General features: G+C 62.2%; 56 protein-coding genes, 4 tRNA genes, 1 pseudogene and 1 riboswitch (2 of these 62 running past the window's edge). Of the genes and pseudogenes, 37 read left to right on the top strand and 24 right to left on the bottom strand.

Features of this window, described 5'->3' with window-relative positions:
* From I6I12_RS11360 to I6I12_RS11325, 8 genes are all read left to right on the top strand, one after another.
* On the top strand, positions 1 to 1,066 hold the 3' portion of the coding sequence (locus I6I12_RS11360) for a glutamyl-tRNA reductase (protein ID WP_023020478.1). The gene continues 269 nt to the left of window position 1, outside the view; only the last 1,066 of its 1,335 coding nucleotides appear in the window; its start codon lies beyond the left edge, outside the window; it ends in the stop codon at positions 1,064 to 1,066.
* Complete coding sequence (gene hemC, locus I6I12_RS11355) at positions 1,067 to 1,954, top strand: hydroxymethylbilane synthase (RefSeq protein ID WP_023020479.1); 888 nt, start codon at positions 1,067 to 1,069, stop codon at positions 1,952 to 1,954.
* 208 nt (positions 1,955 to 2,162) lie between these two features.
* Positions 2,163 to 3,839: a bifunctional uroporphyrinogen-III C-methyltransferase/uroporphyrinogen-III synthase gene (locus tag I6I12_RS11350; RefSeq protein ID WP_234288131.1), complete on the top strand. Its 1,677-nt coding sequence runs from the start codon at positions 2,163 to 2,165 to the stop codon at positions 3,837 to 3,839.
* Positions 3,840 to 3,867: 28 nt separating this feature from the next.
* Positions 3,868 to 4,851, top strand: a complete 984-nt coding sequence (gene hemB, locus I6I12_RS11345) for a porphobilinogen synthase (protein WP_200288314.1) — start codon at positions 3,868 to 3,870, stop codon at positions 4,849 to 4,851.
* A gap of 9 nt (positions 4,852 to 4,860) precedes the next feature.
* Positions 4,861 to 5,544, top strand: a complete 684-nt coding sequence (locus I6I12_RS11340; RefSeq protein WP_023020482.1) for a CCDC34 family protein — start codon at positions 4,861 to 4,863, stop codon at positions 5,542 to 5,544.
* Complete coding sequence (locus tag I6I12_RS11335) at positions 5,541 to 6,032, top strand: hypothetical protein (protein ID WP_023020483.1); 492 nt, start codon at positions 5,541 to 5,543, stop codon at positions 6,030 to 6,032. Before I6I12_RS11340 ends, I6I12_RS11335 begins: the two co-directional genes overlap by 4 nt.
* 37 nt (positions 6,033 to 6,069) lie before the next feature.
* Positions 6,070 to 7,104 carry a uroporphyrinogen decarboxylase gene (gene hemE, locus I6I12_RS11330; protein WP_023020484.1) on the top strand — a complete coding sequence of 345 codons (1,035 nt, stop codon included), beginning with the start codon at positions 6,070 to 6,072 and terminating at the stop codon, positions 7,102 to 7,104.
* Positions 7,105 to 8,484, top strand: coding sequence for a protoporphyrinogen oxidase (locus I6I12_RS11325; protein ID WP_200288313.1), 1,380 nt, complete (start codon positions 7,105 to 7,107; stop codon positions 8,482 to 8,484). It abuts the gene before it with no gap.
* Between the two features lie 99 nt (positions 8,485 to 8,583).
* On the opposite strand, the gene I6I12_RS11320 is transcribed toward I6I12_RS11325, so the two are convergent.
* Both I6I12_RS11320 and I6I12_RS11315 read right to left on the bottom strand, forming a co-directional pair.
* Complete coding sequence (locus I6I12_RS11320; protein ID WP_200288312.1) at positions 8,584 to 9,657, bottom strand: HNH endonuclease signature motif containing protein; 1,074 nt, start codon at positions 9,655 to 9,657, stop codon at positions 8,584 to 8,586.
* Positions 9,658 to 9,773: 116 nt separating this feature from the next.
* Positions 9,774 to 10,622, bottom strand: coding sequence for an NAD(P)-dependent oxidoreductase (locus I6I12_RS11315; RefSeq protein ID WP_200288311.1), 849 nt, complete (start codon positions 10,620 to 10,622; stop codon positions 9,774 to 9,776).
* 31 nt (positions 10,623 to 10,653) lie between these two features.
* Positions 10,654 to 10,720, top strand: a riboswitch (guanidine-III (ykkC-III) riboswitch).
* A gap of 8 nt (positions 10,721 to 10,728) precedes the next feature.
* Here I6I12_RS11315 and I6I12_RS11310 point away from each other — a divergent pair.
* The 8 genes and pseudogenes from I6I12_RS11310 to I6I12_RS11275 all read left to right on the top strand — a co-directional run bounded on the left by I6I12_RS11310 (position 10,729) and on the right by I6I12_RS11275 (position 17,909).
* Positions 10,729 to 11,042 (top strand): annotated as a pseudogene (locus tag I6I12_RS11310) (DMT family transporter).
* A gap of 526 nt (positions 11,043 to 11,568) precedes the next feature.
* On the top strand, positions 11,569 to 12,870 hold the full coding sequence (gene hemL / locus I6I12_RS11305) for a glutamate-1-semialdehyde 2,1-aminomutase (protein ID WP_200288310.1): 1,302 nt from the start codon (positions 11,569 to 11,571) through the stop codon (positions 12,868 to 12,870).
* An 8-nt stretch (positions 12,871 to 12,878) separates the two neighbouring features.
* Complete coding sequence (locus I6I12_RS11300) at positions 12,879 to 13,487, top strand: histidine phosphatase family protein (RefSeq protein WP_200288309.1); 609 nt, start codon at positions 12,879 to 12,881, stop codon at positions 13,485 to 13,487.
* Entirely contained in the window at positions 13,487 to 14,092 is a 606-nt protein-coding gene (locus tag I6I12_RS11295; protein WP_200288308.1) for a TlpA disulfide reductase family protein, read from the top strand. The genes I6I12_RS11300 and I6I12_RS11295 overlap by 1 nt, the downstream gene beginning before the upstream one ends.
* Positions 14,093 to 14,896 carry a cytochrome c biogenesis CcdA family protein gene (locus I6I12_RS11290; RefSeq protein WP_200288307.1) on the top strand — a complete coding sequence of 268 codons (804 nt, stop codon included), beginning with the start codon at positions 14,093 to 14,095 and terminating at the stop codon, positions 14,894 to 14,896. It begins immediately after the preceding gene.
* A 7-nt stretch (positions 14,897 to 14,903) separates the two neighbouring features.
* Entirely contained in the window at positions 14,904 to 16,535 is a 1,632-nt protein-coding gene (locus tag I6I12_RS11285; RefSeq protein WP_200288306.1) for a cytochrome c biogenesis protein ResB, read from the top strand.
* Between the two features lie 93 nt (positions 16,536 to 16,628).
* Positions 16,629 to 17,648 carry a c-type cytochrome biogenesis protein CcsB gene (ccsB, locus tag I6I12_RS11280; protein ID WP_023020495.1) on the top strand — a complete coding sequence of 340 codons (1,020 nt, stop codon included), beginning with the start codon at positions 16,629 to 16,631 and terminating at the stop codon, positions 17,646 to 17,648.
* A complete protein-coding gene (locus I6I12_RS11275; RefSeq protein WP_200288305.1) occupies positions 17,649 to 17,909 on the top strand; it encodes a helix-turn-helix domain-containing protein in 261 nt (86 codons plus the stop codon).
* Here I6I12_RS11275 and I6I12_RS11270 read toward each other — a convergent pair.
* A complete protein-coding gene (locus I6I12_RS11270) occupies positions 17,906 to 18,151 on the bottom strand; it encodes a hypothetical protein (protein ID WP_200288304.1) in 246 nt (81 codons plus the stop codon). The genes I6I12_RS11275 and I6I12_RS11270 overlap by 4 nt on opposite strands.
* A gap of 38 nt (positions 18,152 to 18,189) precedes the next feature.
* Here I6I12_RS11270 and I6I12_RS11265 point away from each other — a divergent pair, with 38 nt between their 5' ends.
* Positions 18,190 to 18,516 (top strand): DUF4229 domain-containing protein, encoded by a 327-nt coding sequence (locus tag I6I12_RS11265; protein WP_084279006.1) that lies wholly within the window; start codon positions 18,190 to 18,192, stop codon positions 18,514 to 18,516.
* On the opposite strand, the gene I6I12_RS11260 is transcribed toward I6I12_RS11265, so the two are convergent.
* Positions 18,513 to 19,403: a 1,4-dihydroxy-2-naphthoate polyprenyltransferase gene (locus I6I12_RS11260; RefSeq protein ID WP_023020498.1), complete on the bottom strand. Its 891-nt coding sequence runs from the start codon at positions 19,401 to 19,403 to the stop codon at positions 18,513 to 18,515. The two genes, I6I12_RS11265 and I6I12_RS11260, sit on opposite strands and share 4 nt — an antisense overlap.
* 214 nt (positions 19,404 to 19,617) lie before the next feature.
* Here I6I12_RS11260 and I6I12_RS11255 point away from each other — a divergent pair, with 214 nt between their 5' ends.
* The gene (locus tag I6I12_RS11255) at positions 19,618 to 20,289 is read left to right on the top strand and encodes a metal-dependent transcriptional regulator (protein WP_034656208.1); all 672 of its coding nucleotides are present in this window, start codon (positions 19,618 to 19,620) and stop codon (positions 20,287 to 20,289) included.
* Here I6I12_RS11255 and menE read toward each other — a convergent pair whose 3' ends face one another.
* The 9 genes from menE to I6I12_RS11210 all read right to left on the bottom strand — a co-directional run bounded on the left by menE (position 20,290) and on the right by I6I12_RS11210 (position 27,333).
* The gene (menE, locus tag I6I12_RS11250; protein ID WP_005322961.1) at positions 20,290 to 21,423 is read right to left on the bottom strand and encodes an o-succinylbenzoate--CoA ligase; all 1,134 of its coding nucleotides are present in this window, start codon (positions 21,421 to 21,423) and stop codon (positions 20,290 to 20,292) included. It lies immediately after the preceding gene.
* A 56-nt stretch (positions 21,424 to 21,479) separates the two neighbouring features.
* A complete protein-coding gene (locus tag I6I12_RS11245; RefSeq protein ID WP_005322960.1) occupies positions 21,480 to 22,307 on the bottom strand; it encodes a metal ABC transporter permease in 828 nt (275 codons plus the stop codon).
* Complete coding sequence (locus I6I12_RS11240) at positions 22,307 to 23,137, bottom strand: metal ABC transporter permease (protein WP_049377866.1); 831 nt, start codon at positions 23,135 to 23,137, stop codon at positions 22,307 to 22,309. Before I6I12_RS11240 ends, I6I12_RS11245 begins: the two co-directional genes overlap by 1 nt.
* A complete protein-coding gene (locus tag I6I12_RS11235; protein ID WP_005322958.1) occupies positions 23,137 to 23,823 on the bottom strand; it encodes a metal ABC transporter ATP-binding protein in 687 nt (228 codons plus the stop codon). The genes I6I12_RS11240 and I6I12_RS11235 overlap by 1 nt, the downstream gene beginning before the upstream one ends.
* Before the next feature lie 6 nt (positions 23,824 to 23,829).
* Complete coding sequence (locus tag I6I12_RS11230) at positions 23,830 to 24,996, bottom strand: metal ABC transporter substrate-binding protein (RefSeq protein ID WP_200288303.1); 1,167 nt, start codon at positions 24,994 to 24,996, stop codon at positions 23,830 to 23,832.
* 169 nt (positions 24,997 to 25,165) lie between these two features.
* On the bottom strand, positions 25,166 to 25,354 hold the full coding sequence (locus I6I12_RS11225; protein WP_005322954.1) for a hypothetical protein: 189 nt from the start codon (positions 25,352 to 25,354) through the stop codon (positions 25,166 to 25,168).
* A 91-nt stretch (positions 25,355 to 25,445) separates the two neighbouring features.
* Positions 25,446 to 25,595: a hypothetical protein gene (locus I6I12_RS11220; RefSeq protein ID WP_005322953.1), complete on the bottom strand. Its 150-nt coding sequence runs from the start codon at positions 25,593 to 25,595 to the stop codon at positions 25,446 to 25,448.
* A 15-nt stretch (positions 25,596 to 25,610) separates the two neighbouring features.
* Positions 25,611 to 26,579, bottom strand: coding sequence for a 1,4-dihydroxy-2-naphthoyl-CoA synthase (locus I6I12_RS11215; RefSeq protein ID WP_200288302.1), 969 nt, complete (start codon positions 26,577 to 26,579; stop codon positions 25,611 to 25,613).
* A 292-nt stretch (positions 26,580 to 26,871) separates the two neighbouring features.
* Positions 26,872 to 27,333 (bottom strand): DIP1984 family protein, encoded by a 462-nt coding sequence (locus I6I12_RS11210; protein WP_200288301.1) that lies wholly within the window; start codon positions 27,331 to 27,333, stop codon positions 26,872 to 26,874.
* Between the two features lie 75 nt (positions 27,334 to 27,408).
* On the opposite strand from I6I12_RS11210, the gene I6I12_RS11205 reads away from it, so the two are divergent.
* Positions 27,409 to 28,434 carry an o-succinylbenzoate synthase gene (locus I6I12_RS11205; RefSeq protein ID WP_432417959.1) on the top strand — a complete coding sequence of 342 codons (1,026 nt, stop codon included), beginning with the start codon at positions 27,409 to 27,411 and terminating at the stop codon, positions 28,432 to 28,434.
* A 3-nt stretch (positions 28,435 to 28,437) separates the two neighbouring features.
* Here the strand turns inward: I6I12_RS11205 and I6I12_RS11200 are convergent, their stop codons facing one another.
* A complete protein-coding gene (locus tag I6I12_RS11200) occupies positions 28,438 to 29,349 on the bottom strand; it encodes a hypothetical protein (RefSeq protein ID WP_200288299.1) in 912 nt (303 codons plus the stop codon).
* 198 nt (positions 29,350 to 29,547) lie between these two features.
* Between I6I12_RS11200 and I6I12_RS11195 the strand changes: the two genes are divergently transcribed.
* From I6I12_RS11195 to I6I12_RS11170, 6 genes are all read left to right on the top strand, one after another.
* Complete coding sequence (locus I6I12_RS11195; protein WP_200288298.1) at positions 29,548 to 31,950, top strand: ATP-binding cassette domain-containing protein; 2,403 nt, start codon at positions 29,548 to 29,550, stop codon at positions 31,948 to 31,950.
* 78 nt (positions 31,951 to 32,028) lie between these two features.
* Positions 32,029 to 32,775: a hypothetical protein gene (locus I6I12_RS11190; RefSeq protein ID WP_200288297.1), complete on the top strand. Its 747-nt coding sequence runs from the start codon at positions 32,029 to 32,031 to the stop codon at positions 32,773 to 32,775.
* A gap of 57 nt (positions 32,776 to 32,832) precedes the next feature.
* Positions 32,833 to 34,455: a 2-succinyl-5-enolpyruvyl-6-hydroxy-3-cyclohexene-1-carboxylic-acid synthase gene (gene menD / locus I6I12_RS11185; RefSeq protein ID WP_200288296.1), complete on the top strand. Its 1,623-nt coding sequence runs from the start codon at positions 32,833 to 32,835 to the stop codon at positions 34,453 to 34,455.
* Complete coding sequence (locus I6I12_RS11180) at positions 34,456 to 34,926, top strand: DUF3592 domain-containing protein (RefSeq protein WP_086588900.1); 471 nt, start codon at positions 34,456 to 34,458, stop codon at positions 34,924 to 34,926.
* Between the two features lie 60 nt (positions 34,927 to 34,986).
* Complete coding sequence (locus I6I12_RS11175; protein WP_200288295.1) at positions 34,987 to 36,186, top strand: glycosyltransferase family 4 protein; 1,200 nt, start codon at positions 34,987 to 34,989, stop codon at positions 36,184 to 36,186.
* 11 nt (positions 36,187 to 36,197) lie between these two features.
* Complete coding sequence (locus I6I12_RS11170) at positions 36,198 to 36,887, top strand: demethylmenaquinone methyltransferase (RefSeq protein ID WP_023020512.1); 690 nt, start codon at positions 36,198 to 36,200, stop codon at positions 36,885 to 36,887.
* A 44-nt stretch (positions 36,888 to 36,931) separates the two neighbouring features.
* Here the strand turns inward: I6I12_RS11170 and I6I12_RS11165 are convergent, their stop codons facing one another.
* Positions 36,932 to 38,197, bottom strand: a complete 1,266-nt coding sequence (locus I6I12_RS11165) for a geranylgeranyl reductase family protein (protein ID WP_200288294.1) — start codon at positions 38,195 to 38,197, stop codon at positions 36,932 to 36,934.
* Positions 38,198 to 38,295: 98 nt separating this feature from the next.
* Here I6I12_RS11165 and I6I12_RS11160 point away from each other — a divergent pair, with 98 nt between their 5' ends.
* From I6I12_RS11160 to I6I12_RS11150, 3 genes are all read left to right on the top strand, one after another.
* A complete protein-coding gene (locus I6I12_RS11160; RefSeq protein WP_023020514.1) occupies positions 38,296 to 39,300 on the top strand; it encodes a polyprenyl synthetase family protein in 1,005 nt (334 codons plus the stop codon).
* Positions 39,301 to 39,406: 106 nt separating this feature from the next.
* Positions 39,407 to 39,488, top strand: a tRNA-Tyr gene (locus I6I12_RS11155).
* 493 nt (positions 39,489 to 39,981) lie between these two features.
* Complete coding sequence (locus I6I12_RS11150) at positions 39,982 to 40,566, top strand: DUF2335 domain-containing protein (protein WP_200288293.1); 585 nt, start codon at positions 39,982 to 39,984, stop codon at positions 40,564 to 40,566.
* Here I6I12_RS11150 and I6I12_RS11145 read toward each other — a convergent pair.
* Genes I6I12_RS11145 through deoD form a run of 4 tightly spaced genes read right to left on the bottom strand, consistent with a single transcriptional unit; the run spans position 40,563 to position 44,910 of the window.
* Positions 40,563 to 42,140 carry a phospho-sugar mutase gene (locus tag I6I12_RS11145; protein ID WP_200288292.1) on the bottom strand — a complete coding sequence of 526 codons (1,578 nt, stop codon included), beginning with the start codon at positions 42,138 to 42,140 and terminating at the stop codon, positions 40,563 to 40,565. The two genes, I6I12_RS11150 and I6I12_RS11145, sit on opposite strands and share 4 nt — an antisense overlap.
* A 3-nt stretch (positions 42,141 to 42,143) precedes the next feature.
* Positions 42,144 to 42,791 (bottom strand): deoxyribose-phosphate aldolase, encoded by a 648-nt coding sequence (gene deoC, locus I6I12_RS11140; protein WP_200288291.1) that lies wholly within the window; start codon positions 42,789 to 42,791, stop codon positions 42,144 to 42,146.
* Between the two features lie 10 nt (positions 42,792 to 42,801).
* The gene (locus I6I12_RS11135) at positions 42,802 to 44,169 is read right to left on the bottom strand and encodes an MFS transporter (RefSeq protein ID WP_200288290.1); all 1,368 of its coding nucleotides are present in this window, start codon (positions 44,167 to 44,169) and stop codon (positions 42,802 to 42,804) included.
* Positions 44,170 to 44,184: 15 nt separating this feature from the next.
* Positions 44,185 to 44,910: a purine-nucleoside phosphorylase gene (gene deoD / locus I6I12_RS11130; protein ID WP_200288289.1), complete on the bottom strand. Its 726-nt coding sequence runs from the start codon at positions 44,908 to 44,910 to the stop codon at positions 44,185 to 44,187.
* Positions 44,911 to 45,349: 439 nt separating this feature from the next.
* Here deoD and I6I12_RS11125 point away from each other — a divergent pair.
* From I6I12_RS11125 to rplA, 7 genes are all read left to right on the top strand, one after another.
* Positions 45,350 to 45,425: transfer RNA gene (locus I6I12_RS11125), tRNA-Thr, on the top strand.
* A 38-nt stretch (positions 45,426 to 45,463) separates the two neighbouring features.
* A tRNA-Met gene (locus tag I6I12_RS11120) sits at positions 45,464 to 45,535 on the top strand.
* Positions 45,536 to 45,674: 139 nt separating this feature from the next.
* A tRNA-Trp gene (locus I6I12_RS11115) sits at positions 45,675 to 45,747 on the top strand.
* A gap of 223 nt (positions 45,748 to 45,970) precedes the next feature.
* Positions 45,971 to 46,303 carry a preprotein translocase subunit SecE gene (gene secE / locus I6I12_RS11110; protein ID WP_023020522.1) on the top strand — a complete coding sequence of 111 codons (333 nt, stop codon included), beginning with the start codon at positions 45,971 to 45,973 and terminating at the stop codon, positions 46,301 to 46,303.
* Positions 46,304 to 46,429: 126 nt separating this feature from the next.
* Positions 46,430 to 47,371 (top strand): transcription termination/antitermination protein NusG, encoded by a 942-nt coding sequence (gene nusG / locus I6I12_RS11105; protein ID WP_200288288.1) that lies wholly within the window; start codon positions 46,430 to 46,432, stop codon positions 47,369 to 47,371.
* Between the two features lie 172 nt (positions 47,372 to 47,543).
* Positions 47,544 to 47,987 carry a 50S ribosomal protein L11 gene (gene rplK / locus I6I12_RS11100; protein WP_005327961.1) on the top strand — a complete coding sequence of 148 codons (444 nt, stop codon included), beginning with the start codon at positions 47,544 to 47,546 and terminating at the stop codon, positions 47,985 to 47,987.
* Between the two features lie 68 nt (positions 47,988 to 48,055).
* The gene (rplA, locus tag I6I12_RS11095) at positions 48,056 to 48,760 is read left to right on the top strand and encodes a 50S ribosomal protein L1 (RefSeq protein WP_005322897.1); all 705 of its coding nucleotides are present in this window, start codon (positions 48,056 to 48,058) and stop codon (positions 48,758 to 48,760) included.
* An 84-nt stretch (positions 48,761 to 48,844) separates the two neighbouring features.
* On the opposite strand, the gene I6I12_RS11090 is transcribed toward rplA, so the two are convergent.
* From I6I12_RS11090 to I6I12_RS12110, 5 genes are read right to left on the bottom strand one after another with little or no spacing between them, the layout of a single operon-like run.
* Complete coding sequence (locus I6I12_RS11090) at positions 48,845 to 50,233, bottom strand: type III PLP-dependent enzyme domain-containing protein (RefSeq protein WP_200288287.1); 1,389 nt, start codon at positions 50,231 to 50,233, stop codon at positions 48,845 to 48,847.
* A complete protein-coding gene (locus I6I12_RS11085) occupies positions 50,230 to 51,531 on the bottom strand; it encodes an FAD/NAD(P)-binding protein (RefSeq protein ID WP_200288286.1) in 1,302 nt (433 codons plus the stop codon). The genes I6I12_RS11090 and I6I12_RS11085 overlap by 4 nt, the downstream gene beginning before the upstream one ends.
* Entirely contained in the window at positions 51,528 to 52,544 is a 1,017-nt protein-coding gene (locus tag I6I12_RS11080) for a pyridoxal-phosphate dependent enzyme (RefSeq protein ID WP_200288285.1), read from the bottom strand. Before I6I12_RS11080 ends, I6I12_RS11085 begins: the two co-directional genes overlap by 4 nt.
* Positions 52,545 to 52,576: 32 nt before the next feature.
* Complete coding sequence (locus I6I12_RS12115; RefSeq protein WP_349291120.1) at positions 52,577 to 53,053, bottom strand: FAD-binding domain-containing protein; 477 nt, start codon at positions 53,051 to 53,053, stop codon at positions 52,577 to 52,579.
* Positions 53,054 to 53,083: 30 nt separating this feature from the next.
* On the bottom strand, positions 53,084 to 53,881 hold the full coding sequence (locus tag I6I12_RS12110; RefSeq protein WP_349291117.1) for a deoxyribodipyrimidine photo-lyase: 798 nt from the start codon (positions 53,879 to 53,881) through the stop codon (positions 53,084 to 53,086).
* A 313-nt stretch (positions 53,882 to 54,194) separates the two neighbouring features.
* Here I6I12_RS12110 and rplJ point away from each other — a divergent pair, with 313 nt between their 5' ends.
* Together rplJ and rplL are read left to right on the top strand one after the other, a co-directional pair.
* A complete protein-coding gene (rplJ, locus tag I6I12_RS11070; RefSeq protein ID WP_005322886.1) occupies positions 54,195 to 54,716 on the top strand; it encodes a 50S ribosomal protein L10 in 522 nt (173 codons plus the stop codon).
* Between the two features lie 88 nt (positions 54,717 to 54,804).
* Positions 54,805 to 54,919, top strand: the start of a protein-coding gene (rplL, locus tag I6I12_RS11065) for a 50S ribosomal protein L7/L12 (RefSeq protein WP_150851002.1). 275 nt of this gene lie beyond the right edge of the window; the window shows 115 of its 390 coding nt (coding positions 1–115); it begins with the start codon at positions 54,805 to 54,807; its stop codon lies off the right edge, out of view.

Raw genomic sequence — 54,919 nt, 5'->3', positions numbered from 1 at the left:
GCGCTATGCCGACGCCGCGGCCGAGCACCTGATGTCCGTGACCTCTGGGCTGGATTCCATGGTGGTAGGAGAGCAGCAGATCATCGGCCAGGTGCGCAGCGCCTACCAGGCCGCCTCCGAACAGGGCACGGCCGGACCGCGCATCCACGCGCTGGCGCAGTCGGCACTACGGGCGGGCAAGCGCGTGCACTCCGAGACCGACATCGATGAGGCAGGCTCCTCCATGGTGTCCTTCGCTTTCGACCAAGCCCTGCAGCGCCTAGACGCCGAGGACTTGGCCGGCAAGACCGCGTTGGTCCTCGGCGCGGGCGCTATGGCATCGCTCGCCGCCACCCACGCCGGCCGGCTGGGGGTCAAGGAGCTGGTGCTGGCCAACCGCACCCGTGAGCGCGCCGAGCGCCTGGCCAGCCACGCCGAGGAGGCGGGCGTTGCCGCCCGCGTCGTGGACTTTTCCCAACGTGCCGCCGCGCTTTCCGACGTCGACCTGGCCATCTCCGCCACCGGCGCCGATAACTTCACCATCGAGGCCACCGACATTCCCGCCGGCCGCGAGCTCATGCTCATCGATCTCTCCCTGCCGCGCGATATCGACGATGCCGCCGCTGCGGCCGAGGGCGTGGATCTGGTCAATATCGAGCGCCTGAGCAAGTCGCTCTCGGCCGCCGATACCGACGTCGCGGCCGGCACTAGCCCGCACGCGCAGGCCCGGCGCATCGTCGACGAAGAGCTGGCAGCCTATACCTCTGCGCAGCGCGTACGCGATGTCGTCCCGGCCGTGAGCGCCCTGCACCGCCGCGCGGCCGACCTCGTGGAATGCGAGGCCGCACGCCTGCAACATAAGCACCCCGAAATCTCGGGCAAGCAACTTGAGGACGTCCAGCGCGCCCTCAAGCGCGTGGCCGATAAGCTGCTGCATGAACCAACGGTGCGGGCGAAGAAACTGGCGGCGTCGGAAAGCAGTGTCAGCAGCGAGAATGCCCTGCAGGAACTTTTTGGCCTGCAACTGGAAGGCTCCGGAGTGTCCGTGGCCGTTAATGAATTGCCCACCATGACTAAGGAGGCCTAAATGTTTCAGATTGGTACCCGCGGCTCCAAGCTTGCCACCACCCAGGCGGGCCACGTCCGCGATTGGCTTATCGACGCCGGCTTTGACTCCCAGCTCCACATCGTCACCACCGCCGGCGACGTCAATATGGCACCGGTCGAGCGTATCGGCGTCGGCGTATTTACCCAAGCGCTGCGCGAGGCCCTCTATGCCGGCGAGTGCGATATCGCCGTCCACTCTTTTAAGGACCTGCCCACCGCGCCCGATGATCGCTTCCGCCTCGTGGTGCCGCAGCGCCAGGATTCCCGCGAGGCGCTCGTCGCCCGCGATGGCCTGAGCCTGGCGCAGCTGCCGCAGGGCGCGCGCGTGGGTACCTCCGCCCCGCGCCGCATCTCCCAGCTGGCCGCCATCCGCCCCGACCTGGAGATTCGCCCGCTGCGCGGCAATATCGATACCCGCATGTCCAAGGTCACCGACGGCGAGCTCGACGCCGTCTTGCTGGCCTATGCCGGCCTGCTGCGCGGCGGCTACGCGGACCGCGCCACCGAAATCTTCGAGCCCTCCGTCTTCATGCCGGCGCCGGCCCAGGGCGCCCTCGCCATCGAGGCTGTGGCCGGAACCGAGGCTGCCGCGGCCCTCGATGCCATCGTCGATGACCGCGCCTCGGCCGCCGCGGCCGGTGAGCGCGCCGTGCTGGCCCGCCTTGAGGCCGGCTGTACCGCGCCGGTGGCCGCCACCTCGCGCTGGGACGGCGACCAGCTCACCGTGCGCGGTGGCGTCTTTGCGCTCGATGGTTCGCGTCAGCTTACTGCCACCGCCTCCGGGCCTGCGGCCGAAGCCGCCGAGCTCGGCGCGCGCGTTTCCGACGAGCTTTTCGCCGGTGGTGCGGCCGAGCTGCTGGGCAAGTAATTTCGCCTTTAGGCGCTAATAATTTAAGGTGTAGATACCACAAATCATTGTCCCGCAATGATCCGGCCCCCTTTAAGGGCATCCCAGGACTTAAGGCCTGGGATTTTGGCCGTTATGACCGTGTCACCCACCGCCGGCGCGGGGAACCACACCGCATGCGATCATGTCCGTGCGCGGTGCCGCGCGCCCGAATTTAGAAAAGAACTTTATGAGCAATGCCGCGCCAGACACCCAATTGGGCAAGATCGTCTTTGTGGGCGCTGGTCCAGGTAATCCCGACCTGCTGACCGTCCGCGCCCGCGAGGTTCTGGCAAATAGTGCCATCGCCGTGACCGATCCAGAGGTCATGCAGGGGGTGCGCGATGCCGTCGCAGCCGCCCTGCCCGTTCCGCAAGAGCTTCTCGACGCCGCCGAGGCTGAATACGCCCAAATGTGCGCCGACGCCAAGGCCAAGGGCGCGCGCCGCAAGCCGCCCCGCCCCGCCCCGCCAACGGCGGCGGTGCTGTATGAACCGGGAGAGGATATCGTCGGACAGCTGCGTGAATGCTTGGTTGAGGCCGACGGCGAAGATGTCATCCGCCTCGTGACCGGCAACCCGCTGCACCGCGAGTCCATCAAGGCCGAAATCAATGCCGTGGCCTCCGCAGGCCTGGAATTCCAGGTCGTGCCGGGCATGTCCCTGCCGTCGACCGTGCCGTCCTTTGCTGGCATTGCACTCGGCTCGACTTATACCGAGGCCGATGTCACCAACGGTGCCGATTGGGACGCATTGGCCAACGCCACGCAGCCCATCGTTCTGCAGGCCACGAAGGAGGACCTGCCGGTCATCTCCGAAGAGCTACAACAACGCGGCATGCCGGCCGAGACCGAGGCTTTTGTCACCGTGCACGGCACCACCCGCCTGCAGCGCACCTACGAGACCACTCTGGGCACCATGGGCAAGCTCGACGCTGACCTTGTCGGCCCGCTCGTGGTCACCCTCGGCCGCAGCATCGACGACCGCACCAAATACTCCTGGTGGGAAAACCGTCCCCTCTACGGCTGGCGCGTGCTCGTGCCGCGCACTAAGGAGCAGGCTGGCCCGATGTCCGCGCGCCTGGCCGGCTACGGAGCCATTCCCCAAAACGTGCCCACCATCTCCATCGAGCCGCCGCGCAATCCGGCACAGATGGACCGCGCCATTAAGGGAATCGTTGAGGGTCGCTATAAGTGGATCGTCTTTACCTCCGTCAACGCAGTGAACGCGGTGTGGGATAAGATCGCCCAGCTGGGCCTCGACGCCCGCGATTTCGCCGGCGTCCACCTCGCGGCCGTGGGCACCAAGACAGCGGCCGCCATCCGCGCCAAGGGCATGGTCCCGGAGCTTTTACCGCACAAGAAAAAGCAGAACGCCGAGGGCCTGCTCGATGTCTTCCCCAACTTCGTGGAAGATATCGACGCCGTCGGCCGCGTCCTGCTCCCGCGCGCCGATATCGCGGCCGATACCCTCGTGGATGGGCTCAAGGCCCTCGACTGGGAAGTCGATGACGTCGTGGCCTACCGCACCGTCCGCGCCGCCCCGCCTTCGGCCGAGATCCGCGACATGATCAAGACCGGCGGCTTCGACGCGGTCGCTTTCACCTCTGGGTCCACCGTGCGCAACCTGGTGGGCATTGCGGGCAAACCGCACCAGCGGACGATCATTGCGTGTATCGGGCCGTCGGCAAGAGCGGCCGCGGAAGAGATGGGCCTGCGCGTCGATGTCGTGCCCGAGGTCGCGGACGTACCCGCGCTTGTCGACGCCCTCGCAGACCACGTCGCCGCCCTCCGCGCCGCCGGAAACCTTCCCGCGCCGAGGAAGAAGCGCCGCTCGCGCAAGAAGGCTACTAAGGTCGACAAGGCATAAGTTTTAGTCTCGCTCTAAGGAGTACCCAATGAGCACCTTCCCAGCCCGCCGCCCACGCCGCCTGCGCACCACCCCCGCGATGCGCAACCTTGTGGCCGAAACCCAGGTCCGCCCCTCGGACCTGATTTTGCCCATGTTCATCGTGGACGGTCTCGACGCCCCGCGCGAGATTCCCTCCATGCCGGGCGTTTACCAGCACACTTTTGATTCCCTGCGCCGCGCGACCGAAGAGGCGCTAGAAGCCGGCGTGACCTGCGTCGATCTTTTCGGCGTTCCGCTCGAGGAAGACAAGGATGATACCGGCTCCGTCGCGTGGGACCCGCAGGGCATTTTGAACCGCGGCATTTCCTGCCTGCGCGAGGAATTCGGCGATGACCTCATCGTGATGGCCGATACCTGCCTCGACGAATTCACCTCCCACGGCCACTGCGGCGTGCTGGATGACAAGGGCCGCGTGCTTAACGACGAATCCGTCAAGCTCTACCAAGACATGGCCCGCTCCCAGGCCCGCGCCGGCGCCCACATCGTCTCCCCGTCCGGCATGATGGACGGCCAGGTGGCCGCCATCCGCGCCGACCTCGACGAGGCCGGCCACGAGGATGTGGCCATCATGGCCTATTCCGCCAAGTACGCCTCCGCCTTCTTCGGACCGTTCCGCGACGCCGTCGGTTCCTCCCTCGAGGGCGACCGCCGCACCTACCAGCAGGATCCGCGCAATTTCCGCGAATCCCTGCTCGAGGTCGAGCTCGACATCGAAGAAGGCGCGGACTTCGTCATGGTCAAGCCCGGCCTGCCTTACTTGGATGTGCTTTCGGCCGTGGCGGAGACTTCTCCCGTGCCGGTTGCGGTCTACCAGGTCTCCGGCGAGTACGCGATGGTCAAGGCCGCGGCCGCCAATGGGTGGATTGACGGCGAGGCCATCATGCTCGAGTCCCTGACCGCGTTCAAGCGCGCCGGTGCCGACCAGATTCTCACCTACTTCGCTACCGAAGCCGCCCGCCTGCTCAAGTAAAGGATCCCTGTGACTGTTACGCCCCCGTCGTCCGCCCCTGCTCCGCGCTCGCCGCGCACGCAACGCCCGGAATCCGTGGCGTACATGCTGTGGCTGTGGATGGGCGCGCTGTGCGGCGAGGCCGTGCACCAGGTGCTCAACGTGGTGCTGACGCTGCTCAACCACGACGTACTCATGTCGCAGGCCAAGGAGATGGCCAAGTCCGCACCGGCCGGCGTCGATGAAGCCCAGCTTTCCGACGCCTTCCTCCGCACCGCCGCCTACGCCTCCGTCGCCCTTTCGGCAGCCATTTCCTTGGCGATTATCGTGCTGCTGGCCTTCCTGCTGCGGTCCTTGGCGCGTCGCGGCAAGCGGGCCGGTACCTCGCGGCGCGTGTGGTTCGCTTTCTCGCTGTATTTTGGCTTCCGCATCCTGCTGACCTTCATGGTTACCCCGGCCGGCGCTGATGTGCCCGATTGGCTCTTTGCCGCCGATGGCATGGTGCAGATCCTGGTCGGCGTCGCGGCGGTGCTCGGCCTGATTTTCTCCGTGCGGGTCGATACCTTGGATTACACCGGCGAGCTCGAGCAGATGCGCGAGCTGGAAAAGGAACTCGAACAAGCGCAGCGCGAGAAGAAGCGCGCCGAGCAAGAACGCAAGCGTGCCAAGGATGAACAGCGCAGCAAGCGCACTGACCGGGAGGACAAGCGATGAGCAATACCGAGCGGCCCGGCCCCCGGGACTATAACCGCGCGGCCAGAAATACCTCCGCCAGCCAGAACCTCGACGCCTGGCCACGGCCGCTGCGCTGGGCCTATTGGGTGCTCGTCGTCAGCGCCGTGCTCATGTTGGTCAGCGGTCTGGTGGGCATCTTCGGCTCGGGCGGACCGCAGGTAGAACCCCAGAACGCGCAGGTCGCGGAGTATCTCCACTCCAATCGCCTATTTGTTGCGGTGACCAATACCGTCGGCGCCGTCGTGCTGGCGCTCTTTGCCGCGCAGCTGGCCAGCGGGTCCAAGTGGGCGCGCCGCATCATCACCATTGTCATCGCCATCGCGCTCTTTAATAATATCGCCGCCCTGGCGCTTGGCATTGGCGGGCTTAGCCTGCTGATTATCCCCATTTCCTTGATCATCGCCCTCGCGCTGCTTTTCCAGCCGCAGTCCAACCGCTTTATTAAGGACCGCAGCTTGCGTGGCTAATTAGCCCCCACTCCAACTTTTGATTCATAATTGGGGCATGTCTCGACTTAATCGTGCCCCGCTTATCGACGCCGCCCTCGGCCGCACCCCCTCCCGACCCCCAGTTTGGTTCATGCGCCAGGCTGGCCGTTCGCTGCCGGAATACCGCGCCGCCCGCGAGGGGATTAGCATGCTCGATTCCTGCTTCATGCCAGAACTGCTAGCAGAAATTACCCTGCAGCCGGTGCGCCGCCACGACGTTGATGCTGCCATTTTATTTTCCGATATCGTGGTCCCGCTCAAAGCCGCCGGAGTCAAGGTCGATATCGTGCCGGGCCGTGGGCCGGTGATGGAGCAGGCGGTGCGGAGTAGGGAGGACGTCGGCAAGCTGCCGCTGCTAGAGGCCGACGTCCCCGAGGTTACTGAAGGCATCGCCCGCATCCTGGCCGAGCTCACCGAAACCCAAGCGCTTATCGGCTTCGTTGGTGCGCCGTTCACGCTGGCTAGCTACCTCATTGAGGGCGGGCCGTCTAAGAACCACGAGCGCACCAAGGCCCTCATGCACGCCGAGCCGGAGACCTGGCATCTGCTCATGCGCCGCCTGGTGCCTACCATCACCCGCTTCCTGCAGGTGCAGGTCGACGCCGGCATCGACGCCATGCAGCTTTTCGATTCCTGGGCGGGCTACCTCAACGAGCGCGACTACCGCGAATTCGTTTTGCCGTATTCGCGAGAAATCCTGGCCGGCGTAGATATTCCGCGCATCCACTTCGGCGTCGGCACCGGCGAGCTCTTGCCAGCAATGTCGGAGGCGGGGTCGGAGGTCATGGGCGTCGACTATCGCGTGCCCATGGATGCCGCGGCCGAGCGCGTGAGCGCCCGCGTGCTGCAGGGCAACCTTGACCCGGCCATGCTTTTTGCCGGCGACGACGCCGTGCGCCAGGCCGTACGCACCATCCGCGGCGAGGTCGATCGGGCGCGCGAGCGCGGCGATATTGACGGCCACATCTGGAACCTCGGCCACGGGGTCCTGCCAACTACTGACGCGGAAGCAATCACCCGCGCCGTTTCCATCATCCACGAGGAGGGCTAAATGCGTATTGCGATTATCGGTGCCGGCCTGGCGGGCTTGACGGCCGCTTACGAGCTGCGCGACCACGACGTCGAGGTTTTCGAGGCCGCCGGCCGGATCGGTGGCAAGCTGTACTCTGTGCCGTTTAACGACGGCCCGACCGACATGGGCGCCGAGGCCTTCCTCGCCCGCCGGCGCGATGCCGTGGAATTTATCGAATCCCTCGGTCTCGGCGATAGCTTGGTCGAGCCCTCCGGTCTGCACTCGCTGGTGTACTCCGGCGAGCTCAAGCCGTTGCCGCGCGGCGGAATGATGGGCATTCCTTCGCACTCGGAGCCGGTCGCGCATTTGGTCTCGGCCGAGACCGCGCGCCGCATCGACAATGAGGAGCCCTTCGAGTGGACGGCGGGCAGCGACGTTTCCGCAGGCAAGCTGGTGCGCCAGCAGTTTGGCGACGACCTCGTCGACCACGTTATCTCCGCCCTCCTCGGCGGCGTGTACTCCTGTTCGGCCGATGATCTGGGTTTGCGCGCGACCATCCCGGCGCTGGCGGAGACCCTCGACGCGCTGTCCGAGCGCGGCCCAGTGACTCTCTCGGCCGCGGTCCGCACGCTGGAGGAGGCCCGCGCGGCCGCGCCCCGCAGCGGCGGCCCCGTCTTCCAGACTTTTCGCGGCGGCTACGCGCAGCTTTATGAGGCACTGGCCGAGCAATCCCGCGCCAAGATCTACCTCGATACTTTTATCTCCGGCATCACTCGCGAGGGCGAGCAATTCCGCCTGGCCGGAGCACCGGCCGATGCGGCGCCGTTTGATCGCGTGCTGGTAGCTACCCCGGCTCCGACCGCGGCGCGCCTTCTTAGCAAGGTCGCCCCGCAGGCGGCGGGACGGCTGAAGGGAGTGAAGTTGGCAGCGTCGGCCGTCGTGGGGTTGAAATTCGAGTCCGATACAGACCCTTCGGGAAACGCTTTGCCGCAGAATTCCGGCATTCTCGTGGCCACCGACCAAGACGATGTGCACGCCAAGGCCTTTACACTTTCCTCCCGCAAGTGGCCGCACTTGGCTGAGCGTGGCGGTGCCCTCGTACGTGCCTCCTTCGGCCGCTTTGGCGACGACGCCATCGTCCGCGCCGAAGAAGACGACCTCGTCGACTATGCCCTCGATGACCTCCAGCGACTCACCGGCTTCGACGGCCGCGCCGCGGGTGTCGCGGAGATCTTCACCCAGCGTTGGTTCGGCGGCCTGCCGCGCTACGACGCCGGGCACCTCGAAACTGTGGCCGGCGCACGCGGTACCCTCGCGGCGACGCCGGGAGTCGATGTCACCGGCGCCTGGGCCGGCGGCGTTGGAGTGCCCAACGTCATTGCGGATGCCCGCGCCGCCGCCGCGCGCATCGTCGGCTAGCGGTGCCGCACGATTCGTGCATTCCGGGTCATACGCTGTGGCGTGGTGCGGGCATGCCAAAGTGGCAGCAGGGCATCCTGCTGCCTAGCGGCATGAGTGCTAGTGCGGTGGATCCGGCGGGGTCGGTTGCACTGGCTCGTTCGGGCTGGACGGCGATGCGGCGGTATCGGCCCATGGCGGTTGCCACACCACGCGACCTCGGCGGCGAACGAGTCGCCCGCGGACAGGCGGGGCATTCGGGTCATCGTCATTGACACCATTGTGGTACGGGCAGCAGGTGGCGAGGTTTGACATGTTGGTCTCGCCGCCGTGTCGCCACGCTTGCAGGTGATGCACCTGGCATTTATCCGCCGGGTAGTTGCACGCGGGCCACGGGCACACAGGGTTTTCGGCGGCAGCCATGAGCCGCTGCTTTTCGCTGGCCATGCGTTCCGTCCGGTAGAGGTTGACCGCACCTTCGTAGGGATGGACGAGGGTGATAAGCCCGCGCTCTGCCAGCGTGCGCGAGACAAGTTCCGCGCCGGTGAGGCGGGCACCGTCGGTGAGCTGGATGGTGATTTCTTCGCCGTCGCCGTCGATGATGCGGTCGAGTTCGTCGAGCGTGATAATTGCATTCGTCGTAATGGTTGGACGGGTGGCTGGGGCGGCGCCGGAAGGGGAGAAGAGCTCCGCAACGGAATCGAGAGGCGCGTCCTCGTCCAGGCTGGATTCCAAGTCCGCGATGAGCGAGGAAGGCCCGGTAATAGCGAGGGTCCACGGCGCGTCCTTGCGACGGCGGATGCGCACGCCGGGGCGTGGCGGGGTCGGGGGATTGAGTTCGCGCAGCTTTTTACGCGCTAGCTTTTCCATTTCATCGGTATCGGCGGCGGTGCGACACAACTCCACGCGCAGGCGCCAGGCATCGCGCTTGGTCTTGGCGCGGGAAGCGTAGCGCTCGATTACCTCCAGCGTGGGCAGTGGGTGGGCGCGGTCGCGCGCGGCGTTAACCGCCTGGCGTTGGAGGCGGGTAAAGGAGGTGGGGGCAAAGAGGGCGTCGGCAAGCGTGAGCAAGGTGAGGGCCGTTTTATTGGGCGCGCCGGCGGCGCACAGCTGGTCTTCAGACATGCCAGCGCACCCGGCAACGATATCGATGCCGGGCGCCAAGGCCGCGAGATAGGTCTGAAGAGCTGTCATGCCCCGCAGCCTAAGCCACCGCGCGCAATCTGTGCGAGGGTGAGCGCGCGAATCTGTGGATAACTAGGGCCGGAAGGGCGAATTTCGGCCCGCACTCGCTGCGGGCCTGTGGATAACTAGCCCTTATTGCGGAAGACGAAGATGGAGGAGAAGTCTTGGTCGCCGTGGCCCATCGCCTGCATTTCCTCGAAGCGGCCGATGGCGGCAGTCAGGGCGGGCAGCGGCTTGGTGGAGGTCATCTCCATGAGCTTCGCGTCCTTAGCCAGGGCGTCGACGGTGAAATCGCCCGGGTCGGTATTGCGCTCGCCGGTGATAAATGGCGCCTTCATATTCGCGATGAAGGACAGACCGGTGATATCAAGCATTTGCAGCACAACCTCGGAGTCTAGGCCCTCGGACTCGCCGAGTTGCAGGGCTTCGAGCAGGCCCTCGGCGGTGACGGCGAGCGCGAGGTTCGCCAGCAGCTTTCCGATGGCCGCCGTGGCCGCCGCCTCCACCCCGATGAGCTTGTCTTCTCCCGCCCAGGACTCGGCGAGGGACATGGCTTGCTCGCGGCGGGCGTCGTCAGGCGTGCCCACATAGATGCCGAGCTTGCCCTCGCGGGCCGGGCCGAGCGTGCCGACGACCGGGGCGTGGACGTAGGTTTCCACGGCGGCGGCGAATTCGCGGGCATCGTTGGGCGAGACGGTGGTGGTATCGATCCAGGTCACGCCGGCGGGGATGAGCTGCGGCTCGACGACGACCTCGCGGACATCGTCAGGCCCGAAGAGCGAGGTGATGATGACCTCGGCGTTCACTACGGCCTCGGTGGGCGAGGCGGCAAGCTCGGCGCCTTCCTCCACCAGCGGCTGGGCACGCTCGGCGGTGCGGTTCCAGACGGTCAATTCGATGCCGTCTTGCTCATTGAGCAGGCGGCGGGCTAGTTCGGTTCCCATGCGGCCAGTTCCAAGAAATGCAATCCTCATGGTTTCCCAGTGTGCCATCATTGGGTGCAGGTTCGCCGCGTCTTGCGCGAGCCCCGGACGGGGGGAGCCGTACCCGGCAACGCGACAAGACGGCCAGGAAGCAGTTATGGCGTGGTTCATCTTGATTTTCTCCGGCGCAGTCGAGGCCGTGTGGGCGGCGGCATTGGATAAATCCGCAGGTTTTACGCGTTTGTGGCCCTCGCTTATTTTCCTCGTGGCCTGCGCGATTTCCATGGGCGGGCTGGCGTGGGCGATGCGCAGCATCCCGGTAGGCACGGCCTATGCGGTGTGGGCGGGTGTTGGCACGTCGGGGCGGTTATCTATTCCTTCGCGGCCGGGCACGAGGTCGCCACGGTGTGGAAGGTGTTTTTCCTCTCCATGATCATCGGCGGCATCGTGGGGCTGAAAGCGGTGAGTTAGAGACCCGGAATCCGCGGCGCGGGAGGCAGCGGCGGCGCAGGCGGTGGGGCGGGCGCAGGCACGGCGGGCACTGCCGGCATATCAGGCACCGCGTCCTCGATGCGCCCGCGGACCTCATGCGGCGGAATGTTGAGGTTCGGCAGTCCGCTCTTATCCCGCGCGGGAGGGCGTGGCGCTGCCGGTCGCGGTGCGGGCGCCGCGGTTGACGGCGAAGGGTCCGCGGCCGGCGGCGAAGGAGGCGCCGTGTCTTCCTGCGGCAGGTCGCGAGGGGTGAGAGGGTGGGGAGGGGGCTGCCAGGAGGGGGCGTCGGCAAGCGGGGCGGCACCTACCGAGGTAGGCAGCGGCCGTTCGGGCGCGGGCCGGGCACAACCGGCGAGGCAGAAAGCGACCAGGATGGCGAAAATGACAGTGCGCTGCATTGAAAATCCCCCCGAATTGAAAAGTGCAACGCCCCGAAGTTTAGCGGCTGACTGTGAATCGCGCAGTCCAACTTTTGTATAGCGCGCGAATCGCTAGAATGTCAGACATGCCTAATACTTCCCAGTCGCAACAGTGGTTTGAGCGTTCCTCCAAGGTGATTCCGGGCGGGGTGAACTCGCCGGTGCGCGCGTTCGGCTCCGTGGGCGGCCAGGCCCGCGTCATTGAGCGCGGCGCGGGTTCGCGCCTGTGGGATGCCGATGGCAATGAGTATGTTGACCTGGTCAGTTCCTATGGTCCGATGATTCACGGCAACGCGCACCCGGAGATTGTGGAGGCCGTGCAGAAGGCGGCTGCGGGCGGTTTGAGCTTCGGCTCGCCTACAGAAGGCGAAGCTTTGCTCGCGGAGGCCATCGTTTCGCGCACCGCGGCCGATAAGGTGCGCATGGTCAATTCCGGCACCGAGGCCACCATGTCCGCGGTGCGCCTGGCCCGCGGCTATACCGGCCGCGCCAAGGTATTGAAGTTTGAAGGCTGCTACCACGGCCACGTGGATGCCCTGCTGGCCTCGGCCGGTTCCGGTGTGGCGACCTTTGCGCTGCCGGATTCCCCGGGCGTGACGGGCGCGACGGCGGCCGATACCATCGTCGTTCCTTATAACGATATCGAGGCCGTGCGCGAGGCCTTCGCGCAGCACCCGGGCGAGATTGCTTGCATTATCGCGGAGGCCTCGGCCGGCAATATGGGCACCGTGGCACCAGATGAGGGCTTCAACGCCGCGCTTGCCGACGTCGCCCATGAAGACGGCGCCCTCCTCATCCTCGATGAGGTCATGACCGGTTTCCGCACCTCCTATAAGGGTTGGTACGGCGTCGACGGCGTGGCGGCGGACCTGGTGACCTTTGGCAAGGTCGTCTCCGGTGGCTTGCCGGCCGCTGCCTTTGGCGGCCGCGCCGAGGTCATGGACTACCTCGCGCCGGAAGGTCCGGTCTACCAGGCGGGCACGCTCTCCGGTAACCCGGTGGCAATGGCTTCGGGCCTGAAGTCTTTGGAGCTGGCCGATGAATCGCTCTATGAGCGCCTGCAGGCCAATGCGGACCGCCTGACCGGCATGATTTCTGAGGCGCTGTCGGCCGAGGGCGTAGCGCACCACATCCAGCGCGCGTCTTCGATGTTCTCCATCCGTTTTGCCGAGGGCGAGGGCCGCAACTTCGCCGATATGCAGGCGGCCGAGACCTTCCGCTTCACCCCGTTCTTCCACGCCCTGCTGGATAACGGCATCTATGTCGCGCCGAGCCCATTCGAGACCTGGTTCGTCTCGGATGCTCTTAACGACGCCGACTTTGAACTCATCGAGGCGGCCCTCAAGCCCGCCGCACAAGCTGCGGCCGCTGCGCGTCCCGCAAACTAAGGAGAGACATGACACGCACCATCGTTCACCTCGTGCGTCACGGCGAGGTCCACAACCCAGAGAAGATCCTCTACGGGCGTATCCCGGGGTATCACCTATCCTCGCGCGGGCATTCCATGGCGGCGCGGACCGCGGAGTCCTTTCGCGACCATGATGTGACCTACCTGGCAGCCTCGCCACTGCAGCGCGCCCAAGAGACAGCGCGGCCGATTGCGGAGGTAACGGGACTGGACGTGGACGTCGATAAGACGCTCATTGAATCCGGCAATCGCTTCGAGGGCCTGCGCACCAAGGGTCTGCGCTCCGCACTGTGGAATCCGCGCCGTTGGCCGCTGCTGGTCAATCCGCTGGAGCCATCGTGGGGCGAGCCTTATGACCAGATTGCCGAGCGCATGCTGGGCTCCATCGAGCGCGCCCGTACCGCCGCCGCCGGCCACGAGGCGATTTTGGTCAGCCACCAGCTGCCCATCGTGATGGTGCAGCGCACCGTGCTCGGCCAGCGCTTGCCGCACGCGCCGTGGAACCGCGAATGCGACTTGGCCTCGGTAACCTCCCTGCTTTTTGAAGACAACCAGGTCACCGATATTTTCTACTCTTCGCCGGCGCAGGAGATTTAATGGCACTACGACGCAAACGCGCAGTTGGCGCGGTGCTGGCGGCAGTAGCCGTGACCCTTGCTGGGTGCGCGCAGGATTCCGATAACGCCCAAAATGCGGTTGCTACCGGCGGTAACTTCGAATTCATCACCCCCGGCGGCGAGAAGGTCATCAATTACGAGGAATCCGAGCGCAAGCCGCTGCGCACGTTCTCCGGCGAGGATGTGCGCGATACGGATAAGACCATCTCCTTGGAAGACTATGACGGCGAAATCGTCGTGCTTAACTCCTGGGGCCAGTGGTGCGCGCCCTGCCGCAGCGAGGCCGATGACCTCCAAGAGGTTCACTCCGAGCTGCAAAAACGCCAGATCGGCACCGTCTTGGGCATCAATGTGCGCGACTATAACCCCCAGGTGTCCAATGACTTCCTCGAAGACAACGGGCTGAAGTATCCCTCCATCTATGATCCGCCGTTTAAGACCGCTGCGGCCCTAGGCGGCGTGCCGACTTCCGTGGTGCCCACCACCATTGTCTTGGATAAACAGCACCGCCCGGCTACGGTCTTTTTGCGTTCCATCACCGCTAAAGATGTGCTGGACGTAGTGGACAAGTTAGAAAAGGAATAAATGGATAACGCAGCGAGCATCGGCAACTCTTTTGCTGAGGCCGCGACCTCCGGCCCTCTCCTTCTGGGCCTGCTCGCGGCCGCCCTAGCGGGGCTGGTGAGCTTTGCCAGTCCGTGTGTGATCCCGCTGGTTCCCGGCTATATTTCCTACCTGGCCGGCGTGGTAGGCGGGGAGGTTACCTTCGATGGGGAGTTGGGGGTGGGCGTCGGCAAGCGCAGGCAATGGGCCGTTGTCCTTGCATCGGCACTGTTCATCCTGGGCTTTACCGTGGTTTTTCTGCTGGCGACGGTCTCCGTATTCGGCGCGATTTCCGCGCTAAGGCTCAACGAAGAAATGCTCATGCGGGTCGGCGGCGGCGTGACTATCCTGATGGGCGTGGTCTTCCTAGGCGCGATTCCAGCGCTGCAGAAAGACACCCGCCTGGCGCCGAAGCGCTGGACCACCTGGCTGGGCGCGCCGCTGCTCGGCGGGGTATTCGCGCTGGGCTGGACGCCGTGTCTGGGCCCAACGCTGGCCGCCATCATTTCCGTATCGGCCGGCACCGAGGGCATGACGGCCGCGCGCGGGGTGCTGCTCATTATCTTTTATTGCCTGGGCCTGGGCTTACCGTTCCTTCTGGTGGCGCTGGGCTCCGCGCGGGCGATGCGCACGATTTCGTGGGCCCGCAAACACTCGCATACCATCCAAATAATCGGCGGCGTGGCCATGATCCTCGTCGGCCTGGCCCTGGTAACCGGCCTATGGGGCGAATTTATTAGCCTCATCCGCCAGTGGACCGGCAACTACGGCGCAACCCTTATTTAGGAGAGACGTGAAATATTTCCGCAAAGCCTGGCATTGGCTGACTAGTATGCGCACCGCGCTAGCGCTGCTCTTCTTGCTGGCGCTGGCCGCGATCCCCGGTTCTTTGCTGCCGCAGCGCGATCTCAACGAGCAGAACGTGCAAGACTTTATCGAGTCCAATGGCAACGTGGCGAAGATCTATGACAAGCTGCAGCTTTTCGACGTCTTTTCCTCCGTCTGGTTCCAGGCCATCTTCGTCCTCTTGGCGATTTCCCTGGTTGGCTGCATCCTGCCGCGCTCCTGGGATCACTATAAGGCGTGGAAGACCCCGCCGACGCGCGCGCCGAAGTACCTCCACAAGCTGCCGCTGGCGGCCGAGGGGCACTCGGAAAAGAGCGAGGAGGAACTATCCACGGAAATTAAGAAGCGCCTGAAGAGGTGGCGCGTGGCCGAGTATTCCCCGGAGAAGGACCGTGCCGGCGTGCATACCTTCTCCGCGGAGCGCGGCTACGGCCGCGAGCTAGCCAACCTCATTTTCCACGTGGCGCTGGTAGCCATCCTGGTTACGGTTGCCGCCGGCAAACTGGTCAACTACGAAGGCCAGGTCATTGTGGTCACTGAGTCTGGCTCGCAGGGCGGCGGCCAGACCCTGGACCAGTCCACGGAGTTCTGCAATACCTCTACGTCTAATTTTGACTCCTTCCGCGCCGGCCCGCTTTTCGACGGCACCGGGCTCCACCCTTTCTGCCTCGTCGCCCATGACTTCGCGGCCGAGTACCTGCCGAACGGCCAGGCCGAGATGTTTACCTCCAACGTCTCCTACGCGGAGGGCGATGACATCTACAAGGATGACTCCGAGTGGAAGGATTATGAGCTCAAGGTCAACCACCCGTTGCGGCTCGCGCATAACCGCGTCTACTTGCAGGGCCATGGCTACGCGCCGACGGTCACCGTGGAATGGCCCAATGGTGAAAAGCGCACCCAGACCATTCAGTTCCAGCCGAATGATACGACCTTCTTCTTGTCCTCCGGCGCGATGCGCTTTGACCCGCCGGCCGGCATGCACCCGGACCTCTATGAGCGTCGTCAAAATCAGATCGCCATTCAGGGCCTCTTCGCGCCTACGGCTGAGTGGGCCGGTGAGAACGGCAAGCTGCTGCAGTCCTCCTACCCAGGTTTGCAGGATCCGGCCATGGCCATCGATATCTACCGTGGTGATGCCGGCTTGGATACCGGCACCCCGCAGTCCTTCTTCTCGTTGGATCCGAACCTGGTGCACTCCGGCCAGCTGCGAAAGATTGACCGCGTGAACCTCAACCAGGGTGAGGATGTCACCCTGGACGATGGCACCAAGATCACTTTCGACGGCGCCAGCGAGTTTGCCAATTACCAGGTCTCTTATGACCCCTTCCAGAAGTGGGTGCTGGTCTCCGCGCTGGTAATGCTCATCTCCTTGGTGGGTTCGCTGGTGATTAAGCGCCGCCGCGTCTATATCCGCCTGCGGCCGAACGCGGCCGGCGGCACCGATGTGGAAATGGGCGGCCTCGCCCGCACCGACCGCGCCGGTTGGTCGGAGGAGTTCCACGAGTTGCACCGCGCGCTGCTGGAGCTGCCGGACCCAGATGAGGTCGAAGAAGACGAGCTTTATACCGATGATTAGTACGTCATCCTAGTCCAACAAAAGTTGGACTAGGCCGTTTCGCTGAGTAAGGTAATCAGCACTATCCCGCACGTGTATTGGCTAGGAGCGTTCATGCAGATCGATCAGAATCTGTCTAATTTCTCGGATATCGCGGTGCAGACCGCCTTTGTGGTGTACTGCGTCGCGCTCTTTATGTCGCTGTTCTACTACGGCCGCATGCAGGGAATTATCGAGGGCCGCCGTGCCGTGAAGTCCCAGGCCGCGAAGGTCTTGGTGGGGGCGGGCGCTGGGGGCGTCGATAAGCAGAGCTATGCGGGCGAGGTGGCCCAGTCCTCTTCCGGTATCACGGAAGGTGAGCTGAAGGAGAAGGAGCGCAAGGCCGATAAGCTCGGCGGTATGACCAGCTCGCTGATGTGGGTAGGCATTGCGCTCCACGCCGCGGCGATTGTGCTGCGTGGCCTGGCTACCGGCCGTTTCCCCTTTGGCAACCTATACGAGTACGTGCTGATGGTGAGCTTCGGTGTGCTGCTGGTGGGCAATATTGCCATGCAGCGTAAGGAGTGGCGCACCGTGTGGCCATGGCTGCTCACCCCGGTATTGGCGCTGATGTTTTATGGCTCCACCAAGCTCTATGCCGAGTCTGCCCCAGTGGTGCCGGCGCTGCAGTCGCACTGGCTGCCCATCCACGTCACCGTGGTGTCCTTGGGCGCGTCCATTGGTATTATTTCCGGCATTGTCTCGCTGCTGACCCTATTCCGTATGGCACAGCCGAAGCATGCCGAGCATGGCTTTTTCGGTGCTGTAGCCCGCCCATTGCCTTCTGCCGCGAAGATTGACCAGCTGGCCTACCGTCTGGCCGTAATCACCCTGCCGACCTTGGGCTTGGGCATTATCCTGGGTGCCATCTGGGCTGAGTCCGCTTGGGGCCGCTTCTGGGGCTGGGACCCGAAGGAAACCGTGTCCTTTGCCACCTGGATCCTGTATGCCGCCTACCTGCACGCGCGTGCAACGCCGGCGTTCCGCAAGGCGGCGCCGTGGATCAATGTCATGGCGATGGCGCTGATGGTCTTCAACCTCTTCTTTATCAACATGGTTGTCTCCGGCCTGCACTCCTATGCGGGGCTGAATTAAATGGCGGAGCATACGAGCCCGCGCCATAAGCCGGGCAAGCCGGCTGGTGATAACGCGGTGATTTTGGGGCTGGGCGCGCAATTTGCGGAACGTCGCCGCGAGCTGGGCATCTTGCAACAGCAGCTTGCCGACGCCGCCGGTATCTCCCGCTCCACCCTCCACACCATCGAGCACGGGGGCGCGGGCGTGCGGTGGGAAAAGATTACCGCCGTGGCCGAGGCCCTCGGCTTGGAGATGCGCTTCGTGCCGAAGGAATCCTAATCCTTCTCGCCGTCGGTGCCGCGATTGCGGCGCTGGCGGCGTTTTTCTTCCTCTGCCTCCTGTGCGCGGCGTTGCTTGAAGCGCTCCTTTTCCAAGTTCCAGAGGAATTCTTCATCATCGTCGGGTCCCTTGATGGCGCGGGGTTGTTCCACCTCGCGCTTTTTCCATGTGGAGGGCCCGAAGGCCTTCCACACCAAGTAGGCGGCGAGGACAAAGAGTAAAAGGAGGATGATTCGGCCCATGCGTGGAATTCTACCTGCACCGCGTACAATCAACCCCCATGACGCATAACCCTGAGCCACCCAAGCCGGACCCAGAACTGCGACGCCGTTCCCGTGCGGCGCTGTGGAAGTATGGGCTCGCCCGCGTAGTGCTTTTTATCGCTTTGACCGTGGTGATCGAGCTTTTGTCCATCGCCATCCGCTTTCCCATCCCGGTGCTCGTCTCGGCGCTGTTGGCGCTCTTCGTGGCGCTGCCGCTATCGATGCTCATCTTTAAAAAGTGGCGCATCGAGGCCACCCAAACGCTGGCCGAGTACTCCGCCCAGCGCAAGGCCCACAAACGCTGGGTACAGGCGGAGCTAGAAGGGCGCGCCGCGCAGGACTAGACGAGGATGAGTGCGGCGGCCTCGATAATCGCCCACAGGAGCATCGCGCGGCCGGTCAGGCCGAGCACGGGGATAAGCTTTGGTCCTTGAGCGCCGCGATTGACGGTGCGAATGGCGCGCAGCGCGAAGGGAAAGTAGACCAAGCCGGCGAGTGCGAGCCAGCTGCTGAAGGCAATGCCAATGGTCAGCAGGAATGGCAGTAGGAGTAGCACCGTAAAGAGCAGGCGCGCCTTCTCGTTGCCGAGGCGTACGGCGAGCGTAATCTTGCCGGTTTCGGCGTCGGAGGGAATATCGCGGATATTATTGACTAGGTTCACCCCGGAGCTCATCGCGCCGATGCCCACGGCCAGCGCGAGGCCCGACCACGACAGGCGGCCGGCCTGGGTGAATTCGGTGCCGAGCACAGCGACGAGCCCGAAGAAGATAAAGACGGCGACCTCGCCGAGCCCGCGATAGCCATACGGGTTCTTGCCACCGGTATAAAACCACGCGCCGGTGATGCATAGCGCGCCGACGAGGATGAGCCACCAGGCGTGCGCCGCAAAAGACAGCGCGATGCCGGCGAGTCCGGCCACGGCGAAGGCGGCGAAGGCCGCGAGTTTCACCTGCTGCGGGCGGGCCAGGCCGCCGCCGGTGAGGCGCTGCGGACCGGTGCGGTCGTCGTCGGTGCCGCGGATGCCATCCGAGTAATCGTTGGCGTAATTGACACCGATGATGAGCGCCCACGCCACCACGAGGGCGAGAAGCGCGCGGCCGAAGTGCGCGCCGTCGGCAGCCGCTGCGGCACCAGTACCAGCGATGACTGGGGCGAAGGCATTAGCCCACGTGTGCGGGCGTGCGCCTTGGAGCCAGTCTTTGGCAGTTGCGGGATAGGCAGAAAGTGACATGTCAGTTATTGTGCCACGCCACCGCGGGCATGCTGTGCACAAGGGACGCACACGGCGGATATATAAAAGCCACGGGTATGGCGGAAGCGCGTCGTACGTACCCAAGAAAGGACGGCTGTGGGCCACACCCGTGACAAAAGTTCAATGCGTTGAACTTTCTTAAAGTTATCATGTGAATCGCTCGCGGGGCAAGGCCTTTACTACGATGAATGTCATGCATTTAAGCGATCTCCCTGAACGTACCCAGGACTACCTCAAAGTCCTGTGGGACCTCTCCGAGCACTCCGGCGGCGCGCCCATCGCGCTCAAGGAGCTGGCGGGGCGATTGAACCAAAAGGTGCCCACGGCGTCGGAAGCCGTAAAGCGTCTCGTTGCCCAAGGGCTGGTGGAACATGAGCGCTACGCTGGCGTTTCGCTGACCCCAGAGGGCCAGGCACTGTCCATGGGCATGGTCCGCCGCCATCGTCTCCTCGAGACCTTCTTGGTCAAAGAGCTGGGGTACACCTGGGACGAGGTTCACGAGGATGCCGATCTCCTCGAGCATGCATGCTCCGATCGCTTCATCGATCGACTCGATCAGCACCTGGGCCATCCTCAGCGCGATCCCCACGGCGATCCCATCCCCGACGCGCAGGGCAGCATCGAGGACCTTGGCACGCTCACGCTTGACGACGTCCCCCTTCACACCCCTGTCACCATCGAGCGGGTATGCGACGGAGACACCGAGCTGTTGCGCTACCTCGACAGCCATGGCGTCGGCCTGGGCGTCGAGGTCGTAGTCGATTCCCGCGTTGCGGGCCTGCTCAACCTGCACGCAGGGGACGAGGAGTTCTCTCTTGCGGAAGTCGCGGCCGCCGACGTGACGGTGCGCGCTAACGAAGTCTAATCAGTTCTTAAAGAGCCCTGCGACACCACGACGGTCCACCTTGCCGGGGCCGGTCAGCGGCATCTCAGCAATGCGGATAATCTCGCGCGGAATCTGCCACCGAGGCAGGTCATCGAGCGCTTCGAGGATGTCGGTGCGCGAGGCCCAGCCGGTGTAAGCTGCGGCGATCATCTGGCCAAGACGTGGATCAGGGATGCCCACCACGCATACACTGTCGACGCCCGGTACCTGCAACAAGAGCTGTTCCAGTTGTTCTGGGTGCAACTTCAACCCGCCCGAGTTGATGATGCTGTCCAGACGTCCAGTGACGGTGAGTTGACCGTGGGCGTCGAGCTCCCCGGCGTCGGAAGTTGCGAACCAGCCACCGACGAAGTCGCGCGATTCCACATTGCGGTAGCCCTGCGCAATGGTCGGCCCGCCCAGGAAAATGCGGTTATCTTCCCCGATGCGCACCTCGGTGCCGGGCAGGGGAGTGCCGTTGTAGACGCAACCGCCCGCAGTCTCCGAGGAGCCATAGGTGGTTACCACGGTGATGTCGAGCTTGCGCGCAGATTCCAATAGCTGGGGATGTGGCGCTGCTCCACCTACCAGGATGGAGTTGAAACGGCGCAGTGCTTGGATGCCGTCCAGCGAATCGAGTGCCTTGTGCAGCTGCATCGGTGTGAGCGCGGTGTACATGCGGTCCTCGGTGTGGGCGAGTTCTTCTGCTGCGCGGGCGAACTCGGTGATGTTAAAGCCTTGGGACAGGTCGAGGCACAGTGGCTCCACACCCGCCACCAACGAACGCACGAGCACCTGGATGCCCGCGATGTGGTGGGCGGGCATGGCCAGTAGCCATTGGCCGGGGCCACCCAGGAAAGAATGGGTGGCATCCGCACTCGCCACCAGGTTAAGCGGGCTTAGCTGCGCACCCTTCGGTGTGCCCGTGGAACCCGAGGTGGACACCACCAAAGCAATGTCCTCAGCAATCGATTCGCCCGCGCGCATGTGGTTGCGCAGCAATTCCGTCCGCGTGCGGTCCGCTGCGGGAAGGGGTAAGAGCGTGGTCTGCCCAGCGATGGCCTTCTCGAGGTCATCCAAAATTCCTGCGGGATTGCGGGGATCGACTGGGAGTGGGGCGAGGATATGAGTCACGAATAATCAGGTTACCCGGGCATATCGCTCGTCCCGGGAGGCGGCGCGCCGGGCGTTTAGAGCAAGGCCCGCAGCCCCATGCTGAGCAAATAGAACACACCCGCCAGCACCGCGATGCAGCCGCCCGCCGACAAACTGAGTGCGGCCGCCAGCCAGAGCCCGCCGCATGCCAGCGCAATGCCCGCGATACCGGCACCGAGCATGAGCTGGGTCGGGCGCTTGATCCACGGCTGCAACGCCGCCGCCGGGGCTACCAGCAGCGCCAGGGACAAGATAGTGCCCACCGCGGGAATCACCACCACCATGGTCACGCTGATAAGCGTGAGGGTAAGCAAGTCATAGCAGCCGGGATTTCCACCTTGTGCGCGGAAGGACGTCTGGTCGAAGTAGAAGGAGACCAACGTCCGGCGAAATGCTACCAGCACGCCAAGGCTGACCACCACCAGGGCGCTGACAAACCAGACATCCTGCGCATTGACAGTGGTCAGCGAGCCCACGAGAAAGCTATCCACGTGGATAGGTAGCGGTTGGAACCAGCGCAGCAACAAGATGCCCAGGGAAAATCCCAGGGTGAGCGTCACGCCGGCGGCAGCGGTCGAAGAAATGCCCTCGACGGTACTCAACCACCGCATAAGCCAGGCCAAAGGTAGGCAGAACAGTGCCGCGCCCACCATCAAACCCGTGGAGAGATCCAAGCTCAGAAGGTTGGCCACCACTACGCCGAGCACCGCGCCGGGGAAGATTCCGTGCGACAGGCTCTCGGCGAAAAAGACGCGCTTGCCCATGACCATCAAGGTTCCAACCAAGCCAGATAAACATCCCACAGCAATGGCCTCAAGGAGGGGCATCCGCAGGATCTCTGGATCAAGATGAGACAGTCCCATTAGCTAAATACCCCCTTCAAGCCCGCTAGCGGCACGGTGACAACCAGCATCAAGCTGACGATTGCCTGCGGCGAAATCTGGTGCGCGGTTTGGGACAGCATGATGGCAAATCCCACCACCACTGCCAGCGTGGACAAGCCCGCAGCCCAGAAGCACATGCTGCGCGGGGATCCTGCGATCAAGCGCGCCGAGAGGCCTGGAATGACAATAAAACCGATAACCAGCAACACACCCACTGCCGAGCTAGCCGCCACCACGATTAGGCCAACCGCGACATTCGCAATGAGCTCATAAGCCGCCACGTTGACGCCCATGGCGCGGGCCGCTGCTGTATCGAAAGCGACGAGAATCTGCATGCGCCAGGTTGTCAGGATGAGCAGTGCCGCAATCACGCAGAGCGTGACGGAGGTTGCCAGCCTGGACTGCGTGACGTCGAGAAGCCGGCCAAACATGAGCGCCTCCAGCTGCCCGGACTTGTCGCCATAGGCCAAACTGATGACCACGCCGATGCCGTACATGAAGGTCAGCACCACGGCCGTTCCGGCTTCTATATCCAGCTTCCGCGCTGACTGGCGCCGCCCAGAACCCAGAGAAGCCAGCACCAGCACCGTCACCGTGGCCACCGCGGCCGCACCCGGCACGATGCCCGGGATGCCGCCCACGATGAGCCCTACCACGATGCCTGGAAAAACCGAGTGCACGAGGGCTTCCACCGTAAATTCCATGCGGCGGAGATTAACGAGGACGCTAATGACAGCCCCCACAATCGATAGGCACAGCAGGAAGAGGAAGGCATTGCGCAGGTACGGGGCGAAGAGAATCTGCTCCATTACAGTCGCGCACCTTGCTCCATATAGGTTTCCACTGCTTCCTCGGTTCCCATGGTGTGGACCTTGCCGTCGAGCACAAACGCCGCCCAGTCGCAGGTGTGCTGCGCCAAGATGGGGTCGTGAGTGGAGACGAGCAGGGCGATTCCTGCTTCCTTGAGATCCGCAATGATCTGAATCAGGATTCGGCGGCTTTCTTGATCAAGCCCGTTGAAGGGTTCGTCGAGAAGCACCAGCTCCGGGGCCGAAACCAACGCGCGCGCGATGAGCACGCGCTGGCGCTGCCCTCCCGAGAGCTGGCCAAACCGCGTCTCAGCGAGGTGCTCCATCCCCACTTGTCGCAGGGCATTGAGTACATGGCCGCGATAGCTACGCATGCTCGTGCACCTATGCCACCAGCTCACTGATGGCAAAAGGCCCATTTCCACGACCTTGTAAGCCGTGACGGGAAAACTCAGGTCGGAGTCTTGGTACTGCGGGACGTAGCCGAGCGAGGCGTCGATGGTGGCCATGCCGCGCAAGGCAGCCAGGCCAGTGATTGCCTTGAGCAGCGTAGACTTGCCCGCGCCGTTGGCCCCCAGGAGCGCCACGGCCTCGCTCGCGCGGATCTCAAGATCAACGTCGGTGAGGATATCCCGGGCGCCATAGCCGCAGGTGGCATTGCGCAGAGTGATTAATGGGGAAGACATATAGAGCTACTTGCGCTTGGCGACGTCGAATGCCTGCAGCGATTCCGGCAACGGTTGCTGTTCGGAGTCCCAGGCGCTGACCAGGGTGTTGATGTTGTGGACGATGGATCCGATGTAGGTCTCGCCCTCACTGCCTGGCACACCTAGCGAGTCGCCGTACAAAGCGTCGTCGGATGTAACCGCCTTGACGCCTGCGGCGCGGGCGATGGCCTCGATGGACTTCGAGCTGTTGGAATTCTCCGCAAAGATGGCCTTGGCACCGGACTCGCGGATCTGCTTTGCCTGCTCGTCGATGTGGCGCGAGGTGGCGTCCTGCTGGTTGTTGAAGTCAGACAGTGCGGAGCCGATGAACTTCACGCCGTATGCGTTTGAGAAGTAGCCGAAGGCGTCGTGGGAAGAGAAGAGCACGCGGTCTTGCTCAGGAACTGCGGACATGGAATCGCTGGCCCACTTGTCGAGGTCCTCCAACTGGTCGGTGTACTTCTTGCCGGCGGCGGTGAAGGCGTCCTTGGCCTGCGGGGAGGCCTGGGACAACGTGTTGACGATGTTGTCGACCTGAATCTTGGCCTGCTTCGGGGAGGTCCACACGTGCGGGTCGTACTTGAATTCTGGGGCCTCGCCGTCCTCCCCCGGGAAAGGCCACGGGCGCGGGCTCACGTGCTCGATGCCCTCGTCGATGGTGTACTTGCCGTTGCCATCGCCCATACCTTCGCTCTTGACGCCCGAGGTCACGGCCATGACGCCGTGGAAGCCGGAGGAGTCCACGGCTTGGTCGAGGAAGTGCTCGAGGTCGACTCCGTTGACGAACATGTAGTCGGCCTGGGAGAGCGCCTGCATCTGCTGTGGGGTCATCTCGTGCTCGTGGGCGCTGGCGTTGGGGGCGAGCAAACAGGTGAGGTCGAGGGTCACTGGGCCCTCGCCGGAGTTGGTCTCCGCACCCTGGGAGTCGACCTTGTGGAGCTTGAGGCCGCCGGCGGCTACCTGGGTGAGGTAGTCGCAGATCTGGGTAGTCGTGGCCACGGCCTTGACGGTGTCGCCGTCCTTCGGCTTTGCAGCGTCGATGGATTCCTTCGAGGCGCTGCAAGCGGCGAGGCTGGAGCCGAGTGCGAGGGCGCAGGTGCCTGCGAGAATGCGCTGTAGGGGCCGGCGTGGGGTGCTGTGATTTGAGCTCATAATGAACTTCCTTTGTATTAGGAGAAGTGAACTCAACAAACACTAGCACCCTTGAACTAGATTGTTCAACGTAATGAACTTAGGTGGTCCTATCTCTTCCTTAAGCTGCCAAAATTTAAAAATGCCTCTCACTTCAATGAGTGAAGTGAGAGGCTAGGAAGCGGTGGCCTTATTTGGCTACTTTTGCCTTTTTGCTGAAGGGGAGCTGATCCAGGGAGCGTATGCCGGGGCCGGCGGCGAGCATCAGGCCCGCGACGGCGACGGTCCATTCGGAGAACTTTTGCCAGCCCTGGGCGATGAGAATTACGCCCAGGGCGACGCGTGCTGCGAGCATGACGAATGAGTTGCAGAGTTTCATGTTCGACACTTTAAGTATTAACTATGGGCATGTCCACAATTGCTTGAGATGTCTCACTCCGGTCCGAGGGCGTCCCACGCCATTTACTCCGCTACATGTATGGATTGCGCGGGGTGTCCTCCTGATCGAAGGGACGCTCCCCGCTGTCCTGCGCATCCTTGATACGCTTGAGCATCCACACTCGCGAGACGATGACGCCCGCCAGTGCAAGTGTGGCCAAGCCGATGGCGAAAATCCACATCGTGCTAACTCCTGGCTAGTAGTAATACGGGAACTGCTCCCACTGCGGGTCGCGCTTTTCGAGGAATGCTTCTTTGCCCTCGACGGCCTCGTCGGTCATGTACGCCAGGCGGGTCGCCTCGCCGGCGAAGACCTGCTGGCCCATGAGGCCGTCATCGGTCAGGTTGAAAGCGAACTTCAGCATGCGCTGGGCTGTTGGGGACTTGCCGTTGATTTCGCGGCCCATCTGGATTGCGGCGTCTTCAAGCTCGGCGTGGTCCGCGACCTCATTGACCGCGCCCATCTCATACATCCGCTGCGCATCATAGGTGCGGCCCAAGAAGAAGATCTCGCGGGCGAATTTCTGGCCCACCATCTTGGCCAGGTACGCCGAGCCATAGCCGGCGTCGAAGGACCCCACGTCCGCATCCGTCTGCTTGAAGCGCGCCTCCTGGCGGGAGGCGACCGTCATATCGCAAACCACGTGCAGCGAGTGCCCGCCGCCGGCCGCCCAACCATTGACCACGGCGATAACCACCTTGGGCATGGTGCGGATAAGGCGCTGGACCTCGAGGATATGCAAGCGGCCGCCTTCGACCTTTTCGCGGGCGGTGTCCACGGTGGATTCATCCGCGGTGGCGTCATCGTGGGCGTGCTCGGTGGCGTAGCGGTAGCCGGAGCGGCCGCGAATGCGCTGGTCGCCGCCGGAACAAAACGCCCAGCCGCCATCCTTTTCGGAAGGGCCATTGCCGGTGAGCAAAATCGTGCCCACATCCGGCGTACGGCGGGCGTGATCTAGTGCGCGGTAGAGCTCGTCTACGGTATGCGGGCGAAACGCATTGCGCACCTCCGGGCGGTCGAAGGCAATGCGCACGATGCCGTTCTTGCGGCCCTCGCCGTTGAGCCGGTGATAGGTGATATCCGTGAGGTCTTCAAACCCTTCTACGGAATGCCATAGTTCCGGCCGGAACGGATTATCGGTGCTGTATTTTTTCTGCTCGCTCATAACGGCCAGCTTAGTGGCAAAAGAAGAATAGTCCCCATTCCCAACCCTCACCCACACGCGCTGCCCAGCAGGCCGGTAATAATCAATACGCGATACTGCGAGGTTTTGCCCCGCACAATACCCGTGTACGCCATACCAGCGCGGTACTCCATGCCATGGGGAGACTCGAACTCCCCGCCCCTTAAAGCGCTAAAGGGGGCCTGAGTCCCAGGATTTTCCCCTCCAGGGTGGGGGCCTGCTCGCTGCAGGCGTGTGGGCTACCATCGCGCGCTTTAAGTAGCGCGCGACATGACTATCCGTTTTTCAGTTCGGTATTCCAGTTCAGCTGCTGGATGCGGGTATCGAGCTCGCGGTACTGCTTAGATAGATCGTCGACACGCTTGCGCATGTCCGCCACCGGGATGGTAGAGACAAACTTAATCTCGTTGCGGGAATAACGATCCGAGCGCGCGCCCGCACGCTGCGCCAAGTCATGGTAGATGCGGCGCTTGCGCAAGAGGCCGTCGCGAAGCGCGAGGGCTTCCATCAGGTTCATCTTCTCATCGAAGGCGGTGGCGATATTCGTCGCATTAATGGCCTGCACCAGCTCATCGATGCGCCCGGTCACGCCATCGAGCTCGCGCAGCAGCTCCTGCGGATCCTCTTCCGGGGTATCGCCCTCCTGCACGCGAACCACGGCGAGCAGCCGCTCGTGCAGGCTATTGAGGCGCTCCTGCGCCTGGGCGCGTTCCGCCAATGCCTCAGCTAGCAGCATAATTCCTCCTTTATTGGTATAGGTTCCCAAAGTAGCGCAGAGTGGGGGAAGGGTCAATGGTCTGAGAGCGCTACCATGAAAGCCATGCATATCGATGACGTCCTCGACCGCGCCCACGTAGTCTCCCTCCCGCTTGCTGTGCGTTTCCGCGGCATCACCACCAGGGAGGCCCTCCTCATCGATGGCCCGGCCGGCTGGGGCGAGTTCGCACCCTTCCTGGAGTACGGATCGGCCGAGTCCGCCGCGTGGTTGCGCGCGGGGCTCGAGGCCGCCTACGAGGGCTTCCCGGAGCCGGTGCGCGATTCCATCGAGGTCAACGCCACCATCCCGGCCGTGCCTGCCAGCGAGGTCCCGGCCGTAGTGGAGCGCTACCCTGGCTGCCGCACCTTCAAAATCAAGGTGGCAGAAAAGGGCCACACGCTTGCCGACGACGCCGCTCGCGTCCGCGCCGTCCGCGACACCATCACCCAACGCGGCGAAATCCCTATCCTGCGCGTGGACGCCAATGGCGGCTGGACCGTGGAGGAAGCAGTCCAGGCTGCGCAGATGATGATGCCGCTGGATTATATGGAACAGCCATGCGCTACCACTGAGGAGCTCGCCCAGGTGCGCGGCCGTCTCATGCGCGCGGGTCTCTTCGTACGCGTGGCCGCCGATGAATCCATTCGTAAGGTCGCCGACCCCTATCGTGTCGCCGAGCTGCAGGCAGCGGACGTCGCCGTGGTTAAGCCCGCCCCACTCGGTGGCGTGCGCCGCGTCCTCGAGGTGGCCCAGCACTTGCGTCAACGCCATATGGACATCACGGTGGCCTCCGCGCTCGACACCTCCATCGGTATCAATATGGGACTGGCGGCCGTCGCCGCCCTCCCGCGCATCTACGACGATGAAGACATTGACGTCACCCCGGCCGCCGCTGGACTTGCCACCGGCTCCCTCTTTGCAGAAGACGTCACCGCGCCGCGCCCGCTTGTCGATGGCCACCTTCCCGCCGATATCCTCGCCCCCGACCCAGACCGCCTGACCGCCCTTGCCGCCCCCGCCGACCGCCGCGATTGGTGGTTCGACCGCCTGCGCGCCTGCTGGCCGCACCTGTCTGACTAGGCTCTAGAGCAAGCTTTGGTGGAACCGCCACGCCGGAGTCGCCAGCGCCCGCCGCACCTTTGGCGGACTGCTCTTTAGCCCGCGCACGCTGCGTCGATGCGCCACCGTTTCTTGCACCGTCTCCACCACCAGCTTGAGGTGGTAGTCGGTGCATTCATCAGTAAATTTCAACGGCGCCCACCCATGCTGCACCGCATGATTGGTCTTCCACGTCCCGATGAGAAATTCCCGGTGATTATCTTCCGGCGCGTGATAATAAAGCGAGTCCAAATCCACCACCGTAGTTCCCGCTTCGAAGCCCAAATCCCAGGTATACGGCCCTAGACGGAAATTCGGCACCGGCTTGAGCCCCACCCGCCGCATTTCGTGGTAAATCCGCTGCTCCCACTTCGACGCCGTCCCCACCGGCGCCCGCTCCGCCAATTCGCGCACCGCATCCCTTTTCTTGCTGCTCACTCGCTCTAGATCGGCCGAGAATCTCCCCCTTCCGTTGAGCCCGCGATACGCCTGCGCCAGTGCATCCTTCAGCAGCCACTCGCTGCAGCGCTCAAAGCTTAGGGCATCTGCTACCGCCTGCGCCGGCAACGCCATCTTTACGCCCCTCACTCGATTCGCCGGCACTGGTCGCGACCTCACCATATGCACCAGATCATCCGCCCGCATCCGGCTATTATTATCCACCCGGATCACCGCCGGCAGGCGTACTTCGCATAAGCCATAGGCCGCGAGAGCCGCTGTCCCTGAAAACACCGCGTCCGGATAAAGCTGTGCCACCGCGTTGAGCTTATCTTTCGCCTCTGCCTCCGCCGGGACGTAACAATTGCGCCTAAGCCGGAGGAGTCTGCCCTCTGCCACCTCCTTTTCAATTCGATATTGAGTCATTCCTTTTTCGAACAGGTCTTTTCGTGTGTACATAGCCTTTTAGACTGCTGCGCTGAGGATTCGGTTCCGCGGAACTGCTGGGATCACGACTTTCGTCCATACAAACCGCTTAAACCGTCGACGAAATCCCTGGTTTAGATGGACGAAAATCGCGATCGGTGCGCGATCAGCGGCGGAAAGCCAAGATAGAGGTCGCTGCCCAGCCCGCCACCTGTGCGTACGCTAGGGGACATGTCTACTATCAAGGTCCGCGATGCCCACCTGCACAACCTGCGCAACGTCGACGTCGATATGCCCCGTGGCAAACTCGTCGCTGTCACTGGGGTGTCCGGCTCTGGCAAGTCTTCGCTTGCTTTCGGCACGATTCACGGCGAAGGCCAGCGTCGCTACCTTGAATCGGTAGCCCCCTTCGCACGCCGCCTCATTAGCTCGGCCGTCGACCCGCAGGTCAGCCAGGTAGAGGGCCTGCCGCCGACGGTCGCGCTGCAGCAATCGACCTCCGGCGGCGGGGCGCGCTCCACGGTCGGCACAGTCTCCGCACTCTCCAATAGCGTGCGCCTGCTCTATTCGCGCGCTGGGGATAACCCGGAGGGCCTATACTCCGATTCCTTCTCGCCCAATACGCCTGAGGGAATGTGCCCGCAGTGCCACGGCACGGGTGTGGTGCATGAGCCGACCGAGGACTCGATGGTCCCGGATCCCACCCTTTCCATCGAGGAAGGCGCCATCCAAGCCTGGCCGGGCGCCTGGGCCGGCAAGAATTTCCACGACATCCTGATGAACCTAGGCTATGACCTGGATTCGCCCTGGCAAGAGCTGCCACAGAAAGACCGCGACTGGATTCTCTTTACCGAGGAGCGCCCAGTAGTCACGGTCAAGCCCCTGCGCGGCAAGGACCAGATTCAGCGCAATTATGAGGGCACGTGGCGTTCGGTGGCCAGCTACCTGAAGAAGACGCTGGCAGAGACCCAATCGGATACCCTGCGCAAGCGCACCCTGGCCTATATGGAATCGCGCGAGTGCGAAACCTGCGGAGGCCGCCGTCTCAACCCAGCCGCGCTGAAGGTGACTTATGCGGGCATGCCCATTGATGAGCTGGGCGCGCTGCCGCTCGATAGGGTCCACGCGGTGCTCAGCAAGCAGAATCCGGAGGAGAATTCGGCCGAGGACTTATTGCTCAAACAGATTCTTCCTGCCTTGACCTCGGCGCTCGAGCTCGGCCTGGCGCATCTAAGCCTGGATCGGCCAACGCAGAGCCTATCTGGCGGCGAGATGCAGCGTATCCGACTGGCGGCGCAGCTGCGCTCCGGTCTCTTTGGCGTGGCCTATGTGCTCGATGAGCCCTCGGCCGGCCTGCACCCAGATGAGCGCGATGCCGTGATGGAAATGTGCCGCCGCTTCATCGCGGCCGGCAATTCTGTGCTCTTGGTAGAGCATGACATGGATTTGGTCGCGCAGGCGGACTGGCTCGTTGACGTCGGCCCGCTGGCCGGCGAGCGCGGCGGTAACGTCGTTTATTCGGGTCCAGTCGCGGACTACGACGCGGACACCCCCACCGCCCGTGCCTTGGCTAATCGCACGCTCGCGCTTGCCGACGACCCCCGTACCCCCTCTTCCCACCTCACCCTTCGCGGCATCAAAGCCCGCAGCATCGACAACCTCGATGTAGATTTTGGTCTCGGCCAATTCACGGCGGTCGCTGGAGTATCCGGTTCCGGTAAGTCCACTCTGGTCAGTACGGTACTTGCCGGCCTGCTGCGCCAATCCGCTACGGCCGTCTCCGATGAAGAAGAGACCGAGGAGAAGGGCTGGTCGGTAGAGAGCACGGAAGGCTTTGACCGAGTCAAGCGCGTCGTGCAGATTACCCAAAAGCCCATCGGCCGCACCCCGCGCTCCACGCTGGCAACCTATACCGGCCTTTTCGATAATGTCCGCAAGCTCTTCGCCTCCACCGACGAGGCCAAGCAGCGCAAGTGGACGGTCTCGCGTTTTTCTTACAACGTAAAGCAAGGCCAGTGTCCCACCTGTGGCGGTGCGGGCAAGATCGAAGTGGAGCTGGTCTTCTTACCGGGCTCGTACACCACCTGCCCGGAGTGTGGCGGCGCCCGCTTCAACGACGAGACTCTTGAGGTGACCTGGCAGGGCCGCACCATCGCGGACATTTTGGAGCTCACCGTCGACGAAGCCGCAGAGGTATTCGCCGAAGAGGAAAAGATTTACCGTGCCATCGCCACACTGCAGGCCGTCGGCCTGGGTTATCTCCGCTTGGGTCAAGGTGCACCGGAGCTGTCCGGCGGCGAAGCCCAGCGCATCAAGCTCGCCACGGAACTGCAGCGCTCGCGCAATTCTCGCCGCGGCCACACGGTCTACCTGCTCGATGAGCCCACCACGGGCCTGCACCCAGCCGATATCGACCTGCTCAATACCGAGCTGCATAAGCTGGCGGATGCTGGACATACGGTGATCGTCGTCGAGCATGATCTTTCGGTCATGGCGAATGCGGACCGCATCATTGAGATGGGCCCGGGCGCTGGCGAAGATGGCGGCCGCATCATCGCGGATGCCACCCCGGCGCAGGTTGCCGCAGAGGATACCGCCACGGGCCGCGCCTTGAGTGCACGCCGAGCGCATTAAGCGGCGAGCCTTAGCTACCCGTTAGCTGTGGGAGACCTCTCTGGGATCTCACAGCAAAATGGGGTAGAGGTAGAGGGTATGACTACTAAAGGCCCTCATGGCGATAATAATGAAACCCGCAGCTGGTCCAGCCCGGCGGATGATGCCACGCGCCAGATTGGCCGCGTGCCCGATAATGCCGCAGGCCCCAGCCGCGACCAAGCGCGCCGCGAGCACCCCAAGCAGTACTTCCCAGGCGAGCAGCAGACGCAGAATGAGACTCGTCAATTTGATGCGGCCGCTGGCTATCAGCAGGGCTACGGTCAGCAGCAAAGCTACGGCCAGAACTATCAGCAGCCGGCCGGGCAGGCATATGGCCAGCAATACGCGCAGCAGCCCGAGTACGAACCGGTGCCGTCGAACTATGATCCGGACCAGCCGGAAAAGCGCAAGAAGAAGGGCGGCGGAGGCGGCGCTATGGTCGGCGTCTTTGCGGCTATTGCGGTGCTGGCAGTGCTTGCCGCGGCTGTGCTGTTTTTCCTGTGGCGCAATGCCGCGGACGAGGCAGATAAGCCGGAACCAGAGCCGGTGACGGAGACACTGACCACGCAGGTTCCCACTACCGTGACGCAGACAAATGAGCCGGATACGCAGGATGAAAATTCCAATAAGCTACCGAAGCTGCCGGATTTCCAAAAAGAGCTGCCCTCCGATATTCCGACCGAACTGCCATCAGATCTGCAAGACCAGTTGGATAGGGGCGGCGACGTGGACGTAGAGGGCCTCCTCAATGATCTCTTGGGCGGCGGCGGGGAGCCGGCCGACCAGCAGGGCACTCAGAACTAAGTGCCAAGCACCTGCCCGGTAAGGGAAATGGCGCGCGGGCAGGTAAAATCGGGCGGCATGAATGAATCGATGCAGTTGGCTGAGAAGGTAGCCGCCCAGCTGGCGCGCCACCTCACGGATGTCGTCTTGTGCCCTGGTTCGCGCAACGCGCCGCTGTCGTTGGCGCTTTTAGCACGTGATGATATCCGCGTTCACACCCGCCTCGATGAGCGCGGGGGAGCGTTTACCGCCCTGGGCATGGCGCGGGTGCAGCGCCGCCACGTGGGCGTGGTAATGACCTCAGGAACTGCCGTGGCCAATACCCTGCCGGCCGTGGTGGAGGCACACTATTCTCATACGCCATTGGCTATCATTAGCGCCGACCGGCCAGAGCGCCTGGTAGGCACGGGTGCCTCCCAAACCATCGAGCAACAGGGCATCTTCGGCGTCTATGCGGAGACCACCCAGGTCACCAGCGCAGCTGATCTGGAGGCGATGTCCCAGCGCTTCCGCGCAGACCTGCAAGTACACATCAATGTGGCCTTTGATGCCCCGCTTGTCGACGCCGCCTTGCCCGCCCGCACCTCCGGCGATGGCGTGCTCGAGCCAGCACCGGCCTTTGTGGATCACGGCGAAGTAGCCGTGGACTTGAGCAAGAACACACTGGTCATTGCGGGGGACGAGGCCTGGGAGGTAGAAGGCCTCCAAGACGTGCCAACCATCGCAGAGCCAAGCGCGCCAGGCCCGTACCATCCGGTACATCCGGCGGCGGCGCATATCTTCCGCAAGGCGCAGGTCTCTGCGAATGATTATGTGGTCAATACCAAGGTGGAACAGGTCATCGTCGTCGGGCACCCGACTCTGCACCGCAGCGTTTTGGCGCTGATGAATGATCCGGATATTGATCTGGTGGTGCTCTCGCGCACCAAGGACTTCACCAATCAGCGCGGTGAGGACGCACGCCTTGGCACCACCGTCAAGGTCACCGGGGAACCGAGCCGCGAGTGGATGAAGATTTGCGAGGGTGCTACCGACATGGCGGGACAAGCCGTGCGCGAGACTCTTGAGGACGAAGAACTGGGATTTACGGGGCTGCACGTGGCGGCCGCGGTGGGCGATACGCTCTCCGTCAACGACACCCTGGTCCTTGGCGCCTCGAACCCAGTGCGCGATGCCGCATTAGTGGGCCTGCCCTTCGACGGTGTCGATACGTACTCGCCGCGCGGGGCGGCCGGTATTGACGGAACCATTGCCCAGGCCATCGGCATTTCCTTGGCCACGCAATCGCTGGATCCCACCAATTGGCGTGCCCCACGCGTTATGGCGCTGATGGGCGATGTCACCTTCTTGCATGATGCGAATAGCCTGCTCATCCCAGAAGACCAACCGCGTCCGGAAAACCTCACCATCGTCGTAGCCAATGACAATGGTGGCGGCATCTTCGAAACCCTTGAGCAGGGGGCCGATGCGCTGCGCGCATCGTTTGAGCCGGCGTTTGGGACGCCGCATGGGGTGGACGTCGGCAAGCTGGCAGAAGCCTATGAGGCAGACTACCGCGAGGTCACTACTCCGCAGGAGCTGCTGGATACGCTGGCGGAACTTAAGGAATACTCCACCGGTATCACCATCGTGGAAGCAAAGACCACCCGTGCCACGCGTCGGGCGCTCACTGAGAAGCTGACCGCAAAGGTGGGCCAGTAAGTGGCTTCGCCGCAGCATAAACCGCACGCAGCCGTGGTGCCGCGCTATACGGCTGCGGTCTATCGTCGTCGCCTGCACCAGCTGACGCTGGCGTTGTATCTGGCCGCACTTGTGGGCGTGGTAGGCATGGTCATCGGACCGGCGCTTAATGATCACGCCATCGCCGCCCATCCCGCGCGTGCTCTGGCTACAGTCAAAGACGTGGGAATGCTGCGCACCACGGTGGATTTCCAAGACAGTGAGGGGATTTACCATATCCCGAAGCACGGGCTGCTATATCCCAGCGGCCTGGGGGAGGGGCAGCAGGTGTGGGTGCAATACGCCCTCGATGACCCTGATTTAGTCAAGGTCGAAGGCCGTAAGTGGACGCTGGCTATCATCCCAGCGGCTTCGGTAGGGGTGGTGGCTACACTTATTGCGGCCGCTTTGTGGAAGCTGATTAGCTTCTTTACCCGCCGTGCGGAGAAATAATTAACCAAGATTTTCCGCTAGCTTCACCATTAACTTAAGAAAATAGGTCATTATGGTGGCATGCGTGTTGCGATCGTGGCTGAATCCTTCCTTCCCAATGTCAATGGTGTGACCAACTCAGTGCTGCGCGTTTTGGAGCATCTGCACGAGACGGGGCAGGAGGCCATTGTTATCGCGCCGGGCGCCCGCGAAGGCCAAGAGGAAATTCCGGACTACCTCGGATTCCCCATCTACCGCGTGCCCACCGTGCGCGTGCCGCTGGTGGATTCGCTTCCGGTGGGAGTTCCTACAACGGCGGTGGATGAGGCGCTGCGTGATTTCAAGCCGGATATCATCCACCTAGCCAGCCCCTTCGTACTCGGCGCGGCAGGTGCCTTCTCCGCCCGTCAGCAACGCGTGCCGGCCGTAGCGCTGTACCAGACCGACGTCGCCGGATTCGCCACCAAATACCATGCTTCCGCGCTGGCCTATGGCGTATGGGAGTGGCTGCGCACCATCCACAACTCCTGCCAGATGACCCTGGCACCGTCCTCGCTGACCATCCGGGATCTGGAAAAACACCACATTAAAAACGTGCGCCATTGGGGACGCGGCGTGAATGCGGAGCTTTTCCACCCATCCAAGCGCTCTGTTGAGCTGCGCCGCAGCTGGGAGCCGAGCGGCACGAAGAATATCGTCGGCTTCGTTGGGCGTTTGGCTGCGGAAAAGGGGGTGCACCGGTTATCGGCGCTCAATGGACGCGAAGATATCCAGCTGGTCATCGTGGGCGATGGGCCGGAGCGGCCATTATTGGAAGCCCAGCTTCCTGGGGCCGTGTTTACTGGCGCTCTGTCTGGCGAAGAACTTGCCGCGGCCTATGCCTCTTTGGATGTTTTTGTCCACGCCGGTGAGTTTGAGACCTTCTGCCAGTCCATTCAGGAGGCGCAGGCCTCCGGCGTGCCTACCATTGGGCCGCGTGCCGGTGGTCCGGTAGACCTCATTGAGGAGGGCTATAACGGGCTTTTGTTGGACGTGAAGACCTTTGTGGAAGACCTCCCCAATGCGGTGGATGCGCTGCTCAACCCAGAGATCCATCAGGAGATGCGCGATAATGCCCGCGAGTCCATTTCTTCCAAGACGTGGAAGGCGCTGTGCGAGCAGCTCGTGGGCTATTACGAAGAGGTGCTGGAGGATACCCGCCGAGTGCCCCTGACCATTTTGGGGCAGCGCCCGGAGCTGCCGCGGTGGGCGGCTCGTGCCCTCGGCGCCCGCGTGGCCTAAACTGATCATTTGTGTCTAAGGCAGATCTGGATAAAAAGCCCTTCGATGTGGCGCGCATGTTTGACGCCGTGGGCGAGAAGTACGACCTCACTAATACCGTCTTGTCCTTCGGGCAGGACGCGCACTGGCGCAAGCGCACCCGCGAGCGACTAAACCTACAGCCGGGGGAGAAGGTCCTCGATCTTGCGGCCGGCACCGCCGTATCCACCGTGGAATTGTCCAAGTCCGGTGCGTGGTGCGTGGCGTGCGATTTCTCCCGCGGGATGTTGGCCGCTGGCCGTGAGCGTGACGTACCCAAGGTGGCCGGCGATGGCATGAAGCTGCCGTTTGCGGATAATACTTTTGATGCGGTGACCATCTCTTATGGACTGCGCAATATCCACGACTTTGAGCTCGGGCTGCGTGAAATGGCGCGCGTGACCAAGCCGGGCGGGCGTCTAGCGGTGGCGGAATTTTCCACCCCGGTGGTGCCGATTTTTGGCACCGTGTACAAGGAATACTTAATGCGCCTGTTGCCGCCGGTGGCGCGCGTGGTTTCTTCTAATCCGGATGCCTATATCTACCTCGCGGAGTCCATTCGTGCATGGCCGGGGCAAGAGGAGCTCGCGGCGGCTATCAATCGCAATGGCTGGGCCGAGGCTGGTTGGCAGAACCTTACCTTTGGCATCGTGGCGCTGCACTCGGCGGTCAAGCCCGCCTAGGTGCGGGCCTGGGCCCGCGCCTAGAGACATGAGGGGGACGGGGACTAAGCCGCGGTGGAATCCCACAGGGGAGTATCGCGGCGGAGAGACGATACGGTGCGGCCAGCAGCGCGCCAGGTGCGCGCGATGAGGTCGCGGTCGTCGTCAGTGATGAGATTGCCCATAAGGCGTGCGGCGGCCGGCATGAGCATGCGGCCGATGGGCCCGCGCAGGGCCAGCGGACCGGCAATCGGGAGGAACTGCGGGTAGGTCAAAAGGCGCGCGGCCGTGCGGGCGAGGAGGAAGGATTCGCCGTAGTGTTCGCGCAGGACGGCTGGCCAGGCGAGGGTGAAATCCTTTGGGCCGAGTAGATCCACGGCAAGCGCGGCAGTCTCCAAGCCATAATCGATGCCTTCGCCGTTGAGGGGGTTGATGCAGGCGGCGGCATCGCCGATGAGCATCCAATTGGCACCGGCCACGTTGGATACCGCGCCGCCCATGGGCAGTAGAGCAGAGGTGACGTGTTCAATCTCTCCTAGTCCCCACTCGGGGCGCTGCTGGGCGGCGTAGAACTCGAGCAGCTTCTTGGTGTTGATCTTGGCGGGGCGCTGCGCGGTCGAGAGCGCGCCAAGGCCGATGTTGACCTGGCCGAGCTCAAGGCCGAGCGGGAAGATCCACCCGTAGCCCGGCTGCACCTCGCCGTCTTCGTCTTTAAGCTCCACGTGGGAGTGCATCCAGGGCTCATCGGCATGCGTGGAAGAAGCATAGGAGCGTGCGGCGATTCCATAGACTTCCTCGCGGTGCCAGGTGCGGCCAAGTTTCTTGCCAAAGGTAGAGCGCACGCCATCGGCCACAATGACCCACGTGGCGTGTACGGTGGCTTCGCCCACGCGGAAAGACGTCACGCGGTTTCCTTCGAGCATGGGATCGGTAGCGGGGGTGCCGGTGATAAGGGTGGCGCCGGCGTCTACGGCGGCGTCGACAAGCAGGGCATCAAAGCGATAGCGTGGCAGGGCCGTACCCACCTGGGAAGGGTAGGTCTTCGGCCACGGCGCGGTAATATCGCCGCCGTATCCGTGCAGCTTCAGGCCGCGATTGCGGTAGGAGGCGTTGACCTTAAGGCCCAGCTCGTCGAGCTGATGCATCGCGCGCGGTGTGAGACCGTCACCGCAGGTTTTATCGCGGGGAAACGTCGCGGAATCAATAAGGAGAGTGTCAAAGCCCGCGCGTGCGGCGTGAATCGCGGCGGCGGCTCCGGCAGGTCCAGCGCCAATGATGGCGACCTCGACATAGGTTTGGGAATCGATCTGCTCCGACATGAGGACTATCATTGCATGAGTTCGCCCCCTCGAGTGTGTTTAGGGGCGCGGATTGGACTACGGTAGGTAATCGATTATCTCTGGCTTTTAGTTGCAAGGAACACTATTTAATGACTCACGGTCAATCGCATGCCACGCACGTGGATCTTGGTGATCCGCAGCTCAACGAGCGCATTGGTGCGGGCATGGAAGCAGTAGAAGACAAGCTGCGCAGTGAAATCGACCGCGGCCAGGACTTCTTAAAGGATAAGGTCAGCCACCTGTCCAAGGCCGGTGGCAAGCGCTTTCGCCCTATGATGGCGCTATTGGCCTCCGAGTATGGTTCGCGTCCGGGCTGCGAAGAGGTTGTTAAGGCCGCCACCGTCGTGGAGATGGTGCACGTGGCCACTCTTTATCATGACGATGTCATGGATGAGGCAGACCGCCGTAGGGGCGTGGAATCCGCGAATTCGCGGTGGAATAATTCCGTGGCCATCCTCGCCGGCGATGCGCTCTTGGCGCATGCCTCCCGCCTGATGAGCGAGCTGGATACCCACACCGTAGGCCACTTTGCCGATACCTTTGAAGAGCTGGTTACCGGCCAGATGCGCGAGACCATCGGCGCGGGCGAGGCTAATGCCGTGGAGCACTATACGGCGGTTATCCGCGAAAAGACCGCCGTGCTCATTGCCTCTGCGGGCTACTTGGGCGCCTATCACTCCGGTGCCTCGGCCGAGCATGCCGCAGCCCTGCACCGCATTGGTGGTGCCATCGGCATGATCTTCCAGATTGTGGACGATGTCATCGACATCTTCTCCGACCCTAAGGAATCCGGCAAGACCCCGGGCACGGACCTGCGTGAGGGCGTATTTACCTTGCCGGTTCTCTATGCCTTGGAAGAAGAGGGTGAGGTGGGCGATAAGCTGCGTGAGCTGCTCACTGGGCCGCTGCATTCCGACGCCGAGGTGGAGCGTGCCATTGAGCTCCTGCACCAATCTGGCGGCCGACAGAAGGCGCTGGAGGACATCACTGCCTACTTGCGCGTGGTAGAGGAGCAGCTCGCCGTGCTGCCGGAGAATTCGGCCAGCCAGGCCCTGCGCCAATTGGCGGATTACACTGTGCGCCGCGTGGGCTAGCTGCTTGGCGACGCCCTCCTCTATCGTCTTTTCCCCTTATGTGCTGGCGATTTGTAGGTAGGTGGGTGGTTCGTAGTAAAGTACTTACTCGCACCACACAGTGCATGCCAGGTTGCCCGAGCGGCCAAAGGGAGCGGACTGTAAATCCGCCGGCATTGCCTTCAGAAGTTCGAATCTTCTACCTGGCACAGAATGAACCCCGCAAGCAGATGCTTGCGGGGTTTCGTCGTACCTGCAGTCGTGAGACGGGTGCTACCGGCAGGGCTCCTGTCTGCGGGAGCTTTGAGCCCTGTGGAACACCGCATAGGCACCGATGAGGGATACAGCTAGGAATATCCCAGCGGCCGTGAAGTAGAAAAATCCATTTCCTAACCTACGAGAAATATCCGGCAATGAGGTGGAATCCGATCCCGCCAGGGCCTTGGCAACGTATACCGCATTCAAACCGCCAATGAAATAGCCGAGGCAGAGCAATGATGAAATACCAACTGCAATCTTTAGCAGAACTGTTAAGGATGAATGGCGGGGTTCTGTAATCTTTAACTCCTCTCATTTTGGCCTTCAGGACCAGCAAACTACACCTTCCTAAGGTGCTGTGTACAAACAGGCGTGCTCGGTAGCCACACCATCAGTCACAGAAAGTCACTGTAGAGATGAAGGTATGAGGTTTAGCGATAGGATATGGGATATGAAGAAGATCCGAACGATGCTGGACGGGGTAAACGAGATTCACCTATTTCAAAGCCAGCGAGTAGCGCAGGCAGCGCAGCAAGCGCATCTGCGCAATCGGACTCGCAGTTATCGGGCGCACCGGAAAATAAACGCAGCGATTTCCCACCAGTTGGAGGAGCGCTCCCTGGCGTAAATAGACTTTCTAACCTTGACGACCAAATTGCTGTGTGGGCGCATCAGGGGCCAACTCCGCATCCACAGATAATCAAACAGCACAATGACATTCAGCCGGGCGCAGGCGATCGGATTATGGAGGACGCTCATGCAGATATTGTCCTCGATAGGAAAGTTACAGCAGAATCTTTCGAGTACGCGATATTTGAATCAAAAGTACGGCTCTTTACGGCCGTAGGTGTCATTTTCGGCGCGCTCATCCTTATACCGGCGATACTCGTTCTTTTTGACCCACCGGAATCGATAGTTGGTACTGCGGCGGTGGGCCTGGCGGCAGCAAGCCCACTAGTCCGCACCCTCATTGGCCCTAAGCAATCTCAGAAGGACCAGTTAGAGAGCGTGGAGCGGGGAGGGGTTTAAATCTCGAAGTAGGCGCGCAGGTCGGCCGCAATAGCATCGAGGCGGTCGGCGTCGGGGGACTCGAGGTAGCACTTGAGCTTCGGTTCCGTGCCGGAGGGGCGAACGATGACGCGGTCATCGTTGTCCGTGAAGAACTTGGATCCTTGGGCGAATTTCTCTACCTTCGCCACGGGCGAGCCAGCCAGTTCGGTGGGCGGGGTAGATGCGACCTTATCCATCGCTTGAGCGATGATGCTGAGGTCATCCACACGGAAGGTCAGCGGTTGGGTATACAGGGCCCCAACGGCGGCATAGATGCCCTCCAAGCGCTCCAGCAGGGTGGTTCCTGCGGCCTTGCACTCGGCCGCGAGGCTGGCGAGCACTACGGAGGTAGCGATGCCGTCCTTGTCACGGACAGCGGTGGGATCGGGGCAGAATCCAATGGCTTCCTCGTAGCCAAAGGCGAGATCCGGGGTTCGTGCGATCCACTTGAAGCCGGTCAGCGTCTCCTCGTGGCCGAGGCCGTAGTGCGCGGCGATGCGCCCGAGCAGGCGGGAGGAGACGAGGGAATTGGCAAAATTGCCGGTCGCCCCGCGGCGGGCCAGATAGTCGCCCAAAAGGGCACCGGTTTCATCGCCGGTGAGCTGGCGCCAGGAGCCAGAAGCAGTAGGTACGGCGGCGGCGCAGCGGTCGGCGTCGGGGTCATAAGCGATAAGGATATCGGCGCCGATCTCCTCAGCGTGGCGGATACCCAGATCAAGGGCGCCGGGCTCTTCCGGGTTGGGGAAGGAGACGGTGGGGAAATCCGGATCCGGTTGGGTCTGCTCAGGAACTAGCGAGACGCGGAAGCCACAGCGGGTGAGAAGTTCTTTGCCCAAGGCAGCACCAACGCCGTGCATGGCCGTGAGCGCGATGGTGACATCGGAGCTTTCGCCTACGAGTTGTGCCGCGCGGTCGAGGTAGTCGGCGCGGGTATCGACGTTCTCGACATTCGCCGCAGAAAGCGGGATTTCATCGGCATGAGGTGCCGCGGCGATGGCTTCCGCGATTTCGGCATCGGCGGGTGAGATAAGCTGCACGCCTTCCGCAGGGCCGGTGGCGATGCGGCCGCCCAAGTACACCTTGTAGCCATTATCGGCCGGCGGGTTATGTGAGGCGGTAACCATGATGCCAGCATCCGCCTTGAGCTTGCGTACCGTGAAAGCGGTCAGCGGGGTGGGGTTTTGTGCGGGCAGAACCAGGGCCCGGCCGCCGGCCGCGGAGATGACCTGAGCCGCATCGCGCTGGAATTGCGCGGAGCCGTGACGGGCATCGCACCCAATGGCCACGACTGGGGTATCGACCTGCTGCTTGAGCCATGTGATGAGCCCGTAGGTGGTGCGGATGACCACGGCGCGGTTCATGCGGGACTCACCCGGGCCCACGGCGGCGCGCAGACCCGCGGTGCCAAAGGCCAGGGGGCCGGCGAAGGCGGAGGCGAGCTCGGCGGTGTTGCCCTCTTCAATCCAGGCCTTTACCTGGCGGGCTGTGTCCGGATCAGGGTCGTGCTCGGCCCACGTACGGGCGTAGTCATAATCTACGGCGGCGTTCGACATGGCCTAGAGCTCCTCGAGGATCTTGGCGGAGGAGGACAGGCCCAAGCGGGTCGCGCCAGTCTCAATCATGGCTAGGGCGTCCTGTGCGGTACGGATGCCGCCAGAGGCTTTCACGCCTAACTTATCGCCTACGGTCGCGCGCATGAGCTTTACGGCATGCACGGAGGCACCGCCGGCCGGGTGGAAACCAGTGGAGGTCTTAACAAAGTCCGCCTGGGCGGCTGCGGCGGCCTTGCAGGCGAGGACAATGGCGTCGTCGGAAAGCGCGGCGGATTCAATGATGACCTTGAGAACCTTGCCCGGGATGGCATCGCGCACGGCCTGGATTTCGGCCTGCAGATCCTCGGCGCGGCCCTCGATGGCTAGCGGGATATTGATGACCATGTCCACTTCTTCGGCGCCATCGGCAACCGCGCGGGCTGCCTCAGCGGCCTTGATCTCCGGCTTTACGGCACCGGAGGGAAAGCCGACGACGGTGGCAATGTGCAGGGAGTCAGGAACCTCGATGGGCAAGGCGGAGGGGGAAACGCATACGGAGTAGGTGCCCAGCTCGGCTGCCTCATTTACCAGGGCGCGGAATTGTTCCGGGGTGGCCTCCGGCTTGAGCAGGGTGTGATCGATGATGGATGCAACGTCGGTGCGGGAAGTCATAATTTTCTCCTTAACGGGCTGGGCGGGATTCGGAACGGGCCATCTTGAGGTCAGAAACTACGTATAGGGCAATGCCAATAGCAGCCACGGCGGCCAGGATCCACAGCACGGTGTTATAGCTGGCGAGGTCCTGCAGCTTGGCGGTATAGGCAATGCCCAGCGGGATGGCGATATTGATGGTCAGGTTATAAAAACCAATGGCGATGCCGGACTTGACGGCGCTGATATTGCGCAGCGCGGTATTAACCAGCGGCGCGTACATCAGTGAAAAGCCGGAGGCGAAGGCCACGATGGCTGCGATGAGAATAGCGACGTGGAGTTGCACAAAAAGCGCGGCCATCACCAGTGCGCCGGCAACTAAGGCGAAGGCGGTGTAGATGGTGGCGCGGGAGGATAAAACGGTGCCGATCTTTCCGGAGAAGATGCCGATGAGGATGGCGCAGATATAGCCCGGGATCATCAACAGGGAGGCTTTATCGATATTCATGCCGTGCAGGTCATGCGCCGCAAAAGGCAGCAAGAAGATGAAGCCCATCTGGGTGGAATAGACGAAGAAGACCATGAGGATGGTCCACACGTAGCGGCCGTTGGTGAAAAACTCCGGGGTGACCACGGGATACTTGGCGTGGCCGATGTGGTAAACAAAGCCCACCACGCCGAGGACAGCCACGATGAGATATACCCAGTCGAAATCCTGCATGAATAAGGTCAGGCCAGTGGCAAAGACGGCGATGAAAAATAGGCCGAGCACATCGAGGTGTCCCTCCACGGCCTCATCTTCTGGCACCAGCTTGATGATTGGTGGGATGGTCAGAATGAGGATGAGCGGGATGAGGAACATCGCCGTCCACGAGACATAGGTGGAAATAAAGCCAGAGGTCAACGCGCCGATGAGCAGGCCGGCTTGGAAGGCGGCGGTGGAAAAGCCCAGGTAGGTCTTTTGATCGGCCTCGCTCAAGTGCTTGGTCACGTAAATGACATAAAGCGTCTCCGCGGCGGCGAGGCCGGCGGTTTGAATGAGGCGACCGGCCAGCACCATGGGCCAGAAGCTAGAAAAGGCGAAGGCTAAGATCGATCCCACGGCAATGAGGACGACGCCGGTGAGCATGAGCTTGCGGATGGAAATGGAATCCGCCAGCGCGGCATAGACCACGGCGCCGATGCCGATGATGACGCCGGCGAGGGAAGCCTGCAGGGAGGCGGTCTTAACGGAAAGGTCGAGCGCCTGGGCAATCGGCATGGTCATCGTCTTAAAGCCGTTATCAATAACCAATGAGAAGACGAAGACGAAGAGCAGGATGGGGACGGCAACCTTGGGGTTTACCGCGGAGCCTGGCCGCTTGTCCTGCGGGGAAGCAGAAGTAGTAGAAGTAGTCACGGGGAAGGCGTCCTTTTAGTCGAGCGCGTTAAGCGGCAGCGCGAGTTCAATCATGGTGCGGAAAGCGGTTTGGCGTTCTTCGGCGGAAAGCTTGGTACCGTGCACGAGGTTGTCGGATACGGTGAAAAGCCCCAGCGCGTCGACGCCGGCTTCGGCCGCGGTGGCATAAAGCGCTGCGGATTCCATCTCTACGCCGAGCACGCCCATGTGCGCCCAGCGTTCGTTGACGGATTGGTCAAAGTTATAAAAGATATCCGAGCTCAAGATATTGCCCACGTGAATGTGTGCCTGCTGCTTCTCGGATTCATCCACCAAAGCCTTGAGGAGCTTCCACGAGGCGGTCGGAGCGTAGCTGCCCGGCAGGTTGTACTGGCTCAAGAAATTGGAATCGGTGGAGGCGGAGGAGGCGACGATGACATCGTGTAGCTCGATGTCTTCCTGCATAGCGCCGATGGAACCGACGCGGATGAGCTTCTTTACGCCGTAGTTGTGGATGAGCTCCCAGGAGTAGATGCCGATGGAGGGAATACCCATGCCGGTGCCCATGACCGAAACGGGGTTGCCTTTATAGGTGCCGGTAAACCCCAGCATATTGCGCACGCCGTTGAACTGGACGGTGTCTTCCAGGAAGTTTTCGGCGATGAATTGTGCGCGCAGTGGGTCGCCGGGCAGCAAGATGGTTTCTGCAATGGGCGCGCCCTGCGGGTTGATGTGTGGGGTGGCAATATCGGTAGCGGACATAGCTTCGCTCCTCGGTATGGGGTGGGGGATTTTATAGACCAAGCTTAAACCCTCAGGACCCCGAGTCAATGGCCGTATTTGCGGCTGGTCAACAACTGTGGAGAGCCTCACTGGACTCAGCCACCAGCATCCGTGCCGAGGTCACTGCACGCAGTAAGCATTGCCACGCTTGCCGACGCCCCTTTTCCCACACCCCCCAATCCACATGCCTTCGCACGGCTGCCGGTACACGGTAAAAAGCGTGGCCGAGCAGTCCGCAGCGGTGGACTGCCATGCCGTTTCTCTAACAGCATTCAAAAGGTGCGAAAAGGCCTCACAAGGTCTATGCATTTTTACGCTCTGACGTGGCGATTTGTGTAAAACGTTGCAAGCGGGTTAGATTATTGGAGTCCGCAACGGAGAGCACAACGAAATAGCGATGTGTTCAACGCTAGGATGTGCCCCCTTAGCTCAGTCGGCAGAGCGTTTCCATGGTAAGGAAAAGGTCGACAGTTCGATTCTGTCAGGGGGCTCCATTCATGTTCGGAGGAAGAAATTCTCCCAAGGTGAATATGGCGGTGTAGCTCAGTGGTAGAGCAAGCGACTCATAATCGCTGTGTCGCGAGTTCAATTCTCGCCATCGCTACCGGGAAAGAAAGGCGCCCGCAGGGCGCTTTTTTATTACCGCGCTGAAGGCTTTGCAGACCCGCCTGGTTTCAGATTGGAACTATGGCTCTGGTAAGGTCTTCAACGCTTGATGCTGAGGCATTAAGAGATAAAAGAATAGGGGCGTGGCGCAATTGGTAGCGCAACGGTCTCCAAAACCGTAGGTTGCAGGTTCGAGTCCTGTCGCCCCTGCACAGTAAACCCCGTCACTTGATTTCAGGTGGCGGGGTTTGTTCATGCCATATTTTCCCGGTCGAGCCTTGCTCGCCGCTGTGCTCGCCCAATGTATCCAAGGCCACGTCTTATATGTGCGGTGGTCAGCTTTTCATGCAGTGCAAGCTTTGCTAGGGTTGACAAAGTTATGGAGGTGCGCGTTAAGCGCCCTATTAGATTTAGTTCCCAAGGAGGGTTAGCTGTGAGCGATGAGCAGCAGCCGAAGAATTCGGGTGCACCGCGCCCGACCGGTAAGCGTCAGCTCTCTGGTGCGGCTACCACGTCCTCCGCGGACTACGCCGATAAGCACGTCGTCCGCGTAGAGGATAAGAATCACGATGACACCCCAGGTGGTGGCGTAGCCGCTTTCCCTGGCGAGGTGGCAACTGAGATGAAGAAAGTGGTGTGGCCGACCGCTAAGGAGATGCTGCAGTACACCCTCATTACCTTTGCGTTCCTCATCGTCATGACCGTTTTGGTGTGGGGCGTGGACGCTCTGGCTGGTCTCGGAGTTGAGCAGGTTCTCTCTGATTAGTAAGATAGCCGCATAATCTTTTATCCCGCTGTTTCCGCTGAAGGAACGGCGGGATACTTTTTGCCCATACGCGGGCGGGTAGGCTAGTCCTACGCAACGCGCCGAGGAATTTTTGGAGTAAGAATCATGAGCGACGAGAATAACGTCGAAACCGTAGGCACCTCCCTAGAGGAGGCTATGCAGGCCAACGTGCAGGAGCAGGCGGCAGAGCACGCTAGCTCCGTTGAAGAAGCACAGCAGGAGGACGCTACCCCAAGCGCGCCCGCAGCAGAAGAAGCAGCAGAGTCCATCGACGCTGCAGGTGAGTCTGCGGAGGCAGCCGAGGCACCGGAAACGGCAGCGGCCGACGCCGAGGGGGCGAACGCCGAGGGCGCGGCAGAGGCCGCAGCTCCAGAGGCTGGCGAGGATGAGTCCGAAGACGCCGCCTACCGCAAGCGCCTGCGTGCGTTTACCCGCGAGCTGAAGAAGCAGCCGGGCCAGTGGTACATCATTCAGTGCTATTCCGGCTACGAAAACAAGGTAAAGACCAACCTGGACATGCGTGCCCAGACCCTCGAGGTCGAGGACTCTATCTTTGAGGTTGTCGTTCCTATTGAGCAGGTGCTCGAGAACAAGGACGGCAAGAAGAAGATTGTGAAGCGCAAGCTGCTGCCGGGCTACGTCCTCGTCCGCGCCGAACTCAATGACGCCGCTTGGTCCGTCATCCGTGAAACCCCTGGTGTGACCTCCTTCGTGGGCAACGAGGGCAACGCCACCCCGGTTAAAACCCGTGATGTGGCTAAATTCCTGATGCCGAACGAAGCACCGTCCACCAAGGGCGATGCCGCCCCGAATGAGGCTGAGGGCGAGCAGGTCGTGGCCATGCCAGAAAAGGAAGTGGCAAAGAAGTACGCCCACGACTTCGAGGTGGGCGAGGCAGTGACCATCCTGTCCGGCCCGCTGGCCGCAGTCTCCGCCACTATTTCCGAGATCGACCCAGAGACCGGCAAGATGCAGGGGCTGGTATCCATCTTTGGCCGCGAGACCCCAGTGGAGTTGTCGCCGACCGAGATCGAGCGCATCTCCTAAAAGTGATTTTGTGCAGGGCGCACGGTGTTCTAAACTGGAACGCCGTGCGCCTTTGGCGTGCGTATAAGAAAAACGTTTCATCCTCCGGTGGCCCACTGAAGGTGAGCATCCGGACGGGATCCCGTTATTCATCGTGGCGGCTATCCCGGTAACACAGGAAAGAGGTAATTCGATGGCTCCTAAGAAGAAGGTATCTGGCTTCATCAAGCTGCAGATCGAGGCAGGCGCTGCTAACCCGGCACCGCCAGTTGGCCCGGCACTGGGTGCCCACGGCGTCAACATCATGGAATTCTGCAAGGCTTATAACGCCGCTACCGAGAACCAGCGTGGCAACGTGGTTCCGGTTGAGATCACCGTCTACGAGGACCGTTCCTTCGACTTCAAGCTGAAGACCCCGCCGGCAGCCAAGCTGCTGCTGAAGGCCGCTGGCATCAAGAAGGGCTCCGGCGTTCCACACACCGACAAGGTCGGCTCTGTGTCTTGGGACCAGTGCAAGGAAATCGCAGAGACCAAGTTTGCGGACCTGAACGCACGTGACATCGAGAACGGCGCTCGCATCATCGCCGGTACCGCACGCTCCATGGGCATCACCGTTGATGGCGCACCGGAGAAGTAAAAACTTTATGTGGTAGGGCCAGCTACGGCCCGCCGAACACCACACCAATCCAGAAAAGGAATTGTTAAATGAGCACCAAGTCTAAGGCTTATAAGGCCGCTGCGGAACTGGTAGATAAGTCCCGCCTGTACCGCCCGATCGAGGCCACCAAGCTGGCTAAGGAGACCTCCTCCAAGAACTTCGACGCCACCGTTGATGTTGTCTTCCGTTTGGGTGTTGACCCGCGCAAGGCTGACCAGCTGGTTCGCGGCACCGTTTCCCTGCCTAATGGCACCGGTAAGGACGTTCGCGTTGCTGTCTTCGCAGAAGGCGAGAAGGCTACCGCCGCTCAGGAAGCTGGCGCTGACATCGTCGGCACCGCTGAACTGATCGAGCAGATCAACGAGGGCAACATCGACTTCGACGTTGCTATCGCTACCCCGGATCAGATGGCCAAGGTTGGCCGCGTTGCCCGCGTCTTGGGCCCACGTGGTCTGATGCCGAACCCGAAGACCGGCACCGTTACCGCAGACGTTGCTAAGGCAATCTCTGAGGTTAAGGGCGGCAAGATCTCCTTCCGCGTTGATAAGGCTGCTAACCTGCACGCCATCATCGGTAAGGCTTCCTTCGATGCTGAGAAGCTGGCTGAGAACTACGGCGCCCTCATGGATGAGATCCAGCGCCTGAAGCCTTCTTCCGCTAAGGGCATCTACATCAAGCGCGCTACCATCTCCACCACCTCCGGCCCGGGCATCCCGGTTGACGGTTCCGTGGTCAAGGATTACACCGCTTAAGCAGTTCTGACCACTGCGTTTAAGGCTAAAGGGCTTAGAGGCAATTCCTCGAAGCCCTTTTTCTATATCTCGAGCCACTAGTAGTTATGTGGCGTCAATATCGTCTGGCACCCATTCGCCGCCGTCGTAGTAGACGTTTCGAGCCAAGGGGATCTGGTGCGAAGCAGACTCGAGGATGTGCATAAAATATCCGGCCGTGTTGGGAATGGCGAGGGTATCTCCTACGGCAACGCCCGCTGGAAAGTCCAGTTCGCGGCGCAGAATCACCTCGTCTTCAATGCAGTAGGCACCGACTACAAAGCCGGTACGTCGCTCGCGGGAGACCTCCTTTGCTGAACCGGCTGTAGGCACGAGGAGGGGGTCTAGCAGGATGTCATCCGCGGCGGTCCGGCACTGCGTGCGATTCATCGCCACACCGATAAGGGGCAGGCCATCAGAACGTTCTTTGAGAAAGCTCACCTCGGCGAGGATGACACCGCAGCCGTCGAGGAGGCTGCGGCCCGGTTCTAGATGGAGGGCGATGTCCCGCTCTCGCAGGGCACCACCGGCGTTGCCGTAGCCGGGGACCTCACCGGAGAGAAGTTGGTTCAGCCACTGACCGCGCGTCGGTTCCTGCCAGAAGGGATAAGTATTGGAGAGCGGATCCGATTTCCAGGTAAAGCGGTCACCGGTACCAGCGCGTTGCGTGGAGATACGCGCTGTGTAGTTTTCCCACTGCTCGCGGGATTCTAAATAGCTCATGGGCACGCCGCCGCCGATATCGATGAAATTAGCGGGTTGGTTCTTTGCGCGTAGGTGCTCGGCTAGAGCAATGGCCTCTGCAAGGGCGGTGCGGCGGTCGGCCTCGCTATAGCCATGCAGATGGACGTGGACGCCCACGGCACGAAGCTCCGCGGGCCACTCCGCTTTCTGCCATGCAGGTAGCCTTTCCCCGAAGCGGGTCGGTGGTAAGGCGTCTGGATCTGGAGCAAGGCGTGGCGCTACGCGGGCGGTGGTTTCTAAAGCTCGCGCGATGGCGGCGATGCGGCCGCATTCTGCGCGAGAATCGCACGAGATAGTAACGCCACGCGAAACCGCGAGGCGGAGCAAACCATCGGTTTTGATAGCAGCGCTGAGGATGATGCGCTCTGGGGCTACACCGCGGTCGAGCACTTGGCGGAGCTCGTTCTCGCTGGCTACATCAACCCCGAGTCCGGCATTGCGCGCAGCATCGACAAAACACAGCGCCTTATTGGCTTTGCGTGCGAAAAACACCTGAGTGTCCACGCCGTGGGAAGCGCCCGCATCGAGCAACTCCTGGGCATTGTGGCGCAGCGGAGCGGGATTCAACACGTTCACCGGAGAACCATAGCGCGAGGTCAATGCGCTGACGTGCTGCGGGTTTTCGACGAGCTCACGCATCCACCGTTCCCACCGGGCGCGCAAGGGGACGGTGCCGTGAACGGGTAAGGGTTCTACAGGGGTGGTGGTCATGGGTTTCCTACTTTCTCCGCCCAGTGGGGGATGTCATCGTGCACGGAACGGTTAAGGGAGTCATGGCCGGGCAGGGAGAGCTCATTCATCCGGCCAATTTCCACCACGCCAGGAACGTCGTGGAAGGGGGAGGGGGTGGCTTGGGGAGCAACGGTGGCGTCAATAAGCAGGTCCACGCCGCCCTTTTCCCGCCAGGAATCTATCTGCCCAGGCGTGCCTAGGTAGTCGGTATTCACCACACCGGAGTGGATCAGCTCGAGCAGACGCCTGGCTGTGACTGGTGGCGGGCCAAAGGCCACCCGCTCGAGGGTGCGTGAGAGCTCGCGGAACCCTGGCATTCGGCCGTGCGCCTGGTGCCAATCGACGCAGTCTTGGAAGACCCCACGAAAAGCCGCGCCCACCGCCGCGGCCGGGGTCAGGGGACCAGTGCCCTCGGCCGCACGTAGGGAAGCCTCGAGCTCAGCGAGCGCATCGCCGGTGAAATCCTGACCATCAATAATGGCTGTTAGTTCCGCACTAGAGAAGTCACCGAACTCGGCTGCGGCCCCGATGAGGATCTCGCGCAAGTCTGCGGCGTTAGTGATGTGCGCACAGGCCTGCCGCCACCGCGTCGAAACCTCCGGCAGCGGTGCCTCCGGAGAGGGCTTTACCTCCATGAATCGCCCGCTGCGGCTCACCGGATAAATGACCTCGGCGGTATCGCCATAAAGCAGGCATACATCGATAAAGCTTAAGGCGGCACCGCGCACGCCGATTCGCCGTGGAGCGCTAGGGAGGTCGGCTCCGAAATAGAGACCGGTGACGGGCACACGCGAAGTTTCGTGGACCAAGGAACCAGCATGCAAATGGTCGTGGCCGGTGCAGACTAGGACGTCGTCGAAGGGGGTGCCGTCGACCACGAAGCCTTCTCCGTCGTTGCTCACTTCGCTCACGCGGTGCGGCAAGTGGCGGATGCCAACGTGCGCCGGCGCGCGCTGCAATGCGGCGGACCAGGTATCGGCGAGGAATTGGCCCACTTCGGCGCGCGGTGGGAAGGCATCGGTGGTGTCCCCACCGCGGCGGGCCCGCCAATCGTTGAAATTATCGTGGGCGGTGGTGACGATGGCGCAGTTGACGTTGAGGCGCCAGTGCGGTGGCTGCTGCGGGCGGTAGACAGCGCCTGCACCGGCCGGATAAGGATCGAAGACCGTGACATCGATGGGGATGCTGGCGCGCTCGATGAGTTCCTCTACGGCCCAGAGACCGCGCGGACCGCCTCCGATGATGGCAATGCGTCGGGCAGGCTTAGCGGAAGTCACTGCGCCGTCCCTTCGATGCGCGCCGCGAGTTCAGAGGGTGAAATGTCGAAGTTTTCGCATACCCAGGAGTCGTTATAAATGGTGTCGAGGTAAGGCTGGCCGGCGTCGTGCAGCACGGCAACCACCTCCGCCCCCGCCGGTAGGGAGGGGGCGAGGCGCTGGAAGGCGGCGATGACGGCACCGCCGGAAGCGCCAGGCAGTAGGCCCTCTGCTTGAGCGAGCTGTCGGGCAGCAACGATGGCTTCAAGATCGGGGACCCGCTCGACGGAAGAAGGCGAAAACTTGGTGGATAGGTCGGTCACGATACCTGCGCCATAGCCAGGCAGCATGCGGGTGCCACGCTCACCACCAAAAAGCACGGAGCCTTCCGCATCAACGCCGATTGTGTGGGTGTCGGCGCCCAGCTCGGAGAGCTTGCGTACGCAGCCGCCAAGGGTTCCGGTGGTGCTCATAGCCACGAGCAGATGACTGGGCGCCTGACCGAGCTGGTCCAGAATCTCAGTCATAGTGCCTTCCGCGTGGGCGTGGAAGGCGGCTTCATTGGAATACTGGTTGAGGTTGAAAGAATCGGGAATCTCTTCCAAAAGCTCGGCCACGCGGGTGCGGCGGGCGGTAAGCCAATCGCCGGTTTCTGGATCGGGGTGATCGAGCAATTCCACGTGTGCGCCGTAGGCCCGCATGGTGGCCACCGTAGAAGCGTTGACGCGCGGATCTACCACGCAGTGGAACTTCATTCCTTGCAGTGGGGCTTGGCGAGCTAGAGCCATGCCCAGGTTGCCGGAGGAAGATTCCACCAGCGTCGAACCCGGCCGGATATCGCCGGCTTCGAGGGCTGCCTGGATAAGGGCTCGGGCGGTCCGGTCTTTGGCAGAACCGCCGAGGTTGAATTGTTCGAGTTTGAGATAGAGGTGGACATCCGGCCGGGGGCTAATCGCCTCCACTCGCATGAGTGGGGTGTTGCCGATGGGCGGGTGCGCTTGAGAATGAATCCTGGGGCTCATCATTGGCCCCATGGTAGACCTTTACGTCTACCTTTTCCGCCGGCTTAGTCTTTGATCTCCGCATAGGCATCGAGCGCGGCTTGGCGTGATTCCTTTAGGTCCACGATGGGCGGAGCAGATAGCGCGGGTGCCCAGCGGCGCACGTACTCGCCCTTAGGATCGAAGCGCTGGGCCTGCGTTTCGGGGTTGAAGATGCGAAAGAAAGGCGCGGCATCATCGCCGCAGCCGGCCACCCACTGCCAATTGAACGGGTTCGAGGCGGCATCGGCGTCCACCAAGGTGTCCCAGAACCATTCCTCGCCCAGGCACCAGTGGATACCGAGGTTCTTGGTGAGGAAGGATCCCACCACCATCCGTACGCGGTTGTGCATATAGCCGGTGGCCCATAGCTCGCGCATTCCGGCGTCGACAAGCGCAATGCCCGTCGTACCGGACTGCCAGTCTGTCAGGCGTGGGTCATCCCAGGACCAATCGAAGCGGTCGAATTTTTCCCGTACGTTTTCGGTAGCAAGGTTGGGCAGGTGGTAGAGGCGATGTCAGGCAAAGTCACGTCACAGTAGCTCGGAGTGGAATTTGGCGCACTCCGGCTCTTCGGCTGCGGCGAACCACACCTCGCGCGGGGAGACCTCGCCAAAGCGCAGGTGGGGCGAGAGGAGGGAGGTGGCATTAAGCGCGGGGATATCGCGTTCCTTGGCGTAGTTGGCCAGATCCAGCTGGGCTAGGCGCTCCCGCGCTCCGGCTTCCCCGGGCGTCCAGTGCTCGGCCAGGGATGCGGCCCACGCCGGCTCGGTGGGCTTGGGCCAGGAACACGCAATGCTTGCCGACGTCCCCAACTCCGGCACCCCCTCCGGCCCATCGCCTGCTACTTGGGAGGACGCGGTCTTGGAGAAGGGAGTAAAGACCTTATAGGGCTGGCCCTGGCCATTGGTAACCTCCCAGGGTTCGACCAGGGTGAAGCCGGGTGAAGAAGTGGCGGTAATGCCACGAGCAGTCAAGTTTTCCTTGACCGCGGCATCAACCTCGCGCAGCGGGCCGTGGTAGCGGCGCGTCCACGTGACGGTAGTGGCGCCGAGTTCGGCGGCTAGGCGGGGGATTTCCACGCGGGCATCACCGGCGACGCGAATGAGCTCCACGCCGTGCTCGGCGAGGTCGTGTGCAAGGGCATAAAGGGAACGCTCGCGCCACCACGTGGTGGCGCCGCCCAGTGGGCGGGTGCCCGGATATGCCGGCTCGTCGAGCACGACGGCGACCAAGGGAACGCCTGCAAGCGAGGCGGCTTCGGCCGCGCGGCGAAGGGCCTGGTTATCGTGTAGGCGCAGGTCATCGCGAAACCACATCAGGCAGGTCATGTCGGCTATCCTACGCGGCGAAAACGGGGATTTGGAGAAACCGTGGGTGGGAAGGTAGTGTTTTCCACGAAGTTTGAACGGCCGCTTCAGGCCGAGTCAAAGTTCACCGAAGACCGTTGGTCATCCATTTGGATCGAAGGTTCTCCATCCTAGGAGGCGGCCCACGCAGGAGACACTTTGCGATTATTCGCGGCATTCTCTTATGTCGCGCGCCCTGTGCTCTTGCACGGGGCTTTTGTTATTTCGGGTAACCGAAATAAGGAAGGTCCCGGCGGAATAATAAAAGAGATGTTTTGGAAGGAGGCGAGAGACAATGGCAAACCCAAAGAACACTGCAGACCTGGCAGAGCTGAAGGAGAAGCTGGCTGGCGCTAACTCTGTTGTATTGACCGAGTACCGCGGCCTGACCGTATCCCAGCTGCAGGAGCTGCGTAACGATCTGGGATTTGACGTTGAATACTCCGTCGCCAAGAACACCCTTTTCAAGATCGCTGCCAAGGAAGCTGGCATCGAAGGTCTTGATGATTTGCTGACTGGCCCGACCGCAATTGCGTTCATCAAGGGTGAGGCAGTGGATGCTGCGAAGGTCATCACCAAGTTCGCTGATGACAACAAGGCACTCATCATCAAGGGTGGCTACATGGACGGCAATGCACTGTCTGCCGACCAGGTTGAGGCCATCGCCAAGCTGGACAACCGCGAGACCACCCTCGCAAAGCTGGCTGGCGCTATGAAGGGTTCTATGGCGAAGGCAGCCGCTCTCTTCAACGCTCCTGCAACCAAGGCTGTACGTACCGTCGCAGCCCTGCAGGACAAGAAGGAAGCAGAAGCTTAAGTCGTCACAAAAGACGCACAATTACAACACCGTGCGCGTTGCCTAATGTAGGTGCAGCGCTCACACAACACAGAAAGGACTTGCCATCATGGCTAAGCTCACCAAGGACGAGCTCATTGAAGCTTTCAAGGAAATGACCCTCATCGAACTGTCCGAGTTCGTTAAGGAATTTGAAGAGGTATTCGACGTTGAGGCTGCTGCTC

This window comes from Corynebacterium kefirresidentii, assembly GCF_016599755.1.
GTDB lineage: Bacteria > Actinomycetota > Actinomycetes > Mycobacteriales > Mycobacteriaceae > Corynebacterium > Corynebacterium kefirresidentii.
Note: the sequence above shows the minus strand (reverse complement) of the source record. Positions and strands in the feature narration are given on the sequence as shown.

What these genes read in the sequence shown, in the direction of transcription:
- hemC (WP_023020479.1), top strand. Translation starts at nt 1,067, where the DNA reads ATGTTTCAGATTGGTACCCGCGGCTCCAAGCTTGCCACCACCCAGGCG.
- I6I12_RS11350 (WP_234288131.1), top strand. Translation starts at nt 2,163, where the DNA reads ATGAGCAATGCCGCGCCAGACACCCAATTGGGCAAGATCGTCTTTGTG.
- hemB (WP_200288314.1), top strand. Translation starts at nt 3,868, where the DNA reads ATGAGCACCTTCCCAGCCCGCCGCCCACGCCGCCTGCGCACCACCCCC.
- I6I12_RS11335 (WP_023020483.1), top strand. Translation starts at nt 5,541, where the DNA reads ATGAGCAATACCGAGCGGCCCGGCCCCCGGGACTATAACCGCGCGGCC.
- hemE (WP_023020484.1), top strand. Translation starts at nt 6,070, where the DNA reads ATGTCTCGACTTAATCGTGCCCCGCTTATCGACGCCGCCCTCGGCCGC.
- I6I12_RS11325 (WP_200288313.1), top strand. Translation starts at nt 7,105, where the DNA reads ATGCGTATTGCGATTATCGGTGCCGGCCTGGCGGGCTTGACGGCCGCT.
- I6I12_RS11320 (WP_200288312.1), bottom strand. Translation starts at nt 9,657, where the DNA reads ATGACAGCTCTTCAGACCTATCTCGCGGCCTTGGCGCCCGGCATCGAT.
- I6I12_RS11315 (WP_200288311.1), bottom strand. Translation starts at nt 10,622, where the DNA reads ATGAGGATTGCATTTCTTGGAACTGGCCGCATGGGAACCGAACTAGCC.
- hemL (WP_200288310.1), top strand. Translation starts at nt 11,569, where the DNA reads ATGCCTAATACTTCCCAGTCGCAACAGTGGTTTGAGCGTTCCTCCAAG.
- I6I12_RS11300 (WP_200288309.1), top strand. Translation starts at nt 12,879, where the DNA reads ATGACACGCACCATCGTTCACCTCGTGCGTCACGGCGAGGTCCACAAC.
- I6I12_RS11295 (WP_200288308.1), top strand. Translation starts at nt 13,487, where the DNA reads ATGGCACTACGACGCAAACGCGCAGTTGGCGCGGTGCTGGCGGCAGTA.
- I6I12_RS11290 (WP_200288307.1), top strand. Translation starts at nt 14,093, where the DNA reads ATGGATAACGCAGCGAGCATCGGCAACTCTTTTGCTGAGGCCGCGACC.
- ccsB (WP_023020495.1), top strand. Translation starts at nt 16,629, where the DNA reads ATGCAGATCGATCAGAATCTGTCTAATTTCTCGGATATCGCGGTGCAG.
- I6I12_RS11275 (WP_200288305.1), top strand. Translation starts at nt 17,649, where the DNA reads ATGGCGGAGCATACGAGCCCGCGCCATAAGCCGGGCAAGCCGGCTGGT.
- I6I12_RS11270 (WP_200288304.1), bottom strand. Translation starts at nt 18,151, where the DNA reads ATGGGCCGAATCATCCTCCTTTTACTCTTTGTCCTCGCCGCCTACTTG.
- I6I12_RS11265 (WP_084279006.1), top strand. Translation starts at nt 18,190, where the DNA reads ATGACGCATAACCCTGAGCCACCCAAGCCGGACCCAGAACTGCGACGC.
- I6I12_RS11260 (WP_023020498.1), bottom strand. Translation starts at nt 19,403, where the DNA reads ATGTCACTTTCTGCCTATCCCGCAACTGCCAAAGACTGGCTCCAAGGC.
- I6I12_RS11255 (WP_034656208.1), top strand. Translation starts at nt 19,618, where the DNA reads ATGCATTTAAGCGATCTCCCTGAACGTACCCAGGACTACCTCAAAGTC.
- I6I12_RS11245 (WP_005322960.1), bottom strand. Translation starts at nt 22,307, where the DNA reads ATGGGACTGTCTCATCTTGATCCAGAGATCCTGCGGATGCCCCTCCTT.
- I6I12_RS11240 (WP_049377866.1), bottom strand. Translation starts at nt 23,137, where the DNA reads ATGGAGCAGATTCTCTTCGCCCCGTACCTGCGCAATGCCTTCCTCTTC.
- I6I12_RS11235 (WP_005322958.1), bottom strand. Translation starts at nt 23,823, where the DNA reads ATGTCTTCCCCATTAATCACTCTGCGCAATGCCACCTGCGGCTATGGC.
- I6I12_RS11230 (WP_200288303.1), bottom strand. Translation starts at nt 24,996, where the DNA reads ATGAGCTCAAATCACAGCACCCCACGCCGGCCCCTACAGCGCATTCTC.
- I6I12_RS11225 (WP_005322954.1), bottom strand. Translation starts at nt 25,354, where the DNA reads ATGAAACTCTGCAACTCATTCGTCATGCTCGCAGCACGCGTCGCCCTG.
- I6I12_RS11220 (WP_005322953.1), bottom strand. Translation starts at nt 25,595, where the DNA reads ATGTGGATTTTCGCCATCGGCTTGGCCACACTTGCACTGGCGGGCGTC.
- I6I12_RS11215 (WP_200288302.1), bottom strand. Translation starts at nt 26,579, where the DNA reads ATGAGCGAGCAGAAAAAATACAGCACCGATAATCCGTTCCGGCCGGAA.
- I6I12_RS11210 (WP_200288301.1), bottom strand. Translation starts at nt 27,333, where the DNA reads ATGCTGCTAGCTGAGGCATTGGCGGAACGCGCCCAGGCGCAGGAGCGC.
- I6I12_RS11205 (WP_432417959.1), top strand. Translation starts at nt 27,409, where the DNA reads ATGAAAGCCATGCATATCGATGACGTCCTCGACCGCGCCCACGTAGTC.
- I6I12_RS11200 (WP_200288299.1), bottom strand. Translation starts at nt 29,349, where the DNA reads ATGTACACACGAAAAGACCTGTTCGAAAAAGGAATGACTCAATATCGA.
- I6I12_RS11195 (WP_200288298.1), top strand. Translation starts at nt 29,548, where the DNA reads ATGTCTACTATCAAGGTCCGCGATGCCCACCTGCACAACCTGCGCAAC.
- I6I12_RS11190 (WP_200288297.1), top strand. Translation starts at nt 32,029, where the DNA reads ATGACTACTAAAGGCCCTCATGGCGATAATAATGAAACCCGCAGCTGG.
- menD (WP_200288296.1), top strand. Translation starts at nt 32,833, where the DNA reads ATGAATGAATCGATGCAGTTGGCTGAGAAGGTAGCCGCCCAGCTGGCG.
- I6I12_RS11175 (WP_200288295.1), top strand. Translation starts at nt 34,987, where the DNA reads ATGCGTGTTGCGATCGTGGCTGAATCCTTCCTTCCCAATGTCAATGGT.
- I6I12_RS11165 (WP_200288294.1), bottom strand. Translation starts at nt 38,197, where the DNA reads ATGATAGTCCTCATGTCGGAGCAGATCGATTCCCAAACCTATGTCGAG.
- I6I12_RS11160 (WP_023020514.1), top strand. Translation starts at nt 38,296, where the DNA reads ATGACTCACGGTCAATCGCATGCCACGCACGTGGATCTTGGTGATCCG.
- I6I12_RS11150 (WP_200288293.1), top strand. Translation starts at nt 39,982, where the DNA reads ATGGGATATGAAGAAGATCCGAACGATGCTGGACGGGGTAAACGAGAT.
- I6I12_RS11145 (WP_200288292.1), bottom strand. Translation starts at nt 42,140, where the DNA reads ATGTCGAACGCCGCCGTAGATTATGACTACGCCCGTACGTGGGCCGAG.
- deoC (WP_200288291.1), bottom strand. Translation starts at nt 42,791, where the DNA reads ATGACTTCCCGCACCGACGTTGCATCCATCATCGATCACACCCTGCTC.
- deoD (WP_200288289.1), bottom strand. Translation starts at nt 44,910, where the DNA reads ATGTCCGCTACCGATATTGCCACCCCACACATCAACCCGCAGGGCGCG.
- nusG (WP_200288288.1), top strand. Translation starts at nt 46,430, where the DNA reads ATGAGCGACGAGAATAACGTCGAAACCGTAGGCACCTCCCTAGAGGAG.
- rplK (WP_005327961.1), top strand. Translation starts at nt 47,544, where the DNA reads ATGGCTCCTAAGAAGAAGGTATCTGGCTTCATCAAGCTGCAGATCGAG.
- rplA (WP_005322897.1), top strand. Translation starts at nt 48,056, where the DNA reads ATGAGCACCAAGTCTAAGGCTTATAAGGCCGCTGCGGAACTGGTAGAT.
- I6I12_RS11090 (WP_200288287.1), bottom strand. Translation starts at nt 50,233, where the DNA reads ATGACCACCACCCCTGTAGAACCCTTACCCGTTCACGGCACCGTCCCC.
- I6I12_RS11080 (WP_200288285.1), bottom strand. Translation starts at nt 52,544, where the DNA reads ATGGGGCCAATGATGAGCCCCAGGATTCATTCTCAAGCGCACCCGCCC.
- I6I12_RS12110 (WP_349291117.1), bottom strand. Translation starts at nt 53,881, where the DNA reads ATGACCTGCCTGATGTGGTTTCGCGATGACCTGCGCCTACACGATAAC.
- rplJ (WP_005322886.1), top strand. Translation starts at nt 54,195, where the DNA reads ATGGCAAACCCAAAGAACACTGCAGACCTGGCAGAGCTGAAGGAGAAG.